The 57,671-nt window shown below is 51.8% G+C and carries 46 protein-coding genes and 3 tRNA genes (2 of these 49 running past the window's edge); 22 read left to right on the top strand and 27 right to left on the bottom strand.

Going from position 1 to position 57,671, the window contains the following annotated elements; all coding sequences use genetic code 11:
• Positions 1 to 957 carry the 3' portion of a hypothetical protein gene (locus B7988_RS00650; RefSeq protein WP_141225508.1) on the top strand. The gene continues 81 nt to the left of window position 1, outside the view, so only the last 957 of its 1,038 coding nucleotides appear in the window; its start codon lies beyond the left edge, outside the window; it ends in the stop codon at positions 955 to 957.
• Positions 951 to 1,316 (top strand): dihydroneopterin aldolase, encoded by a 366-nt coding sequence (locus tag B7988_RS00655; RefSeq protein ID WP_073318508.1) that lies wholly within the window; start codon positions 951 to 953, stop codon positions 1,314 to 1,316. Before B7988_RS00650 ends, B7988_RS00655 begins: the two co-directional genes overlap by 7 nt.
• Here the strand turns inward: B7988_RS00655 and B7988_RS00660 are convergent.
• Positions 1,313 to 2,848, bottom strand: a complete 1,536-nt coding sequence (locus tag B7988_RS00660) for a YifB family Mg chelatase-like AAA ATPase (protein ID WP_088656470.1) — start codon at positions 2,846 to 2,848, stop codon at positions 1,313 to 1,315. The genes B7988_RS00655 and B7988_RS00660 overlap by 4 nt on opposite strands.
• 8 nt (positions 2,849 to 2,856) lie before the next feature.
• On the bottom strand, positions 2,857 to 3,186 hold the full coding sequence (locus tag B7988_RS00665; RefSeq protein WP_249268779.1) for a SpoVG family protein: 330 nt from the start codon (positions 3,184 to 3,186) through the stop codon (positions 2,857 to 2,859).
• A 201-nt stretch (positions 3,187 to 3,387) separates the two neighbouring features.
• Here B7988_RS00665 and B7988_RS00670 point away from each other — a divergent pair, with 201 nt between their 5' ends.
• Positions 3,388 to 3,918 carry a carbohydrate-binding family 9-like protein gene (locus B7988_RS00670; protein WP_249268780.1) on the top strand — a complete coding sequence of 177 codons (531 nt, stop codon included), beginning with the start codon at positions 3,388 to 3,390 and terminating at the stop codon, positions 3,916 to 3,918.
• A gap of 8 nt (positions 3,919 to 3,926) precedes the next feature.
• Here the strand turns inward: B7988_RS00670 and B7988_RS00675 are convergent, their stop codons facing one another.
• From B7988_RS00675 to B7988_RS00705, 7 genes are all read right to left on the bottom strand, one after another.
• The gene (locus tag B7988_RS00675; RefSeq protein ID WP_073318500.1) at positions 3,927 to 4,682 is read right to left on the bottom strand and encodes an acyl-ACP thioesterase domain-containing protein; all 756 of its coding nucleotides are present in this window, start codon (positions 4,680 to 4,682) and stop codon (positions 3,927 to 3,929) included.
• 129 nt (positions 4,683 to 4,811) lie between these two features.
• Positions 4,812 to 6,542 carry a maltotransferase domain-containing protein gene (locus B7988_RS00680; RefSeq protein WP_088656472.1) on the bottom strand — a complete coding sequence of 577 codons (1,731 nt, stop codon included), beginning with the start codon at positions 6,540 to 6,542 and terminating at the stop codon, positions 4,812 to 4,814.
• Positions 6,543 to 6,656: 114 nt separating this feature from the next.
• Positions 6,657 to 8,039: a carbohydrate binding domain-containing protein gene (locus B7988_RS00685; RefSeq protein WP_088656473.1), complete on the bottom strand. Its 1,383-nt coding sequence runs from the start codon at positions 8,037 to 8,039 to the stop codon at positions 6,657 to 6,659.
• Positions 8,039 to 8,887: a TIGR02147 family protein gene (locus B7988_RS00690; protein ID WP_073318492.1), complete on the bottom strand. Its 849-nt coding sequence runs from the start codon at positions 8,885 to 8,887 to the stop codon at positions 8,039 to 8,041. The genes B7988_RS00685 and B7988_RS00690 overlap by 1 nt, the downstream gene beginning before the upstream one ends.
• An 81-nt stretch (positions 8,888 to 8,968) precedes the next feature.
• On the bottom strand, positions 8,969 to 9,583 hold the full coding sequence (locus B7988_RS00695; RefSeq protein ID WP_073318489.1) for a GNAT family protein: 615 nt from the start codon (positions 9,581 to 9,583) through the stop codon (positions 8,969 to 8,971).
• A gap of 136 nt (positions 9,584 to 9,719) precedes the next feature.
• A tRNA-Leu gene (locus B7988_RS00700) sits at positions 9,720 to 9,803 on the bottom strand.
• A gap of 45 nt (positions 9,804 to 9,848) precedes the next feature.
• Positions 9,849 to 10,379, bottom strand: a complete 531-nt coding sequence (locus tag B7988_RS00705; RefSeq protein WP_139260995.1) for a hypothetical protein — start codon at positions 10,377 to 10,379, stop codon at positions 9,849 to 9,851.
• A gap of 46 nt (positions 10,380 to 10,425) precedes the next feature.
• Between B7988_RS00705 and B7988_RS00710 the strand changes: the two genes are divergently transcribed.
• The gene (locus tag B7988_RS00710) at positions 10,426 to 10,638 is read left to right on the top strand and encodes a hypothetical protein (protein WP_088656475.1); all 213 of its coding nucleotides are present in this window, start codon (positions 10,426 to 10,428) and stop codon (positions 10,636 to 10,638) included.
• A gap of 17 nt (positions 10,639 to 10,655) precedes the next feature.
• Here the strand turns inward: B7988_RS00710 and B7988_RS00715 are convergent, their stop codons facing one another.
• Together B7988_RS00715 and B7988_RS00720 are read right to left on the bottom strand one after the other, a co-directional pair.
• Positions 10,656 to 11,087: a hypothetical protein gene (locus B7988_RS00715; RefSeq protein ID WP_170930500.1), complete on the bottom strand. Its 432-nt coding sequence runs from the start codon at positions 11,085 to 11,087 to the stop codon at positions 10,656 to 10,658.
• A gap of 94 nt (positions 11,088 to 11,181) precedes the next feature.
• On the bottom strand, positions 11,182 to 11,985 hold the full coding sequence (locus B7988_RS00720; RefSeq protein WP_141225510.1) for a hypothetical protein: 804 nt from the start codon (positions 11,983 to 11,985) through the stop codon (positions 11,182 to 11,184).
• 85 nt (positions 11,986 to 12,070) lie between these two features.
• Here B7988_RS00720 and B7988_RS00725 point away from each other — a divergent pair, with 85 nt between their 5' ends.
• The gene (locus B7988_RS00725) at positions 12,071 to 13,372 is read left to right on the top strand and encodes a hypothetical protein (RefSeq protein ID WP_088656580.1); all 1,302 of its coding nucleotides are present in this window, start codon (positions 12,071 to 12,073) and stop codon (positions 13,370 to 13,372) included.
• Positions 13,373 to 13,519: 147 nt separating this feature from the next.
• Here B7988_RS00725 and B7988_RS00730 read toward each other — a convergent pair.
• Positions 13,520 to 13,591 (bottom strand) — tRNA-Gly (locus B7988_RS00730).
• 125 nt (positions 13,592 to 13,716) lie between these two features.
• On the opposite strand from B7988_RS00730, the gene infC reads away from it, so the two are divergent.
• Genes infC through rplT form a run of 3 tightly spaced genes read left to right on the top strand, consistent with a single transcriptional unit; the run spans position 13,717 to position 14,921 of the window.
• Entirely contained in the window at positions 13,717 to 14,343 is a 627-nt protein-coding gene (infC, locus tag B7988_RS00735) for a translation initiation factor IF-3 (RefSeq protein ID WP_249268781.1), read from the top strand.
• A gap of 18 nt (positions 14,344 to 14,361) precedes the next feature.
• Positions 14,362 to 14,559, top strand: a complete 198-nt coding sequence (rpmI, locus tag B7988_RS00740) for a 50S ribosomal protein L35 (RefSeq protein ID WP_072800243.1) — start codon at positions 14,362 to 14,364, stop codon at positions 14,557 to 14,559.
• An 11-nt stretch (positions 14,560 to 14,570) separates the two neighbouring features.
• Complete coding sequence (gene rplT / locus B7988_RS00745; RefSeq protein WP_073318484.1) at positions 14,571 to 14,921, top strand: 50S ribosomal protein L20; 351 nt, start codon at positions 14,571 to 14,573, stop codon at positions 14,919 to 14,921.
• A gap of 733 nt (positions 14,922 to 15,654) precedes the next feature.
• Here the strand turns inward: rplT and B7988_RS00750 are convergent.
• Together B7988_RS00750 and B7988_RS00755 are read right to left on the bottom strand one after the other, a co-directional pair.
• Positions 15,655 to 15,727 (bottom strand) — tRNA-Gly (locus B7988_RS00750).
• Between the two features lie 31 nt (positions 15,728 to 15,758).
• Complete coding sequence (locus B7988_RS00755; protein WP_088656478.1) at positions 15,759 to 16,835, bottom strand: adenylate/guanylate cyclase domain-containing protein; 1,077 nt, start codon at positions 16,833 to 16,835, stop codon at positions 15,759 to 15,761.
• 253 nt (positions 16,836 to 17,088) lie between these two features.
• Here B7988_RS00755 and hemW point away from each other — a divergent pair, with 253 nt between their 5' ends.
• The 3 genes from hemW (at position 17,089) to B7988_RS00775 (ending at position 25,360) form a co-directional block, all read left to right on the top strand.
• On the top strand, positions 17,089 to 18,258 hold the full coding sequence (gene hemW, locus B7988_RS00765; protein WP_088656479.1) for a radical SAM family heme chaperone HemW: 1,170 nt from the start codon (positions 17,089 to 17,091) through the stop codon (positions 18,256 to 18,258).
• Between the two features lie 137 nt (positions 18,259 to 18,395).
• Entirely contained in the window at positions 18,396 to 21,101 is a 2,706-nt protein-coding gene (locus tag B7988_RS00770; protein WP_141225512.1) for a hypothetical protein, read from the top strand.
• A 23-nt stretch (positions 21,102 to 21,124) separates the two neighbouring features.
• Complete coding sequence (locus B7988_RS00775; protein ID WP_170930501.1) at positions 21,125 to 25,360, top strand: hypothetical protein; 4,236 nt, start codon at positions 21,125 to 21,127, stop codon at positions 25,358 to 25,360.
• A gap of 283 nt (positions 25,361 to 25,643) precedes the next feature.
• Here B7988_RS00775 and B7988_RS00780 read toward each other — a convergent pair whose 3' ends face one another.
• Complete coding sequence (locus B7988_RS00780; RefSeq protein WP_072800257.1) at positions 25,644 to 26,456, bottom strand: RNA polymerase sigma factor RpoD/SigA; 813 nt, start codon at positions 26,454 to 26,456, stop codon at positions 25,644 to 25,646.
• Positions 26,457 to 26,873: 417 nt separating this feature from the next.
• Between B7988_RS00780 and B7988_RS00785 the strand changes: the two genes are divergently transcribed.
• The 6 genes from B7988_RS00785 to B7988_RS00810 all read left to right on the top strand — a co-directional run bounded on the left by B7988_RS00785 (position 26,874) and on the right by B7988_RS00810 (position 33,720).
• Complete coding sequence (locus B7988_RS00785) at positions 26,874 to 27,653, top strand: class I SAM-dependent methyltransferase (protein ID WP_073318463.1); 780 nt, start codon at positions 26,874 to 26,876, stop codon at positions 27,651 to 27,653.
• A gap of 3 nt (positions 27,654 to 27,656) precedes the next feature.
• Positions 27,657 to 28,799, top strand: coding sequence for a glycosyltransferase family 4 protein (locus B7988_RS00790; RefSeq protein ID WP_088656482.1), 1,143 nt, complete (start codon positions 27,657 to 27,659; stop codon positions 28,797 to 28,799).
• Positions 28,792 to 29,814, top strand: coding sequence for a lysylphosphatidylglycerol synthase transmembrane domain-containing protein (locus tag B7988_RS00795; RefSeq protein WP_088656483.1), 1,023 nt, complete (start codon positions 28,792 to 28,794; stop codon positions 29,812 to 29,814). The genes B7988_RS00790 and B7988_RS00795 overlap by 8 nt, the downstream gene beginning before the upstream one ends.
• 98 nt (positions 29,815 to 29,912) lie before the next feature.
• Positions 29,913 to 32,135, top strand: coding sequence for a UvrD-helicase domain-containing protein (locus B7988_RS00800; RefSeq protein WP_088656484.1), 2,223 nt, complete (start codon positions 29,913 to 29,915; stop codon positions 32,133 to 32,135).
• Entirely contained in the window at positions 32,132 to 32,941 is an 810-nt protein-coding gene (gene murI, locus B7988_RS00805; protein ID WP_073318451.1) for a glutamate racemase, read from the top strand. The genes B7988_RS00800 and murI overlap by 4 nt, the downstream gene beginning before the upstream one ends.
• Positions 32,942 to 33,081: 140 nt before the next feature.
• Positions 33,082 to 33,720 (top strand): hypothetical protein, encoded by a 639-nt coding sequence (locus tag B7988_RS00810; protein ID WP_073318447.1) that lies wholly within the window; start codon positions 33,082 to 33,084, stop codon positions 33,718 to 33,720.
• Positions 33,721 to 33,837: 117 nt separating this feature from the next.
• On the opposite strand, the gene B7988_RS00815 is transcribed toward B7988_RS00810, so the two are convergent.
• From B7988_RS00815 to B7988_RS00860, 10 genes are all read right to left on the bottom strand, one after another.
• Positions 33,838 to 35,949, bottom strand: coding sequence for a glycosyl hydrolase (locus tag B7988_RS00815; protein WP_088656485.1), 2,112 nt, complete (start codon positions 35,947 to 35,949; stop codon positions 33,838 to 33,840).
• A 153-nt stretch (positions 35,950 to 36,102) separates the two neighbouring features.
• Positions 36,103 to 36,729 (bottom strand): endonuclease III, encoded by a 627-nt coding sequence (gene nth / locus B7988_RS00820; RefSeq protein ID WP_088656486.1) that lies wholly within the window; start codon positions 36,727 to 36,729, stop codon positions 36,103 to 36,105.
• Positions 36,730 to 36,769: 40 nt separating this feature from the next.
• Positions 36,770 to 37,558, bottom strand: coding sequence for a serine O-acetyltransferase (gene cysE, locus B7988_RS00825; protein ID WP_073318438.1), 789 nt, complete (start codon positions 37,556 to 37,558; stop codon positions 36,770 to 36,772).
• Positions 37,555 to 38,061, bottom strand: coding sequence for a hypothetical protein (locus B7988_RS00830; protein ID WP_073318435.1), 507 nt, complete (start codon positions 38,059 to 38,061; stop codon positions 37,555 to 37,557). The genes cysE and B7988_RS00830 overlap by 4 nt, the downstream gene beginning before the upstream one ends.
• Positions 38,062 to 38,607 (bottom strand): hypoxanthine phosphoribosyltransferase, encoded by a 546-nt coding sequence (gene hpt / locus B7988_RS00835; protein ID WP_088656487.1) that lies wholly within the window; start codon positions 38,605 to 38,607, stop codon positions 38,062 to 38,064.
• Position 38,608: 1 nt separating this feature from the next.
• Entirely contained in the window at positions 38,609 to 41,023 is a 2,415-nt protein-coding gene (locus tag B7988_RS00840) for a DUF3536 domain-containing protein (RefSeq protein ID WP_088656488.1), read from the bottom strand.
• Positions 41,024 to 41,124: 101 nt separating this feature from the next.
• Positions 41,125 to 42,996 (bottom strand): glycosyl hydrolase, encoded by a 1,872-nt coding sequence (locus tag B7988_RS00845; protein WP_088656489.1) that lies wholly within the window; start codon positions 42,994 to 42,996, stop codon positions 41,125 to 41,127.
• Between the two features lie 130 nt (positions 42,997 to 43,126).
• A complete protein-coding gene (locus B7988_RS00850) occupies positions 43,127 to 44,878 on the bottom strand; it encodes a glycosyl hydrolase (protein ID WP_088656490.1) in 1,752 nt (583 codons plus the stop codon).
• Positions 44,879 to 45,004: 126 nt separating this feature from the next.
• The gene (locus tag B7988_RS00855; RefSeq protein WP_088656491.1) at positions 45,005 to 47,311 is read right to left on the bottom strand and encodes a glycosyl hydrolase; all 2,307 of its coding nucleotides are present in this window, start codon (positions 47,309 to 47,311) and stop codon (positions 45,005 to 45,007) included.
• Positions 47,312 to 47,470: 159 nt separating this feature from the next.
• Positions 47,471 to 48,496, bottom strand: a complete 1,026-nt coding sequence (locus B7988_RS00860) for an aldose 1-epimerase (protein WP_088656492.1) — start codon at positions 48,494 to 48,496, stop codon at positions 47,471 to 47,473.
• A 96-nt stretch (positions 48,497 to 48,592) separates the two neighbouring features.
• Here B7988_RS00860 and mnmE point away from each other — a divergent pair, with 96 nt between their 5' ends.
• Positions 48,593 to 49,945 (top strand): tRNA uridine-5-carboxymethylaminomethyl(34) synthesis GTPase MnmE, encoded by a 1,353-nt coding sequence (gene mnmE / locus B7988_RS00865; RefSeq protein ID WP_249268783.1) that lies wholly within the window; start codon positions 48,593 to 48,595, stop codon positions 49,943 to 49,945.
• Positions 49,935 to 50,807: a GRP family sugar transporter gene (locus B7988_RS00870; RefSeq protein WP_073318412.1), complete on the top strand. Its 873-nt coding sequence runs from the start codon at positions 49,935 to 49,937 to the stop codon at positions 50,805 to 50,807. Before mnmE ends, B7988_RS00870 begins: the two co-directional genes overlap by 11 nt.
• A 19-nt stretch (positions 50,808 to 50,826) precedes the next feature.
• On the opposite strand, the gene B7988_RS00875 is transcribed toward B7988_RS00870, so the two are convergent.
• The gene (locus B7988_RS00875; RefSeq protein WP_088656493.1) at positions 50,827 to 52,950 is read right to left on the bottom strand and encodes a glycoside hydrolase family 9 protein; all 2,124 of its coding nucleotides are present in this window, start codon (positions 52,948 to 52,950) and stop codon (positions 50,827 to 50,829) included.
• Between the two features lie 662 nt (positions 52,951 to 53,612).
• Between B7988_RS00875 and B7988_RS00880 the strand changes: the two genes are divergently transcribed.
• The gene (locus B7988_RS00880) at positions 53,613 to 53,849 is read left to right on the top strand and encodes a hypothetical protein (RefSeq protein ID WP_088656494.1); all 237 of its coding nucleotides are present in this window, start codon (positions 53,613 to 53,615) and stop codon (positions 53,847 to 53,849) included.
• A gap of 373 nt (positions 53,850 to 54,222) precedes the next feature.
• Here the strand turns inward: B7988_RS00880 and B7988_RS00885 are convergent, their stop codons facing one another.
• A complete protein-coding gene (locus tag B7988_RS00885) occupies positions 54,223 to 55,854 on the bottom strand; it encodes an FISUMP domain-containing protein (RefSeq protein ID WP_088656495.1) in 1,632 nt (543 codons plus the stop codon).
• A gap of 391 nt (positions 55,855 to 56,245) precedes the next feature.
• Here B7988_RS00885 and B7988_RS00890 point away from each other — a divergent pair, with 391 nt between their 5' ends.
• Together B7988_RS00890 and B7988_RS00895 are read left to right on the top strand one after the other, a co-directional pair.
• A complete protein-coding gene (locus B7988_RS00890) occupies positions 56,246 to 57,187 on the top strand; it encodes an aldolase catalytic domain-containing protein (protein ID WP_073058176.1) in 942 nt (313 codons plus the stop codon).
• Positions 57,188 to 57,456: 269 nt separating this feature from the next.
• Positions 57,457 to 57,671, top strand: the beginning of a protein-coding gene (locus tag B7988_RS00895) for a hypothetical protein (protein WP_141225513.1). The gene runs 619 nt beyond the window's last position; 215 of the gene's 834 nt are visible here — the first part of the coding sequence; the start codon lies at positions 57,457 to 57,459; the stop codon falls past the right edge of the window.

Genomic DNA, 57,671 nt, shown 5'->3' on the forward strand with positions numbered 1-57,671 from the left:
GCCAAGGATGCTGGTGTACCCGATGACTACATCGTAGCCGAATTCGGTGGCGAACTCAAGGTCGCTCCGGCTGACGAGGTCTCCTCTTTGCAGAGTGGCCGCTTGGTTGTGCGTCAGAAATTTGAAGACCCGTTTGGTGAATCTGAAACCTCTTACCAGCTCTACCAGGGTGGTAAAGGCGACCTTTCTTCCATGACTCCGATGACCGCCGAAGGCGTTGACTACTCCAAGCTCGTTAACGCTAAGCTCTATACTCGCCGCGGTGCCGCTGCCGATAAGGATGTCGAAAAGGTTTACTTCGACGGTAAGGCTGTCTATGCTCCCGGCCTTTCGACCGCAGTGGTGTATATCGATGGCAAGGCTGTTGAATTGAAGGGCGAAGCTCCTGCTGCCGCTGAAGAAGAAGAGGAAGAAGAATCTGTTGCAGCCGCTCCTGCCGTTCCGAGCAACCAGGCTGAAGAATGTGACGAATACGATCCGGATTGCGAAGACGACGATGATGAAGACTACAGCAAATACAAGACTTCCGCTCCGGTTGAAGACGATCGTGACTACGCTGCAAGCGCTGCTGCAAGTGACGTGGGTGACCGTTTCGGTATTGCTGACGAAGTCCGTTTCTGGACGGCCGTCGGCCTCTCTGCCTTGGCAGTCACTGCCGCCGTGGTTGGAATCATGCAGCACAGCAAGGCTAACGAAGCCAAGGATGCCTACGACAACTTGAGCGGCTTGAACAGCCAGATCCTGAGCGCTTGCCATGATCCGGGTGAAGCCAACCCGGCCAAGTGCGAAGAAATCATGGCGTCGCAGGTAAGGCAAGAAGCCTGGACCCTGCGCGATCTCCAGAGAAGAATGGAAGAAGACAAGAAGACGCAGGATTCTTATACGTCTGCCCGTAACATCTGGTTCGGCGTTTCTGCAGCCGCAATCGCAGGTGCTGTCGTACTCTTCGTATGGTAGTCGAAACCGGAAAAATCACGATTCGTGATTTGGAATTCAACTGCATTATTGGAACGCTCCCTTACGAGCGCGAAAATATGCAGCCGGTTGTCCTGAATATTTCGGTGTGGCTTGATTTTACTCTTGCCGCCCGAAATGAAGATCTTGCCCATTCTATCGATTATGTGCAACTAGCTGACGACGTGCAGGATTTTGTCTGCAGGTCGTCTTTCCAGCTAGAAGAAACCTTGGTGCTTGAAACGGCCAAGTATATCTTGAACCACTACCCGAAGACGCTTGCCGCAGAAGTCTCTGTCCGTAAGCCGTTGGCAATCCCGCAAAGCGCAGGAGCCGAATCGAGTATCAAGGTGATTCGTTAGCTTCTGAAGGCGCGGTAGCGCAGGGCTTCAGAAAGGTCTACAATTTCAACGGAATCGGATTTTCGAAGGTCGGCAATCGTTCTGCCGACCTTTAATAGTCTGTAAAAGCCGCGGGCGCTGAGCCCCATTCTGTCGGCGGCGTTGATGGCGAACTGTTCGGTTTCTGCCGAAAGCTTGCAGCTCTTCTTGGCAAAGTCCGAAGTCATTTCGGCGTTCGTCTTGAACGGCGTTCCCTCGAATCGCTTGCGCTGGATTTCCCGGGCGCTACAGATTCGCTTGCGAATCTCGGCCGAAGACTCGGCGGTGCTCTTGCGGCCAAATTGCGAGGCTTCGACGGGCGGGACGCTCACTTGGATGTCTATGCGGTCGAGGAGCGGGCCGGATATTTTTTCTTGATAGCGCTTGCGAGCCTCGGGGAGGCACGTGCAGGCGCGTTTCGGGTCCATGGCGTACCCGCAGGGGCAAGGGTTCATGGCCGCTCCCATCATGAACCTCGCGGGCCAAGTGACGGTCCCGCTAGCGCGACTAATCGAAATTTCACCCTCTTCCATGGGCTCGCGTAAAGCTTCCAGAACGCTGCGGTTGAATTCCGGCAGTTCGTCGAGAAACAGGACTCCGTTATGGGCTAGGCTCGCCTCACCCGGCTTTAGCCGGGTGCCACCCCCCACCAGCGACACCATGGAAGCGCTGTGGTGGGGGGTACGGAACGGGCGAATCATCACGGGCTTGAATTCTTCGGAGTCGCCCGCAGATCTTGCACACGAATGGATTCGGGTCGTTTCGAGAATTTCAAGTTCCGTCATTTCGGGCAGAACGCCCGGCAGGCATTTTGCACACAAAGTCTTGCCCGCTCCGGGCGAGCCAACCATAAGGAAGTTGTGGGCGCCAGCGGCAGCGACTTCAAGCGCCCGCTTTACGCCTTCCATGCCGACCACGTTCTTGAAGTCGGGAATGTCCCGGTCGGCATGCGTTAAATTCATTTGCTCTTTCAATCCGGATGCATGCTGTGCGTAATTCTCGGCTCCGGCTTCAATTTTTTCGATGCATTCCATGAGCGTGTCTGCGCAAACATAGCGGATTCCCTCGACAAGCGAGGCTTCTTGCTCGTTGCCTTTCGGGATTACCAGAATGTCTTTAGACTTTTCGGACAAACTCATTGCAATGGAAAGAACGCCCCGGACAGGCTTCAACAGGCCATCGAGTGAAAGTTCTCCGACAAAAACGAGGTGTTCCAAGTCGGGTGCTTCAATCTCTTCGGCTGCAGTCAAAAGCCCAAAAGCAAGGGGCAAGTCCAGGGCGCTCCCTTCTTTTCGCAAATCCGCGGGCGACAGGTTTACCGTCGTGCGAAAACCGGTCACCACTTTGCCTGCGGAACGAATTGCAGAAACAACTCGTTCCCTAGACTCTCTTACGGCATTGTCTGGCAAACCTACCAAGGTGAATCCAGGCAGCCCCTGCGAAGAGTCGACTTCGACATTGACAGGGACTGCTTTAATTCCAAGCAAGCAATAAGAGCGGATTCTGCGGAACATGCTGGCTCCTATACGATGGCGGCCTGGTACTTTTCAAGGATGCAGTTTTCGATGTGCTCGCGAAGCTGGCGAGTCACCGGATTGCAAATGGAACGGAACGATTCGCCCTTGAAGAACGGATCAACGGGGTAGCCCACGAAGAGTCCGTTTTCGCCATCCATCACGCGCAGCCCGCGGATCATGAACTGGTCGTTCAGCACGATTGACGCAATGCCCTTAGTGTGTCCCATGGAAGGGCCTTCCTGGAAGGGGTAGACTTGTACATTGGTGACGGCGAGGCAGTCGAATGCGGAACTTGCCTCGGATTCTTTTTCGGGCATTTTATTTTTTGTTGCCATAAAGGTCTCCTGTTTTATTAGAGTTGTTGCTTTTGTAAGCAAACCGCTAAATGCAAATTGCGTGCCAATTATTTGAGGTGGCGAATTCGGCGGAAAATCCCCAATTCCTTAAAAGTACCTATGGCAATTCAAGTGATTAATCACTGCTTAATCATTGATTAATCACTTTACTACTTTTTAACCATGCTCTTGAAACCGAATATGAATTGGGTGGCAAACCAAGGGAAAACGCTCCCGACGGTGCTTGCCGAAGTCGAAATTTCGCCGGATTATTTCACGGTGAATTTTACCGTTGAGGAACCTTCGGACTGTTTCCGTGCCGAAGTAAAAGAAGACAACGGCTCCAGCTGGGAAGATTCCTGCGTCGAAGTCTTCTTGCAGAACCCGGCGAACCCTGCCGAATATTTCAACTTCGAAACGACTTGCCGCGGCTACTTGCTTGCGGCCCGCGGGCCCGATCGTAATTCGCGAGTCAAGCTTTCCCAAGAACAAATTAATTCTGTCGTGCGTACCAAGCAATTGGCAAGTGTCGCTGGCAATCTTGTATGTTGGGGAATGACTGTCCAGATTCCGCCTTCACTCTTTGGTTTGCGGACCTTTGAAGGCGTTACTCTTCGCGGGAATCTTTACAAGTGCGCCGATAAGTCAAAGACGCCCCATTATCTGAGCGCATTCCCAATAGAAACAGAAAAGCCGGATTTTCACCGGCCTGAATTCTTCCAAGAATTTTAATTCGGCGGTTACTTCATCTTGACTTTCATCTCAAAGACCTGGCGTCCTGAATCGTCTTCGATTTTCATATAGGTCGCACCCATCTTGTCGGCGCGGAAAATCGTGACTTCCTGGCCTTCGCGGGTTTCTCCCAAAAAATGCAGCTCGAGCATCGCGGGGATGCATAGTTCCAGGTCGGCGGCGCTGAACACATTCAGACCAAGCTTTACGTATTCGATGTTGTTCATGTGGTGCGACATGTCGATATGCTGCGGCAGCACCTTCTGGCGGTACACTTCCTGATATTCCTCGGGCTCTACGGGAAACTTCGAAAACTTGTTGTCCATAAAGGGTTCAGGGGAACCTTCTGCAGGAAAGTCCACCGCAGAAAGCTTCATGGGGCGATGTGTTTCCAAGTTGAGGCAGCAGGCTTCTTGTACAGCGAGAATGATGGGTTCCCCTTCGACTGTCGTGACGGCAGTATTTTCGTAAGTGCGGATGGGAGCGCTGTCGGCGGGGAACGATGTGGTCACCACCTTGTCGCGCCAATAGGGGCGTTGGAAAAATTTAAACTTCGCTTTGGTGATGGCCCAATAGCCGCCTTTTTCGTTGACGCAGAAATTGTCCATCTTGAGTGTGCCGAAATTCTCGGTGAAGTTGTCCTGCACCATGAGTACCGTCTGCGCAAGGCCCATCTTGCCCGAAACATCGATGTAGGCCGAGGTAATGGTGCGTTGTTTCTGGAAAACCAGCGGATTTTTAGCAAGCGAATAAATGTCGATCATGCCTTCAATATATAAAGAAAAAAGGAAGTTGTGGGTACAACTTCCAATATTTTATACGTACAGAGCTCTATGTTTATTAGGTATGAGGATATCACTCCACATCACACATTACACATCACACATTGCTTTTTAGATCTTCTTCAGCACCAGCAGGTGGCCAGGAGCCTTGGCAGGATCGAGGCGCACAAAGTTCTTGTTGCCGCGCCATACAAAGCTTTCGTCGGTAATCAGGTCCTTCAAGAAGAAGAAGGAATCGTCATTTAGGCCGAGCTTCCTCATGTCAAGTTCCACGATGCCTTCCTGCGCATTGTCCATGTCCATGTTGCACACGCAGAGAATCACGTCTTCGCCAGATTTCTTGGAATAAACCATTAGCTGGTCGTTGGCGCAATAGTGGAAGTCGAGGTTGTCGTATTCCTGCAGGGCGACGTGTTCCTGACGGGCGGTGTTCACGCGGCGAACGAAGTCCTGGATGCCCGGACCATACCAGTTGTGCACCTTGTACTGGTACTTTTCGCTGTCCTGTAGTTCTTCCTTGATGGGGCTCGGGATGTTTTCGCAGAGCTCGTAGCCGTTGTACATACCGGTAAGGCTAGAAAGCGTACCGGCCAAGAAGTAGCGCTGCTTGAAGGCGTTCGGGCCCTTGTAGGCGAGGTACTTCGGGAAAATGTCCGGAGTCGTCGGGAAGAAGATGCCGCGCATGTATTCCTTGGCATCGCTCTGGGTAAGTTCCTTGAGGTATTGCTCGAATTCCCACTTGGCAGAGCGCCATGCGAAATACGTATAGCTCATGTCGAAACCGGACTTTGCGAGGCGATGCATCATCTTCGGGCGCGTGAACGCTTCGGCGAGGAACACGAGTTCCGGACGTTTTTCCTTGACGTCTGCAATCAGCCATTCCCAGAACGGGAAGGGCTTTGTGTGCGGGTTGTCGATACGGAAAATTTCAATGCCCTTGTCGGCCCAGAACAAGATAATGTTTTCGATTTCTTTCCACAGGGCCTTGTAGTTCTTGTTGTAGTAGTCGAACGGGTAAATGTCTTCGTACTTCTTGGGCGGGTTTTCGGCGAACTTGATGCTGCCATCCGGTTCGTGATAGAACCATTCCGGGTGCGATTTCACATACGGGTGGTCGGGGCTGCAGTTGAGTGCGATGTCGAGTGCAAGGCGGAGTCCCTTCTTGCGGGCGGCCTTGGCGAAGTGTTCGAAATCCTTCATGCTTCCAAGTTCGGGATCAACGTCGTAGTGGCCGCCGTTCTTGTTACCTACGGCGTACGGGCAACCCGGTTCGAGTGGCTTCCCCTTCTTGTCGACCTTGGCGTGCAAGGCGTTGTTCGCGCCCTTGCGGTTGGTAACGCCGATCGGGTGAATCGGCACCAGGTAAACGGTATCGAAGCCGAGGCCGGCAATGTAGTCGAGCTGTTTTTCGCAATCCTTCCAGGTGGCGCTCTTGGTGGGGTCAGTGCCCTGGCTCTTCGGCCACATTTCGTACCAAGTACCAATGCGGGCGTAAGAGGGGTCCACGCGGAGTTTCATTACCGGGCTTTCGGTCGGGGTGTCCTTGGGTTCCACGGTCCAGGCGCAAATCTTGTATTCATAGTAGCCGATGTTGTTGACCGTGAAGGAACCTTCCCACTGGTCGTTATCCACGAAGTGCATGGGAGCCTTTTCCCATTTTTTCTTGGAATCGTGGCGGTAGAAAATCGCCGCGTCATACTTTTCGTGGCTGTGGCGGAAAATGTCCGCGGTAAGCGTGACGGTGTCGCCCGGTTCGCGCTTGAGCATAAAACGCCCGCCTTCGATCTGGGGACGAATGTTTTCGATAACGAGATTGTCTTTGCGAGTAGGAATTGTAGCCATAGTGGCCTAAATGTAGAAAAGTAACTAGAAGGTTACAAGAGGCCGAACTTAGAACTTAGTTGGTAGAGCTTAGAGAGAATGATTATCTAAGTTCTAAGCTCTAAGTTCTTAAACCTATTCTGAAAGCCTTAAGACTTTGACTTCCTTAATCCAGAAGGTGCGTTCGGAGCCGCCGAGGTTCAGTTCAAAGCGGGCGAACGGGTCGCTGACTTCGGGCGTGAACGTGATTCCGACGGATTGGCCAGTGGTCTGCACTTGCACATGTTCCTGGAACCCGATTGTTTCGTAGGTGTTGTACGAACCGATACGGGCCGTAATTTGACCTTCCACATCGGACCAAATGGTGAATACGCACTGGTACTGCACGCCCGCAATCAGGGCCACATTTTCTTGAATTAGTTGCACGCTATAGGAATGCTTGCCGCCATCCGTAACGTTCACCTGCATAATGCGTTCCTTGGACCCCTTTTCGAGCAGCACCGTCGTGTCGGAATGTCCGCCAAACTGGTTCATCAAAATCCAGTCGGTGGTAAAGGGCGAAGAGAAGTTTCCGTTGATAATCGTGTTTTCGCCCTTCTTGGCTGCAATACCCTTCCATATGTCAGCGACATATTCGAAATGTGCATCGCCAGCAACCGTGGTGTAGTCATAACGCAACGGCTGGAAACTTGTCACAAAGCGCTTGTTCATTGCGTTCCACAATTCCGAATTGTACTTGGAATCAATATGAATTATGCTGTCTTCGCCGACTTCGGCGCCCGAGAAATCAATCCCGTCTGTAAACTGCTTGACTCGGAAAACTACAGACAAATTGGCCTTGCCGTTTGCGGTATCAATCTGCGAGTAGTGGTAGCGCAACATGAGCGTCTGGAAGTTCGAAAGACTGTAGACGAAGGGATGGTACTTCTTGTCGATGAGAATGCGACCGAATATGGCCATGGTTTCGTCGGGCTTGAATCCGACGCCCATTTCCTTGAGGTAGCCTTCTTCGTTCAAGTCGATATCCTTGAAGGGGTCTTCGATGAGGGAACCCTTGGTAAACGAAATCGCAAGGGATTCGTTGGGGGCGTCTTCGTAAGGCCAGAGCTGGAGTCCGACAACGGGGTCGACAATCAAGGTTGTGTAATAATAGCTAGAGAAGGAACGTACTTCAGTAAGAATCAGGGAGAATGAATCCAGCAGAATCGGTTCGTCCTTGTCCGCTTCCTTGGCGAGAGCCTTGGGATTCACTTCGGAATAGTCGATAGAGAAATCGGCGACCAGCGGAAGGGCAGGCTGTTTCTTGTCGGCGGTGTCCTTGGATGTAGTATCCTTGATAGTCGTGTCCTTGACTGAGGAGTCCTTTGCTGCGGTATCTCTTGCGGTTGTATCGCTGTCCGCAATGCTCGGGTTGCCAATTTCGATTCCAGTCAAAGACTTGTCGTTGGAACAGGCTGCCAGCGACAAATAGAAGGCTGCGCAAAAGGCGATCGATGCTATGGACAAAAAGAATTTCATCACACTCCTCGGGTCAAGGGGAAGAGCTGAATGTTGACTTGCACAACATCTTCTGCTTCTCCGGCTTTTGCAGAGAAATCTAGTAGTTCTTTTCGCATTAGTTGTAAATGTTTTTTCAAATTGGGGAAATCTGAGCGCTTTATTCCAAAAGTAAGCGCAGAAACATCCCTTTCGTGGCCCGGAAGGTCTGCAAGCATGGTTGCAGACAGCTTGAGCATCTGGAAATGGTACATCTTGACCATCATATCCTGGACTTCGTCATCGGTCGTAATCAGGGGGTCGCGTTGGCGATAGCCGTTGGCGGTCTTGACCAGGAGGCCCAGTTCCAAGAGCAACTGGAGCGATTCGGTCACTTGTGCGGGAGTCACGAGCCCGCGCAGTTTTTTGGAAATCAAGTCGGGAATGGGGCGGAAATCCTTGAGCCCTACCATCTCAAGAATCACAGAATGGTGCCATTCCTGGAAAATACGTAACTGCGCCTTGTCCATCTTGTGCAGCTTTGAACGGGGGCTTGCCTTGATGAGCTGGGCGTAGTAGATTTGCTTGTCGGCGTCGGTTTGTGCCTGGTTAAAGAATACGAGGCTTTCGAAGTATGCGGCGCGCTGGTTTTCAAGGCCCAAGCCATGAATGAGCTTGGTGACCGTGTTTTTGGTGATGTTGCGTTTGCCGTCGATTGCGAGCTTTAAATGGGCATGGCTAGAAAGCCCTGCCTTCTCGGCAAAGAACCGCAAGCTGAACGCGGTCGAGGTTTTCTTTTTATACTCGTAATAATCACGGAGAAATACCCTGTAGTTCGTGTACTGCAGGATATCCGGTTCTACGAGTTTCTGCTTTTCTCCATTTTCCATACTCAAAAAAATAGAAGAATTAACCCCTGAAAGCCATATCTAATTTAAGTTTCCCGTTTACCCGAGTAACCATTGTAACTATTAATATACGTCCCGGGCCAGAAGCGAAAATCGCCTGTGGTCAACGAATTTGCCGTTTATGAGCTCGTAATCGCGGTTTATGCCCTCTTCCATGAACCCGCATCGTGCGGCAACGGCGGCGCTTTTCCCGTTGTATACAGAGACTAAAAGTTCCAGACGGTTGAGCTTGAGGGTTGCAAATGCGAACGCCGAGAGCAACTTTACGGCCTCCGTCATAAGCCCCTGACCCGTAAATTCCTTGCAAAGCCAGTAGCTCAGGGTCGCAGAACGATTCGATAGTTTGACGTCCATCATGATGGCGCCTGCTAACGGGGCTGAATCTCCGGCCGTGATTTCTTCGTCCGCGTTCTTGAAAATCAGCCAGCAACCGCCTTGTCCGAAGCGTTCGTTCAGGATCCAGGAACGGATGCGTTTTTTGATGTCGAAAATATCGGTATCGCGAACCCAGGGGAGGTACTCCGAAAGATGTTCGCGGGATTTTTCGATTGCCTGCATGATCGATTCTGCGGAAATCGGACCCTCGGAATTTTCTCGCAGGCCCTTGAGCGTCACTACGCTATTGGCAAGTGTCGCCGTTTCGAATGTCGCCGTAAAAAAATCTTCGAAGTTATCCATGAGGGGGAATGTAGTAAATAGTTGGAAGTGGGCAGTAGGAAGTAGGCGGTAGACAGTAGGAAGTAGGCAGTAGACAGTAGGAAGTGGGCTGTGGGAGAAAATAAAAAACCGCCGAATCGCTTCGACGGTTTTTCAGTGCGGATGAAAGGACTTGAACCTTCATGCCCTTGCAGGCACTAGAACCTGAATCTAGCGTGTCTACCAGTTCCACCACATCCGCGTGGGGTAAGCCAAATTTTGAAAATTTTGCCCTATTTGTCAAGGGTTATTTAGAAAAAATCTCTAAAATCCAGTCTTTGTGCTTGTTTTCCCAATAGCTCCAGTCATGCTCGCCTTGCGGGTCGAATTTGAGGTCGCATCCGGTGCCTACGTTTTTGCAGAATTCCTGAATCCAGGGGACGGTCTTGTCGGCGGGGTAGAGCCGGTCGGAGCCGCCCTGAATGAATCTCCAATGCCCGTTTTTGAACGGAGCCTGAGCGGCGACTTGTGCTGCCGGTCCGAGCGATTCTCCGTACGAACTCATGAGAATGCGGTTTTTGATTTTGCGCTTGCCCCACATGGAGTAGGCGATGACTCCGAGCGATCCGTCCGAAACTCCGATGAGCGAGACTTCGGCAATATCTTTCTTTTGGCGCTTGGCAAGGCTGTCCAGGGCATCGTCTAAAGAATTGATAGTGGAGGGCTCGACCCAATGGTTTTGTTTGCAGGCCGATGCGCTGACTACGGTGTAGTTTGGCATCATTTTAGAAAGTGCTCCGCCGGCAACAAGTCCTTTTTGGCAGTTGTTGCTTGTCATGCCGCCGTGAAACCAAACTATAGTTCCGGCTGTTGGCTTGTTGCCTTTGGCTCGCCAAACTCCCACGGGCATGTTGGGTGATTTGTTCCCGGCCGAAAACATGAACGACGCGTTTTCGAGAGGGTTCCTGTATTTGACAAACAAGGTGTCTAATTGCGGGGTTGCCTGTACAAAGCAGAATGCAACTAACAATAAAATGAGGATGGATTGCTTCGTCACGTTCGTTCCTCGCAATGACGGTTTGCTTGCTGCCAACTAAGCTCTGCCAACTGCTTGCTATTTTCTCTTTTTTACGATCCAAAGGATAAACAGTATAACTGAGACAAGAGCCAAGGCAAGTACAATTGCGCAGCCGATGAAGGCATTGTAGACTTGATAATCTATGACCAAGGTGTCAAAGTCCATCTCGCCATCGGTGGATGCAAGACTATGGACAATGAAGGTCTTGTTATCGATGCGGCTTGCCGAAATTTCAAGCGGAATATCGCCTGCGTTGCGGCTGGCGAAACTGTACCATTCGGCCATGTTGTTCAGCATGTCTTCCGAGGCATACAGAATAAAATTCGCCTGGTCGTCGCCGTTAATCTGGAAAATAGTTTTGTCGAAAAAGGGAATGTTGCTCCCGCCAAAAATGCTCGGGATAGCGGCATGCGAAACCGTTCCGTAGAACAAGTGCTCTTCTTGCATCAAGCCTTTGAGGGCAGGCATGATGTACGAAAAAAGCCATCCTGCCAAAAAAAACAGCAGCAAGGAAAAATTCAAAAGGGCCGGTTTTCTAGAAGTGTAAAATCGCATGAGTTCCTTATTGCTTGGATCTGAAAATAAAGAAGAAGGTAGAAAGCATCAGCACGAGAGTCAAGAAGTAGAATGCCATGGGAATCTTGGATTTGAGCGACATTTCTTCCATGCTCTGGCTCTGGAAAAACTGAATCAGGTCTTCGCTGTACATGACGGCGAGTTCGCTGTTGAAGCGGCTCCATGCAAGAGTCTGTTCTTCGTTGTCCTGGAGCAGGGCGAATATGGCATCCTTGGTTGAATCGGGAATGGCGTTCACCACTGAGTCGCCGAGGCCTGCAATTCCGACCAGGTAGCCGGCACGCGCGGAATCAAGCGTCCCGCGCAAGGGTATCTGGACGCTTGCAGGGAGGTTTGCCACTTGCTGGTTGACCGCCTGCAATCTTTCGAGCCACCCATGGCGGCTTGCCGCGTAGCGGCGCATGCTCGAAACCTTGGCCAGGACTTCGCGCTCGAACCGTTCGACGGTCGAATGCGGGGGAGCCTTGACTCCGACCCGGCTGATTTCGTCCATTTCGCGGGTGAACGAAACTGCAATTTCGCGCAGGGTCATGGTCTGTGCCTGGACAAAAACGGTGTCAATGCCAAAACCGATTCGCACGCGTTCCATACCGCGCATGGCGTAGGACTCCTGCAGCTGGTAGTCGGAAAGTGTCTTGATATAGCGCGAATACATGATGATTTGCGGCTTTTGCGAAAAATAGAACAGAACTGTGAGCCCTATAGCAACAGCCAAAACCACCCACGCCCAAGGGGAGCGGATTCTTGCGTTAAAGGTATCGGCAATCGATTTATTCTTTAACTCTGGCACAACTAGAAATTACCTTTTTTCTACTTTAACTGGTATGTGTGCGATTCGTTTTATACCCTTTTTCGGCCTCGTTGCGCCAATTTTGATGCTCGTTTCGGGCTGTACGGTGGAACGTGCCGAAGAAAAAGTGCTTGCCGAACACGCAAATGGGGCGAAAAAGACCTCTATCTGGGTTTACCCCGACGGCGAAATCCTGAAAAGGAACGAATGGTACACCGACGGAATCAAGGAACTTGAGATTCCGTACAAAGACGGCGTTCCGCATGGCGACTTCAAGCGTTGGACTGGCTTTGGCGATGTGGCCCTGCTCGGGCATTACAAGAAAGGCCTCAAAGACGGCAAGTGGACTGCGCTGTTTAGCGACAAGAAAGTCGAAGCTTACCTCTATTACGAAAACGATCACCCGGTGGGCGACTGGGAAGGCTGGCATTACAACCGCGAACGTTCTTTTGAGGAGCATTACAATGACGATGGCTTGGCGGTTGGAATCTGGAAAAAATGGTTTGACAACGGCGCCTTGCAACAAGAAGGCAATTGTCACGCCATGTGGGATCCCAAACGCGAAATTGTTTCGGCTTCGGGCGATTCGGCTTACCTGAAACGTTTTTCGAAGGATTGTCACCTGCTTGAAGAATTCACTTGCAGAAACGGGATTCTTGACGGACCGTTTTCGCTGTATTACGAAAGCTTTGGTGAATCGGTTGACACTGCCAATTGTGGTGTGGGCCGCGTGCGTGTACAGGGGGTGCTCGGTAAAGGGGCGACCGGCAAAGACAGCGCCCTAATCGGGACAGTCACTTATTTTAGGGCCGACGGCACGCGCATGAAACAGGAACATTGGAATAGGGAAGGCAAACGTGATTCCGTATGGCGCTGGTTCGATGAACGCGGTGAACTGGTGCGCGAGGTGGATTTGAGCATGGACGGCGTGATTTATGGTGCCTGCGAAGGCCATATGGCCAAGTTCTGCGCCGAGACCTCGTACGTGGGCGGAGTCAATGGCATTCTTGACAGTAGTAATCTTGCCCAAAGCGTTGATTTTGTACAAAGTATCGGAAAATTCCCTGCCACGGTGCGTTATGTTAAGCCGGGACGTTTGTTGCTTTACGAAGAACTTTGGAAAGATGGCCAAATTGCGGAAAGCCGTAGCTTTTTCCCGGACAGCATGGGCGGCAGACTTGCAAGTGAAACCTTCTGGAAGGACGGCAAGAGAAACGGAATCATGCGGAACTGGTACCGGAGCGGTGTACTCCGCGACAGCCTTACTTTTGTAAATGGCGAGCGCGTGGGCGAACAGTTCAGCTACGACAGCACCGGAAAACTCACGATTCATAAGACAGAGGCCGGCAAGAACCGCCCTGTGATCATGCACTTGCTCGGGGAATAGGGAATAAAAAAAGACCCCATGGAGACCGCTCGGCTCATAATCATCTTGGAACTTATGATATCGCCTCGCTCTCGCCAACACGACTCGTTAATACGAGTCGTTTATGGCTCACAAATAAAAAGAAGACCCCTCAGTGAGGGGTCTAAGAGCGGCGGACCGGGATCGAACCGGCAACCATTAGCTTGGAAGGCTAAGGCTCTACCATTGAGCTACCGCCGCGAGCAAGTCCAATTATACAAAAATCCGCCTATTTTCAAAGGGGTTCGTTAAAAAGTTCTTGCATTTTTTATTAAAAAAACTATATTTAGCGCCACAATAACAATTTTACCTAGAGGTAGCTTAACTTGGCGTTACAAAATCCCCGCGACCGTCGCATGCCGAACAGACAGAGTGACGGAACCCGCATTAACGAAGACATTCGCATTTCCCCGATCCGTCTTGTGAAAGACGATGGCGAGGCCGTCATCATGGATACCAAACAGGCTCTCCAGATGGCCAAGGACGCCGGACTGGACCTGGTGGAAGTGTCTCCCAATGCTAAGCCGCCTGTATGCCGTATCATCAACTACGGCAAGTACAAGTTTGAACAGATCAAGAAGGCCAAGGCCGCAAAGGCCAAGCAGCACGTGGTGAAGCTTAAAGAAATCAAGATGCACCCGAAGACTGCCGAGAACGACTACCAGTACAGGATCAAGCAGGCAGCCGAGTTCTTGCAGGATGGCATGAAGGTCAAGCTTATTATGCAGTTCCGTGGGCGCGAAATGGCGCACATGGACTACGGCAAACGCCTAATGGAGCGCGCTAAGGAAGACTTGCTCCAGTACGGCGACTTGGAAATGGATTCGCGAGTCGAAGGCAACACAATGCTCTCGATTTACGGTCCTAAACGCGGTGCAGGCACTGCCAAAAAGCAGCCCCAGGCACCAAAGCCCGTAACCGAGCCCATGGCAGCAGGTGAGGCTTCAACTTAATAACCTAAAGAGGTAAAAATGCCTAAGATGAAAACACACAGCGGTGCTAAGAAGCGCTTCCGCCTGACTGGTTCCGGCCACGTCAAGTTCAAGCGTGCTGGCATGCGCCACATTCTTGCCAAGATGTCCACGAAGCGTAAGCGTAACCTGCGTAAGGGCGCTCTCGTTAAGAAAGTCGATGTTTACCATGTCAAGCGTCTGCTTGTCGTTGCATAAGGAGTGTAAGAATGCCACGCGCTAAAACCAGAGTTCCTTCCCGCGAACGCCGCAAAAAAATCCTTAAGGCCGCCAAGGGCTTCTATGGCCGTCGCAAGTCGAACCTTCGCCTTGCTATCGACGCCGTGTCCCACGCCGGTCAGTATGCCTACGCTCACCGCCGCGACAAAAAGGGTGACTTCCGCTCTCTGTGGATTGTCCGCCTCAATGCCGCTGTCCGTGAACTCGGCATCAGCTACAGCCAGTTCATTTACAAGCTTTCCAAGTCGGGCATCAAGCTGAACCGCAAGGTTCTCGCTGACATGGCCGTCGCCGATCCGGCATCCTTTGCCAAGGTCGTGGAAACTGTGAAGGCTGCCTAATAGCTTCATCTTTACGCGAGAAATTGCACCCTGCTCCTAATCGGGCGGGGTGCTTTTTTGCAGTTGGGCGTCGGCCATGGTGAGCCGGAGTCGCCAGGCGTAAGCTGGCGATGTAGGCGACCTTTGGACACTTGGCCTTTAGGCCTTAGTGTACATGGCCACCTTTAGGTGGGAGCATGCGAAGAACCGCTGACCATGATTTCTTGCAGAACTTCGCATGCGGTCTTGTAACCGCCGTCGCCGATCCGGCATCCTTTGCCAAGGTCGTGGAAACTGTGAAGGCTGCCTAAATGAACCGTAGTCGCCAAGCGCAAGCTGGCGACGAAGGTGAGAGTGAGGCACTTTTCGTTTTTAGGAATTTGTTCGTAATTTGAGGTTTGTTTTAAAGCTTTTCTTTTTTTAGAGCAGGAAAAGCGTGCTAAACGAGTGTCGCGACAAAATGCTCGCATTTTGTCATGACCGAGTGACGCTGCGGACGCCGCAGGCGTCAAAAGGGATTGTCGCTTGAGAAAGGGACTGCGGCTGCGCCAGTCCCCGAGCTTTGCGCGGCTGGCTTGCCGCCCTACGGGCTCGATGCAAGCTGCGCTTGCCTCAAGCTCATAATTTGCCTCTTCGCACTTCGTGCATGAGCCAAATTATGCCGCACCCTCTCCCCCAAGGGGTCTCGGGTCCGGTCCCTTCCCGTGTTATAAAAAAAAGAAAGCCACCTGATAGGTGGCTTTTCTTTTTTTAGAGCGGGAAAAGGGACTCGGACCCTCGACCCCGACCTTGGCAAGGTCGTGCTCTACCAACTGAGCTATTCCCGCGGGGTAGCCCAATTATAGAATAATAAATTCACTATGTCAAGGGCTTATGCAGAGAAAAAATCAAAATTCCGTTCTTTTTTCCGCGTAATTCGAAAAATCCGGCCTTTACGCTCAAAAAACCGTGGGGGAGCGGCAGGGGAAGTCTCATATATAAGTCTTCCGAAATCAAAAAGTCCTGCCCGAGCTTGGAGCAAAGTGTCTGGATTCTTGAAGTGGTGTTCAGCACGTCGCCGTGGTAGGCCATTTCGCTTCCGAAGTTCCCGACTTCGGTAGAGATTACTTTTCCGCAGTGGGCGGCTGCCTTGAATGCGGGAACAATCCCGTAGCGTTTTTTGAATTTGTATGCGGTGCGTTCCAGGCATTCGGCAAAATCGTAAAAGCAATCCAGCGGGCGCGCGGCGCGTTTGCAGTCGCTGGTTTTCCAAGTCAAGAAAACGCCGTCGCCTGCAATTTGGTAAATCTCGCCATGGTTTTCTTCGCAGCAGTTCGAAAGCAGGCGGTAGTAGTCACGAATAAAGTTGCTGTACTTTACGTGTCCGAGTTCTTCGGCAATCTCGGTGGAATGCTTCATGTCAATGAACATGAATATCAAGTCTTCTTCTTTGGGGTCCTGATTCTTGCCGAGCAAGGTGTTCATAAAGACGCGGGTCCCGAACTTCTTGTGCACGGAACGGATAAAGGTAATCAGGTGCCCGAGCATGAACAGTTCGAAAATCAGAATGTGGTTTTTCGGCTGCTTGAAAAAGTTCAGCATGTGTTGCAGGGCGGCTTCGTTAATAAGGCCTTCGCTGCGGTCGATATCCCAAATCAGAATGCATAGCGTCAGGTTCGCGCAAATGCTTGCCAAGAAAAAACAGGAACGAATAATCAGGGCTGCCGCAACAGGGCGTTTGTCCATTTCGTCTTGCAAAATAATTACGTCGTAAATAGCGTGCGAAAGTCCTGTCAAAAGAGACAGCTGCAGCATGAAGAGCATGCGTGTCGGGTCGAAACCGTTTCCGGCGCCGTACGTCAAAAGGGCCGAGGCACTTAAGGTGAAAATCACCCAACTCAAGATATAGAAAGCGATCGCTTTGCACTTACGCTGCGTTAATCGGGTAATGGCCATAGCACCTTCAGTGGATAAATAGAGGCAACGCCCAAATCATGGCAATAATGATGATATCTTTGTACGATTCGTCTAAAAGGAGGGTCGATGCCAAAAAGAAGATAGCGGTGGACAACGTCAAGAAAATCAGGAGCGGGAGCCGCTTCTTCAATTTTTTCTTGATTTTATTTAGTTGCTTGTTGTCCATATACATTTATATAATCTAAATTTTATAAAAAAGGTTTTTTGTAATAATTTTATTCGTTTGTAAAAGATGTTTTGTGTTTATATTCACGTGCCTTTCTGCAAAAAAGTTTGCGATTATTGCGATTTTCGCGTAATGCCGTCGCAATCGAAAATTTTTGCCGAGTACACGGACTTGTTATGTAAGCAAATTGTAAGTTTTGAAGGGGGGAACCCGGGGCTGCTTGCCTCGGCTCGAACGCTCTACCTGGGTGGGGGAACCCCGTCGGAACTACCGGCAGAATTTTTGCACCGGATTTTTGAGTGCCTTGCTTCGGTAGGGCTCGATATATCCAAATTGAACGAAGTTTCCATGGAGTTCAATCCGGAGTCGACTAGTCGCCAGTCCGTACAAAATGCCGTGGAACTGGGCGTAAACCGCATCAGTCTTGGAATTCAGACGTTCGACGCTAATTTGTTGAAATTGGTCGGGCGTTCCCATTCGGTAGAGGCTGGGCTCGAGGCCTTGAATTTGCTGACATGCACGTCGAACTTGCAAGTGAATGCGGACTTGATGTTTGATTTGCCGGGGCAGACGGTCGAGGGCTTCTTGGCCGATGTGGACCGCCTTTCGGATTTCCCGCTGAACCATGTGAGCTTTTACGGGTTGAATGTCTCGCCCCGCTCGAGGCTCGGGCATCGCGTGGATCGCGGGGAACTTGCCGTAAACGAAGACCTTTACGAGCCCATGTACATGAGCGGTGTCGAAATCCTGAAACGCAAGGGCTTTGAACGCTACGAGGTATCGAACTTTGCACGGCCCGGTTTTGAAAGTGCCCATAACCAGAATTACTGGAATCGGGGCGAATATGCGGGCTTTGGCCCTGGTGCCCACAGTTATTTGCATGCGGTGCGCTATTATGCTCCCGAAATTTACCCCCGGTGGCGCGACTATGTCAAGTCGGGCTGCCCGGAATCGATGCTTTCGTTTGACCGGCTGAGGCGTGAAGACGAAATTATGGAGCTTTTGTGGCTCTCTCTTCGGCAATCTAGGGGAATTTCGACTGAAGATCTTGAAAAAATGGGAATTGCCTTGGATAAATCAGTGTGCGAACGCTGGATTTCGAAGGGCTTCTTAAAGCACGGAAATCTGTCAAATTTGTTACAAAGTAAATCTTGCTTGCGCCTTGAAGGACGCGGCTGGATTTTTATGGACGATATCGTTACAGACCTTGCAAATACTTATTCCAACTTGGAATAAACAAATTTGAAAATATCTTGCGATTCGTATCACAACGTAAATTTTTGTTGTCCGTTTTCTAAAAAAAAATCATATCTTTGGAGTATATGTTATGCAAAGTTTTCTTTGCGTAAGTGGAGCCAATTGTAGAGGTCATAATGCAGTCTGTAAAAAATCATATTCTTTCGCTGATGTTGTTCGCGTTGCTTTGTCTTGCAGCGGGGGCTTTTGCGCTTGAATCTATTGATTGCATTGACTACAGTGGCAAGCCCGACGTGCGTTGCAAGTATTACCGTATCTCGGAAACCCGAGGCGCCATTCTTTACGTGGTTCCGCCCAAAGCCGACCTTGTCAAGAAAAACGCCATCAAGGGTGCTTCGTTCTTTATCTACGCTCCGCAAGAAAAGGACTATGGTCGCGACACCTTGACTCTTGAACTTTCGGAAGATTCCTCTGTCGTTCACAACATGGAGCCCGTAAAAGCCGATGAGGACTCCGGTCTCGTGAAACTGCGCGTCGGAAGTCGCTATAAGCTTTACAACCTCATGCTCGGTACTGCCGAAGACGAATCGGCAACGGATCCGATCGTAAGCCTGGTCTACAACTTCTACGTGCCGTACCTCAAGTACATTGTGAAGGGCAAGGAAGTGACCGATGCATCCAAGCTCCAGTACGAAGTGGGCGATACCATGCATGTCGATGTCGAAGCGATTGTCCCGATTGGCCCGGCAAAGGGACGAGTCGATTCGACTCTGACGAAAACTTTCTATTTCAAGGCTTTCGGCGAAAGCGAAAACCTGGAGTTTTTGAGCGATGGTGGAGTAAACCTGAAGCTAAGTGACAACACCATTCGCTTAAATATTGAAAACGGCAAGGGCCGGTTCCTGGTGGTTGCGAGCAAGGCCATTACCGACGGTTCGACGTTCAGCATGAATGCGTTCCCGGATAGCCTGCGTAACAATGAATTCATTCTGAGCGATCCGTTCCCGGGTGAATACCAGTTCGTGAATCCTGACATGCCGACTCTCGATAACGCCGCCATTTACGATACCGACGGCGATGGTATTGGCGACAGCATTGCGACCTGGTTCGGCGGCAAGACCGATTCCATGGATGTGAATGATTTCTTCTACAGCTGGCCGAGCGACAAGTCCTTTGAAAAGTACAGTGGCGATGTCAAGCAAGATGGCGATGTCTATGGATTGCCCGATGTCAAGGTTGAAATTCAGGGTGACGATGCGAAGGGTGTCGTAAAGGCTTTTGTGTGCTCGGTGGGTAACCGCTGTGACACGCTCACGACGGCTCTTGCCGATAGCATTGGCGCAGCCATTCAGACGGCCACCTTGGTCAAGGGCAATGACGGGACGGATACCTTGATCGTTCGCTTCAACAAGGATATGGATCCGTCTTGGACAAGCGGTCGCGGATTGAAACTCAATGGCGAATCAATCGACGTGGATGCAATCTCCAAGAAGGGAACCCAGTGGGTATTCACCGTGGAATCAGGCGTTGTGTCTGTGGGTGACATGCTCAAGATTGAAACCATCTGCAGCAGCAAGGAATGCCCCGATGGAATCCTGACTGCCGCTGACGGTGTACCGACAAGCAAGAACAACCAGGAAGTCCCTGTGCAGAATGCTGGCCGCATTTATGTGGACAACGACAAGAACGGATTCTATGACCGCGATGGCGATGGCCGCATGGACTCTACCTCGCTTGGCTTTGAAACCCCGATCACCGAGGAAGACCTCAAGAAGATGGACATTACCTTCTACTGGCTCGACAACGACGGCGAATTGGTGGCCATCAAGCCGAACATTGCCGACCTCGAGATTTCGGAAGGCGGTACGCTGCTTGGCTTTGCTCTTGATCCCGAAGAATACGACATCAAGAAATTGCTGACGGGAATTGACAAGTCCTATTCAAAGGACGGCAAGACAGAATACGGCTATGCCTCGATTACAAACAAGGTTTCTGTCGAAGGCAAGGAATCCGAAGAAGAAATGATGTATGGAATGAACGACTACATGGCTCCGGTCATTTCGTCGACGTTCCTGTATCCGGAATCCTTCCAGATGATGGAACCGGATAAATTCAAGATCAGCTTCTCCGAAGCGATGGACAAGAAAGGCGTGGATCTTTCCGATGACTGCCTCGCTTTCTATGTCGATGGCGCCTGGGTGCATTACAGCCTGAGGTCTTCGGAATGGAGCGAAGACGGTCGCGAATTGATGCTGTACATGGAAGCCGGCGAAGACCTCGCAAGCCGCATGAATCCTGCAGACTCAGTGCGTTTCGATAACTTCACGAGCGGTCTTGTCGACAAGAGCGGCAACAAGGTTTCTGAACTTGCTCCGACTGTCATGGTGGAAGGCGATCCGCGCGTGATTATGAAGACGAATTCGTTTGCGGACTTGAACAAGGCTGAAGAACTCAGTGACCGCGTGAAGCCGTTTACGATTGAACATGTGAAGGATGCCAAGGAAGCCTCTGACCAGTCTTCGCTGGGCGTGCTCATGGATATCGGCTATTCGACCATTATGGGTAAAGATGACAAGGGCCTGGCTGTGCCGAATATGGAAGATATCGGACTCCATTGGGAACTCTACGTGTATACGAATATTGGCAACTACGTTGGAGGCGCTTCGGGCAGTATTGCTTGCGATGACCCGTTCTTCGATGGCAACTGCCTTGAAAATCCGGACAAACTCTATGTTCGCTGGAACATGCGTGCCGACAATGGCCGTAAGGTGGGCGCCGGTATTTATCTTGCAAAGTTCAGAGTAAAGGTTTACGGAGCAAAGGATGACTTTAAAGTTGAAAGAATCTTTAGATGGGGTATCTCTTCTAAGAGGGCTAAATAAGGATTTTTTTCGAGGGTAAGAACATGAGAAATACGGCAAAATACATTTCAATGCTTTTGTTGTCTGCGGCGGTAAGCTATGCTGCAGATGTAGATTATCCTACCCCGGAAAATCCGGCGACGGGTATTTGGATTCAGCAGATCGGCGATATCGTGCCGCATGCTGCTACCAAGGCTACGCTGTACTATACCAAGTACGAACAGAACGACCGCGTCAAGAGCATCAGCTACCAGTATAATGGTGCGGGTTACTTGCTGATGAAACCTTCTGACAAGAAGACGCTTTGTACAGAAGGCGATAACGTGAAGGGTGCCGATGGTATCGTGCACCATCCTGATGGCGACCTGTTGGTGGCTGGTCAGGGCGAAAAGATTTATAAAGTGAACAAGACCGCCAAGGCCACAGGCTCTGGAAAATGCCTTGTGAAAACCTCGACTCCTGCAACGCAGAAGGGCGGTTTCTGGCATTTGATGATGGATCCCAATCAAAAATGGTTGTGGGCCGCCGGTATTCCGGGCTACTTGTACCGATTCTCGACGGCAATGGATTCGGCTACCAAGAACTTTGCTGACATTGGTCACCAGGTAGAACTTGTGCCTAAGGAACCGGATCGCCATAACGACAAGAAATTAGCTACTGTGATTTGGGATGGCGAAGGTACGGCCTTCTTTACGTATTCTGATTATTTGGGTGGTGGTTGCGAATCGAGCGGTGGTACCAGGGCGTGTTCTGCAGAAAGACGAGGCCAAGAAAATAAAAAGGCCTATTTCGGTGTATTTACCGATACGACTTGGACGACGGTGACTAGAGAAAACCAGTCCCAGATTGGTGGTAAAATTGGCGAAAAGGTCATTACTAAAGTCGGAACGAAATCTTTGATTGACTCCTTGGAAGGTGCACATGGCGGCGCCTACGATACGTATTCCAAGACCATTTTCGTGTTCGGTGGTTCCAAGATTGTGCAGATCAAGCCGTCTTATGAAAACGGTAAAGTCACGGCGAAGAAGATTGCTGAAATTGATTTGCGTACATATTTCTTCGAAGAAAGAAATGAAAACTTGACGGGCCCGAGAACTCCGGGTGTGGGCTGGCGTTTGGACCAGGGAACCACCGATGGCTATGGTCACCTTTTTGTGGCGTCTAATACGGGTCATATGATCTTTGTGGACTATGCGGCAAACCCGAAGAAGATGATTAACGACAACGTGTTGATTCATGTGCAGTGGATCGACAACTACCTTGATGATTTGGCTCCGCTTTCGGGTGTGGGCGTGATTCGTGAAGGCGGTCATACGGGTAGCGATGAAGAAGTTTCTAGCGACTCCCAGAGTAGTTCTTCGCTGGTGGAATACCATGAATCGTCTAGCAGTGCAAAGTCTAGCAGCTCCAATAACGGCTCTAGCTCCGGCAACAATGGCAATTCTAGTAGCGGCACCAACTTGAGCTCTGCAGGCAATGGCAATAGCTCCGGTGGCGACGCTTCTAGCTCTGGCAGCAACGACGGAAGTTCCAATAGTAACGGCGGTAGCTCCAATAGTAATGGAGGCAGTTCCAATAGCAATGGCGGTAGTTCCAATAGCAATGGTGGTAGTTCCAATAGCAATGGAAGCAGCTCCGGTAATGACAACGGTAGCAGTGGCAACGACGGTACCAGCAGCGCCGGCGATTCGAACTTGAGCTCTGGTGGAAACGGCGGACATTCCAGCAGCAACAGCAATGGTAACGGTTCTAGCAGTAGCGAACAGGGTAACGGTGAAGATGTTGGCGATAAGTCCTCTTCGAGCCGTACAATCGGAAGTGGAGAAGACGAAGGCGACGGTTCCAGTTCTTCGAGAGTGTATTTCGGTGCTGAAGACTATGATGAAGATCCGGGTACGGGCTTTGACGAATACCCGTCTGCCGATGACTTTGAAAAGGGTGATTCTCTTGTCTCGAAGACGGTGGTCCTTGTTCCCACGGATCCCGATCCGAGCAACCCGAAGGTGGTGGCGATCAATGGCAACCATTACCTGCTGACGAATGACCCCAAGGGAATTCCGATGGATTTGCACTATAATTCCGGCCTGGATTCTGCCAAGGTGGGCGATGTCGTTGCCATTACTTTGGATAAGGACAAGGTCAAGGAATATTTTGACTCTCCGGATTCGCTCCGCTTCGTTTCGAAGACGGGCGTGAAGCTGGTTGACCCGACGGACGGCTCCAAGAACGAATCCCTGGTGGTTAACGCTGACGGCTCCGTGACGATTTTCGTGACGGCAGACGAAGTGGTTCAGGGCGGTTCGATCAAGGTGTATGGTGGCAATGAAATGATCATCATTGACAATATCAACTTCTACGACCCGATTCCAGATACCCGTGTCGGCTACATCAAGGATACTGATGGCGATATGGCTTTGGACTATGTGGAAATCTTGTTGGATGACACCTTGTCGAGCAACTACTACCTGGATGGAGTGAAGCTTGTGCTTGGTAAGGATACGCTTGATTGCGTGGATCCGAAGCTGAATGCGGCTGGCGATCGTATTTTGGTTTCTCGTGTGGATAAGTATCTTACCTTGCCGGGCGTGGGTGAATTCCCGAAGGATGCCAAGGCCTTGGTGACCTATGGCGACAAGGCTAGCGATGGCGCAACCTATGTGCGCGAGGCCTCGATTGTGGAAGTGGGTAGCAATGTCATTAAGGACGCCTACGCTATTCGCAACGTAAACGGTCTTGACTCGCTGTTCTTGCAGTATAACATTGACCTGTTCCCGGTGGACATCGGTATGCCCGAAATGCTGGTCATGATCAAGCAGAGCGCTGAACGCTACGGCTTCGATGTGGACCAGATCAAGAAGGTCTACATGCCTGCCAAGGATATCGTGATTCTGGTTGGCAAGAACTTCAAGCTGAAGGGTAGTGACAAGGATAGCGTGTCGCTCTATCCGGGGGCAACCTTCACGAATTTGCCGTACATCACCTCTGACGAATACGAACGCGAAGTTCCTGTCCAGGTGGTTGACAGATTCCCGATGATCCAGAATGTGGAATACTGGGATACCGATGGCGATGGCGTTCTCGACCAGGTTGTGGCCGTGTTCGACAAGAAGTTGACAAAGGATGACGTGGACGAATCCTTGTACATGTCGTTCCCGTGGTATAGCTATCGCGGAATGATGATCCAGCTGCAGGCTCAGCCTGAAAACATGAAAATCGATCCGAAGGATCCGACCCGTGTTATTTGGGACGTGTTCTCGACGACGAAACTTGCTTCCGGCGTCACGAGCATCTCTGAGAACTTGCCGCAGGCAACTATCTATACCTACTACAGGATCTTTGGCGAAACCTTCGTGAACGAAGACGTCGCTCCGCTGGTTGACAAGATGGCGCCGGTCGTGGCAAGCGCAACGCTCAGTTATGGCAAGAAGGCCGATACGCTTGAAATCAGATTCTCGGAACCGATTCGCACGAAGAACCTGAAGGGTAAGGATTTCTTCTCTTACATTCATGGCGAAGAAACAATCGAACTGAACCCGACGAGAATAGACTGGTCTCCAGATGGCCTTACTGCAAAGCTTGTCTTTAACGGAAGCGACGGAACGATCATGCCGGGTGACTCCATTGTGGTTCACAAGGGTCTTAAGGATGCGATCAAGGATAACTACGGCAATATCGCTGGCGAAAACCCGCAGGCGGTCATTATCGGAGGTCTCCTGAACCACTTGGTCGAAGCCACTCAGATGGGTACCTTCGATGTCAATGACGACACTCCGAGGGAAGATTCTGACGGCAAGAGCTACACGTTGCAGACCGTAAGCTCGGTGAACCTGCGCTACGTGCCGGGCTCGACCACCAAGGAAGACATGGAAAAAGAAGGGGCGCTTGGACAGTTGGTGCAGTTGGGCGAACGCTTTGTGCCGCAGCTTCTTGACCGCGCCCAGGTTTCTTCTGACGGTACGTACGACCCGTCCGTGCTTGATTCCTTGAAGCCTGAAGATGTGTACATCTCGTTCATCGTGAACTACTTCGATCACTTGGGCCAGTACGTGAACGACACCATTATTACGGTGCCTTGCGAAAGCCCGAAGTTCGGTGGTAACTGCCTTGAAACCGACAAGAAGGTCTTTGTGAACTGGAACTTCAAGGATCACAAGGGACGCTTCGTTGGGACGGGCGTGTACACCGTGCAGTTCAAGATGGTTGTCCGCTACGAAGACAAGAAGATTGTCGAAGAAATCAAGGACAAGTGGGGCGTTCGCCGCAAGAAACACAAGAAGTAGGGGCGGCTGCGCCGCAGTTAATAGTACTCAGTTACGAGTTCTGAGCAAAAAAATGAAAAGTGATCGCCTTCGGCGGTCACTTTTTGTATAAGCATAAAAGAAAACGTCTGAATTATCTTCAGACGTTAAATGGTTTTAGATTGTTGCCCGAATATGGAAAAGGGGTCCAGGGGGCGGAGCCCCGTGCGTCATCGAGCTGCCATTACTTATTGATGCTTTGCATCCATAAGTGCTTCGCCTCGGTCATGCGCAAGTCTTTGGTTTGCGCGCGACGCTCGGCTCGCTACTTATTAATGGCTGCTAGGAAGGCGTCCTTCTTGTCTTGCAAGAATTCCTTGCTGTTGTACTTGCGGATGCGGCGGAGTGCCTGGTCGCGCAGCTGACGGACACGTTCGTGGGAGATGTTCATGGATTCGCCCACTTCGCGAAGTGTCTGCGGAGCTTCCTGGTTGATACCGAAGATGCCGGTAATCACCTTGGCTTCGCGTTCCGGAAGCTGTTCCATGAGGTCGCGGGCCAAAGCTTCGACGCTCTGGATTTCGGATTCGTTTTCCGGGTTCGTGGCGGTGCCGTCAGGCAACACTTCGGCGTAGGTCGCCTTGGAGTCTGCCTTGAGCGGGCTGTCGAACGAAACGCCGCGCTGACCGATCTGGATAAGTTCGCGGATTTCTTCGTTGATTTCCTTACCGCGGCTTTGTTCGTGCAAAGCCTTACGCACGCGCAAGTGCTGGTTGGCCGGCAAGCGAATCAGGTTGCCTTGTTCGTTAATGGCGCGGGTAATGTAAGCCTTAATCCACCACACGCCGTAACTAATGAACTTAAGACCACGAGTGTGTTCAAAGGATTCGATAGCACGCACGAGACCCATGGCGCCTTCGCTCACCAAGTCCGGCAGCGGAATGGGGCAACCACGGTATTGAATAGCGACTTTCAAAACGAAACGCATGTTGGCAGAAATAAGCTTCTTACGGGCGATCTTGTCGCCTTCTTTGGCTTTCTGGAACAGAATCTGCTCTTCTTCGCGAGAGAGGGGAGCGGTGCGTCTAATATCTTCGAGGTAACGTTTTAGAGTGGTATCAGTAGAATCAATATGCATTTTATAACCTTACATCCTTAATATCGTATTTTTTTAAGCAAGATGCGTGCCAAAAGTGTAAAAAATTAGCAAAGTGTATCAAATTTCCCGTATATTGTCACATTTTGATGAATTTTGTCTTTAAATTTAGAAAAATTGTTTCAAAAAATCAACTATTGTCGTAAATTTGTGACTAATGTGGGGTTTTAGGGGCGGAGCCCTTAGGCGAGGGGGTAGCGTAAGACACGGTATTGACGGGGCGTGGCTGAAGCGAGGGGGAAACTTTCCCCTTTACAGACCGTTCGGCTCTATTTCTAACAAAAAAATGTGATATAGCCTCACTCTCGCCGTCACGACTCGTTTATACGAGTCGCTTTCGGCTCACGGCAAAAATCGAATTCCAAATTTTGAATTCCGAATTAGTATATTTTACACGCTATGTCTATTAAAGAACCTGATCAGTCTGTCTGGAACAGATTTTGGCAACAGAAGAACGATATGGACAAGGTTTACCCTTCGTCTCCGTCTGTGTTGAATACGATTAAGAAGAATTTTAAGCTCGAAGGCCTCAAGGTTTTGGAAGTGGGCGCCGGTACCGGTCGCGACAGTGCCGAACTGGCCCGCTTGGGTGCCGATGTCTATGTGCTCGATTACGCTGAAAACAGTTTGAAGATTGTGGACGCCATTCGCGCGAAGGATAACCTTTACGATAACCTGAAGCTTGTGCGTGGCGATGCCTTCAAGGCTCCGTTCCCGGATTGCACTTTTGACCTGGTGTTCCATCAGGGCCTGGCCGAGCATTTTAAGGATTCGCTCCCGCTGATCAAGGAAAATTACCGCATTCTAAAGCATGGCGGTCACTGCCTGTGCGACGTGCCGCAGACCGTTCACCCTTACACCGTAATCAAGCATATTCTGATTGCGATGGACAAGTGGTTTGCCGGTTGGGAAAAGCAGTTCACCATGCCGCAGTTGAAAAAGCTCATGACCGATGCGGGTTTTGAATGCGTTTACGATTATGGCGACTGGATGCGCCCGAATCTCTTTTACCGCATTGTGCGTGAAGTGGGCTTCAAGGTGGGCGTGGAACTGCCGAAGTATCCGCTGCAGGGAACGGCTTACCAGAAGGTCAAGGACAAAATTCTTGATGCGCTCGAAAACAATTCGCTTATGCACTACACGCAGTTGTGCATTGGAGTCCTGGGCAGAAAGCCCTAGCCGATGAACATCCTTGTAGTCAATTACCGCGACCGGATGCACCCCGCCGCAGGGGGCGCCGAAAAGCACCTTCACCGTATTTTTTCTCAGATTGTAGAATCGGGGCACAAGGTTGTGCTCCTGACGACGGCGTTTGCCGGCTGCAAGGCCCGCGAAACGGTCGACGGAATCGAGGTGGTTCGCAAGGGTGGCGATTTGCTGTTCCAGCTCACGGTGGCGATGAATATCCGCAAGTTGGATTGTGAATTCAATTTCGATGTGGTGGTCGAGGACTTGAACAAGCTTCCGCTGTTTACGCCGTTCTTGACCAAGAAGCCTGTGGTGGTGCAGATGCACCACTTGTGGCGTAGCTCCATTTTCCATGAGGCGTCGTTCCCGATTGCCTTTATGGTGTGGGCGTTCGAACGCGTTATTCCGTGGTTCTACCGCAAGCAGCCGTTTGTGGTGGTAAGCCCGAGTACCAAGTACGAACTGGAAGAAATCGGAATTGCCGAAGACCGTATTTCGGTAATCTATAACGGCTCCGACGATGTGGATCCGTCGCAGGTCGAGAAGTCTGAAGAAGTGCCGAGTACGCCGTACTTTTTGTGGCTTTCGCGCGTGCACCGCTACAAGGGAATTTGGACGGCGCTTGAGGCTTTTGAAGAATTTGCCGAGAACGAGAACCACCCCGATGTAAAACTCGTGGTGGCGGGCGATGGTCCGCTCCTGAAAAAGATTCCGGCGTGGCTCAAGGAACGCGGGCTTACGGAGCGTGTTGAACTTTTGGGATTTGTAACGCCGTCGAAGAAACGCGCTTTGCTGCAGAATGCAGTGGCGCTGTTGCAGACGAGCTACAAGGAAGGTTGGGGCCTTACGGTAGTGGAGGCTGCAAGGCTTGGGACGACGACGATTGCAAGCGATGTGCCTGGGCTCCGCGACAGCGTAAGAAACGGCGAGACGGGACTCTTGTTCCCGGTGGGGGATTTTCATACTTGTGCGTCCGAAATGGACAGACTTTATAGCGACGACGATTTGCGCACGAGACTTTCGGCGGCGGCGAAGAGTTATGCGGGTGAGTTCCGCTGGGACATTGCAGCCGAGAGGACTCTCGATCTTTTGCAGGATGCCGTTATAGAGCGACAAGTGGGGGGAGGAAATGAGTAAAATGAATGGCCGACTCAAATCGGCGTTGATTTTTTGTTTGAAGTTGGTGGTGACGATTGTCCCCGCTTACTTTGTGTACAGAAACATCGTGAAGGCGCCGGACTGGAGCGTTGACGATCTGTATAGACTTTTTAGCGCGCACAGCGTGTGGCCGCTTTTTGTTGCCTTGTTGTGCCTTGGACTTTCGAACTTTACGGCGTGTCTGCAGTGGAAGCTTTTGCTCGAAAAGCAGAACGTGAAAATGGGCTATGGTCATTTGCTCAAGCTTTATTACGTGGGCTTGTTCTTTAACAACTTTATGCCGGGCAATGTGGGTGGCGATGCCAAAAAGGTTTACGACATCCGTATGCAGGGCGGGCAAGATTCCGTTGGCGCTGGGCTGACGGCGACATTCTTTGACCGCCTTTATGGGCTGTTCTTTATTACGCTGTTTGCGCTTGCCATGGGGCTTCTGTTCTTTATGCATGACGAAGCGCAGCGTTCGTTCATGTGGCCCTCGGTCTGGATTTTCCTGGGATTCTGTGCCCTATTTGCAGCTCTCTGCAGCCGTAGGCTCGGGCGCCTCTTGTGCAAGGTGCTTACGAAGATTTTCCCGAAGAAGATTAACGAACGCCTGATCCACATGTTCGAACGATTCCAGCAATTCCGTTCGGTAAAGCTTTTGGCGTCTATTAACTTGCTTTCGGCACTGACGCAGGGCCTTCGAATTCTGGTGCATTATTTTTGCGGAATCGCGGTCGGCGTAGACCTCTCGATTTCGTGGTACTTTTATTACATCCCGCTCGTTGCAATCGTGAGTGCGCTTCCGATTTCGATTGGCGGTTTTGGCCCGCGTGAACTATTGGCGCAGTCGCTGTTTGCGCGTGCCGGAGTGCCGGGGCTTGAATCGGTAGTGATTCAGTTGCTTGCTTACTTTGTGAGTCTGGTACTGAGTTTGTTCGGTGCATTCGTGTTCTTGCTTGGCGGAACGCCTGCGGCAAAAGTGCCGGCTAAGACTGAAGGCGAGCCGAAATAATTCAACGGCGCAGGCCTTGGAATACCCTGGGGCGTGCGACGGTTTTTAGATAGCGGTGGCGATTTACATGTACTTCGCCCCATTCCCTACGAGGCGTTATGGACGCCGAAGAAATCCTCAAGGGTTTAAATTCTGACCAGCGTGCAGCGGTGTTGCACGATCATGAGAAAAATGCGCAACTTCTGATTTTGGCGGGGGCCGGCTCGGGCAAGACGTCCGTCTTGACCAAGCGAATCCAGTACAGGATTCTTTGCGGTGTAGAACCTGAAAAAATCCTGGCGTTGACCTTCACCGCAAAGGCCGCCGCCGAAATGCGGGAACGCGTGCAGAAACTATTCCCGAATGCGGGCGTGCGGCTGTGTACGTTCCATTCGCTTGCGCTGTACATGCTCAAGTGCAAGATTCCGTGCGGTAAGGCGGGAGCGGGCGGCGGGTGCCCGGCTTACGAACTCTTGGGCTTCAAGAAAATGCCCGTGCCGACGGAGTCTTCGGAACGTGAATTTTCACAGGCGCTTTCGAAACTCAAGCTGAAAGTCAAGGTGTCTCGGGAAAATTTGTTTTCAGACTGCTATGGCGCGACAGTTTCGGCAAAATTGCAGCCGCTCCGCGAGGCGGTTCTTGAATCGGGGCAGGTCGTGTTCGAGGACCTGATTTATTCGGCGATTCAGTTGCTCGAAACCAACGAGATGGCGCGGAATTACTTTCGCGAACAGTGGCAAGAAATTCTGGTCGACGAGTACCAAGACATCAATCCTTCGCAGTACCGCTTGGTGAAAGGACTGCTCGGCGACCGCAAGCAACTATTCGTGGTAGGCGACGACGACCAGGCCATTTACGGGTTCCGCGGTGCCGATATCGGGAACATCGAACGCTTTTGCGAAGACTTCAAGGAATCCACACAGATTCGCCTGGAATGGAATTATCGCTCGGTTCCGAATGTGCTGTATTTGGCGAATGACATTTTCAAGAATAAGCCGATTCACCTGCGCAAGATGCTGCGTGCTGGCAATTTGAACGGCTCTGGCGGAAATCCGCTGTACAAGGAAAACCGTAAGCCCGAAATTTGGGTGTCCGACAACCCTGTCGAAGAAATCCAGAAGATTGTCATGTCGATCAAGGAAATTCGCGAAGATTACGACCTAGCCTGGAAAAATTTTGCGATTCTGGTCCGCTACAACCGCCAGCGCCTTTATTACGAACAGGCGCTCCGCGACTATAACATTCCGATTGCAGGCGATGTGGTGACTGAGGCGGGCGAAATGAAAAATGGAGCCGCTGCGCCCGAGGTGACTGTTGAAGACGGCGTGCATATCGAGACGGTTCATGCGTCCAAGGGCCTCCAGTATGCGGTGGTGTATTATGCCGGATTATGTGAGAAACTTACGCCCGGGGAATGTACCGGCGACCGACAAGCGCGAAAACGTCAACTGGATGAGGAACGGAGGCTTTATTATGTGGGGGTGACCCGTGCCGAGGCGTGTCTGTTTTTGTTATATTGCAAGCGTAGATTCTGGAAAGGCAAATTGCGAAGGTTTAGACGTTCAAGGTTCTTGCCTTCTGTAACTCACCAGAATCGAAGTATGGATTTGAGTATGCCTGTATTCTTGTTTAAAGTCTATGTCGCTGTCGCTGTGTTGGGGTATATGCTGATGTATATTCTTGCGCTGCCGTATTTAAAACTGCGCTACAAAAAAAATTTTGAAGCTTGGCTTGAACACAAAATCCAGGATTTTTCAAGATTCTGCATGAAGGTGCTTCGTGTGGATCTGACTATTGAAAACCAGGCTGAGCTTGGCAAAGTCGATTGGAGCCGCCCGGTGTTCGTCGTAGGCAACCACAATTCGTTTGCCGACATTCCGATTGTATTTTTGGCACTCCAGAAGACGGTAGGTTTTGTCGCGAAAAAGTCGCTTGACCGAATTCCGTTCTTGAATTTCTGGATGCACAAGATTGGCTGCGTCTTGGTGAACCGCGAAAAGGGCGGTGCCGCCAAGGCCGTGCGCAAGGCTGTTGCCGAAAGAGGCAACTCTGTTCGCATCTTTATTTTCCCCGAAGGCACGCGCAGCAAGACGGGTGCTCTTGGAACGTTCAAGAGTGGCGTATTCCGCTTCGCTTGCGAAAACGATGCCATTATGCTTCCGCTAGTGATCAAAGGCTCGGGCCCGGTGTGGGAACGCCGCAAAGACACGAAGCGCTGCAAGGTGAGCGTGAAGGTGCTTGCTCCGATTGATGTGCTGGAGTGCCGCAAGGAAAGCGAAAAGTTCGACCCCAAGGTTCACATGCTCCCCATGGTCCACAAGATGATGGAGGAAGCCCTGTGATAGGCGTGTTCGATTCGGGCTTTGGCGGTCTTACGATTTTGAGAAACCTGCAGAAGGCTTTGCCGCAGTACGACTACCTTTACTTGGGCGATAATGCCCGCGCCCCGTATGGCTCGCGCACGTTCGAAACGATTTTCCGCTATACGTTGCAGGCGGTGCGTGAATTGTTCAGCCGCGGTTGCCCCTTGGTGATTCTTGCTTGCAATACGGCGTCGGCCAAGGCGCTCAGGAGTATTCAGCAAGATGTGCTGCCGTATGAATTCCCCGACAAGCGCGTGCTAGGCATTGTGCGACCCACTGCCGAGGAAATCGGCAAGTTCAGTCAGTCGGGCCATATCGGAATTTTCGGGACGGCAGGGACAGTGTCTTCGGGCAGTTACCTGATTGAGATCAAGCATTTTTACCCCGAGCTGCACGTGACGCAACATGCCTGCCCCATGTGGGTACCTCTGGTCGAATACGGCGAAAGGGAATCCGAAGGGGCCCGGTTCTTCGTGAAGAAGGATGTAGACGCCCTGCTCGCCCAAGACCCGGATATCGACACCGTCTTGCTCGCCTGCACCCATTACCCGCTCCTGGAGGGGGCGATCCGTGCAGCGCTCCCCGAGAAGGTGAAACTGGTATTCCAGGGGGATATCGTGTCCGAGAAGACGGTGGACTACCTGAAGCGCCATCCGGAGATGGATGCTCGCCTTACAAAAAATGGAAAAACAAGGTTTTTGACCACCGACACCGCGAAATTCTTCGAAAAAGGGGCGTCGCTCTTTGGAATGGCCGGATTTTCGGCGGAGTCAGTTACCTTTTAGCTTATAAATTTGTATCTTGCATATTGAAAATAAGCAGCGGACTGCCATAAGTAGTCCGATTGTAAGATTTATATAAAAAGGGGACTCCGGACCAAAAATTCGGGGTTCCCAAAGTTTAACCTAACTAGAGTGGATGACAAATGCCTAAAACACAGATCAATCTCGAAGGTTGGCAGGATTACCGCGGCAACGCTGCCGGGAGCTTGCTCTACGTCGAAACCAGCCACCAGTCCGAAATGCCGGTCCGTGACCAGCTGAACGAAAACGGTAAGGGTTTCCTTTATGAACCCAACTACGAAACCAGCACCTATGGTCTGATGAGCTGCTATAACGTGAAGGCGATTAATGCAATCCTCAAGGCTAAGAGCCGTTACATTCTGTTCGGCACCCGTTACGAAGGCCTGAGCGATTCCGAACTCCGCAACAAGTACCTGATTATGGGTTATATGCGCATCGACAAGATCAAGGACGTGCGTACCCGCCACATCCAGCGCTACATGGCCAACCCGGAACTTGAAGAACCGGAATGCATGCAGATGGAACACAACTGGGCTGTCTATGGCCCGATGCGCTTTGTCTCGATGAACGATGCCTTCGTGGTGACCGACGAAATCTTGAAGGAATGGGGCTACCGCGGACATGCCAGCCGTCAGCTCAAGGCCGTGTTCAAGAAGGAACACCTGGAACAGATCCTTTCTTACCTGGATTCCAAGGACGACATGATCGACGAATACATCGCGACGGTCGACGAATACAAGGAAGCTCTCGAAGAAGGGTAATGGACGTTGCTTGCGTAACGAAAAAAAGCGGGCTTAAAGCCCGCTTTTTTTGTTGAGTAGGAAGTAGACGGCCGACAGTAGAAAGAAAAATACTGTCTACTTCCTACTTCTAACTTCCTACTTTTTTATCGCTTTCACCGTAGCGTTTTTCGTCTTCACGAGGTACATGCCCTGGCGCAGCTCGAGACGGAGCGTGCCGTCGGCGTTCAGAGCCTGGCCCTTGAGGCCGCTCCACACGAGATTGCCGTTCAGGTCGAAGACTTGTGCAGGCATGTTGCGGTCGTTGAACACGAACTTGGGGGCCTTGATGATGCCGCTAGAAGAACATCCCGTGGCCACGATCTTTGCGATGTAGATTCCGGTTGCGTCACTGTTGAAGGTGAGGGCGGTAGAGCCGTTATCGCCTTCCTTTTCGAGATCCACAGTGGTTTCGCTCCACTTGCCTGCGGCGGCGGTGCGGCCGTACTGGTAGTCGACCCAGCTGCCACCGTTTGCGGCACCCACGTTCACGTAGGCGTTGGATTTGTCCTGGCTACGCATGGTAATCACCAGTTCGGAGCAGTTTGCCAGTGCGGCGGCACCTTCTTCGCTGATGTTCACGAGCTGGCTCTTGTAACCGCATTCGGCCTGTTCGCAACCGGCGAGCGGAACGTTTACGTAACCGGTAATGCCGTCGAGTTCGCCGGCTTCGTAGGTGATGGCGCCGAGGTCGTCGCTCATGGCCTGCCAGGTGGAAACGTCGGTGGTCTTGGAGTAGTCGAGAATCACAACGTCTGCAGACGGGGTGATGACCGGTTCAGAGTAGTTCGGGTCGGTCGTTTCGTCTTGGCAGGCGGCGACGGTCGGGGCGGCAGCGGTCTTGGTGAGAACAAGCGTTGTCACTGAGCGGGCCGGGAGCATATAGCAGCTGGCGATGGTGATGTTCTTGCTCTTGAAGCCGTTTTCCTTGGACTGTACTGCGGTTGCGACGTTCATGTTGCTGATTGCCGGAGCGTCAAGCTGAATGGCAGTCTTGCCAGTGTTGATGACAATTACGGAGATGGAGTCGCCGGAGGCGCTTGCGAAGGCGACCGTCTTGAGGTCGTTTTCGGTGGTGGTGGCAGAAATTGCCTTCCAGCCCGGATTCACGAACTTGGAGTAATGACGCATGGCGTGGTATTCAGGGCCAATCACGATTTCGTCTTTTTTGCAGCTGCCCCAGCCTTCGGTGCAAACGCCGATAAGCTGGCCGCGGCCTTCGCCCCAGAAGAGCTGCCAGGCGATGTAGCCACCGAGCTGACCGTCGGTAAAACCGACCTGCATAATGTGGGCGAGACCCACCATGTCTTCTTCGCGAGTCTTGTCGAGCATGTTGCAGAACTCGGTCATGATAATCGGCTTGCCTTTGCCGCCGTAAGTGGAACCGATAGCCTTCATGGCCTTGCGGTAGTTTTCGGGAGCGAGGTAGTTGTTGCCGGAGTTGTCGTTGCCGTCACCGGCGTGATACAGGTGGTAGGCGTAGCCGTCCAGCTTGTTGTCGTCGAGTTCCTTGGCGTACTTTTCGAAGTTGCTGTAGCCAATACCGAGCGGCTCGGGGCCCAAAATTTTGGTAGTGCCCTTCACGGCGTCATAGACTGCATTCAAAGCTTCTTTGTAGCCGGCCGCTGTGTCTGTTTCGGTGGGGTTGAACAGGGTTTCTTCGTAGTCGGCATTCATGTCCGGTTCGTTCTGAAGGCTGATGTAGTCCGGTGTGATACCCGCGGCCTTGTAGGTTTCGAGGCTCTTTTTCCACCAGGCGGCAAAGTCACTGTAGGCGTAAGCACCGTAGGCATCGCCACTTACCTTTTTCAGGGAGTTGTCGGCCGAACTTGAACCGTCCTTACCGTTCACGCTGCCGCTCGGCTTGAGGTTGCCCGGTGCAGACCAGCTGGACATTTCGATCTTCACGTGGTTGCCGAGGCGCTGCTTGGCTGCCTGCACGATGGCGATGTCATCTTGGCTTACCTTGGCGGTATCGGCCTGGAGCCAGTTGCCCACGCGCAAAAGAGAAAGGTTCAAGCCCGTGAAGGCGGTGTCAAAAAGGGCTTCCTTGTTTTTGTCGGCAAGTGCCGTAATCCAGCTCTGGTAATAAACGGAAGCGCCGCCGAAACCGACAATTTCTTGCTTGGTTGCGGTCGGGTCGACGGTGATGTTTGCTGCAGAAGCGATTGTGGCTGCAGCGAGGGCTGCAGTAGTCATTTTTTTCATCATAGACACAACTCCAAATTTTGTGTCAAGATAGCTTTATTTTGTAGTTCTGTTTACCCTAGAATTGTAAAAAAGAAAAAGGAATATAGGGTGCGGTTGTGAACATCCTGATTTAAGGGGGTATTGTTCCGTAATCTAGGTTTTGGGGTATGTTGGTTACTGCTTGCAGCCGATAACGCTGCAAATGGGACATTGCTCGGGCTTGTGGCCTAACGCTTTGCAGTAAGTGCGACCGAACAAGATGATTTGTAGGTGGCGTTTTTCCCATTCGCTTTCGGGGAATATTTTCTTAAGGTCTTTTTCAGTCTGTTCTACAGAAGAGCCGTCGGAAAGTCCCCAACGTTTTGCGAGGCGGTGAATGTGCGTGTCCACCGGGAAGGCGGGAATCTTGAAAGCGTGAATCATCATGACGCTTGCTGTCTTGTGGCCGACACCGGGGAGCGCCTCGAGTTCTTCGAACGTTTGCGGAACAACGCTGTTGTACTTTTCGACAAGAATCTTGGACAAGTTGAAAATGTTTTTGCCCTTGGTGGTCGAAAGCCCGCAAGGCTTGATAATCTCGGTGATTTTTTCGACGCCGAGCTTGACCATGTCCTTAGGCGTTTTCGCCTTCTTGTAAAGTTCCTTGGTCACCTGGTTTACGCGGAGATCGGTGCATTGCGCACTCAACACGACCGCGACCAGGAGCGTGTATGGGTCAGAGTAATCCAGTGGAATCGGCGGGTCCGGAAGCAACTCGTCGAGCGTTTCGCTGATGAACTGAACTTTGTCCTTTTTATTCATCCCACATCACACATTACACATTGCACATTGCACACTGCACCTACTCGCAGTCGCGGGTGAAGTCTTGCTGCATGTTGAAGCTGGGCATTTCGTCGTGCGGCTTACCGACTTGTACGGCGGGTACGCCTGCGTAAGTCGTATGCGCCGGAACATCGCTTACCACCACAGCGCCTGCGCCAATCTTTGCGCCATCGCCGATGTGGATGTTGCCGAGCAGCTGCGCATGGGCGCCGAGCATCACTCCGTTTCCGATTTTCGGGTGTCGGTCGCCGACTTCGTTGCCGGTACCGCCGAGGGTCACGCCGTGCAGGAAGCTGACATTGTTGCCGACGACAGCGGTTTCGCCGATGACAATGTTTGTGGCGTGGTCAATCAAAAGGCCGTAACCGATTTTGGCGGCCGGGTGAATGTCCATGCCGAACTTGCGGCTAATGATGCTCTGGAGCATTTTGGCGGGGAACGATCTGCCTTCTTGCCACAGGGCATGGGCGGCGCGGTATGCCTGCAGGCCTTGAAATCCCTTGAAGAACAGAAGCGGTTCCAGAAAACTTGTACAAGCCGGATCGCGAAGAACCGTTGCGTACAAGTCCTTGCCTGCGCAAGTGATCAGTTCCGGATACTTGAGGTAAAGAATTCCGAAAACTTTTTCAAGTTCAGCGCGGTCAATCACCTCGCCTGCAAGCTGACAAGAAAGAGTGACCGAAAGCATTGCGGCAAAGTTCTTGCTGTTAAGAATTTGCTCTGTGATCATCAGTACCGAAAGCGGTTCGTCGTGAACCAGTTTCTCGGCTTCGCAGCGGATTTTCTGTTCAATTTCTTCGACGGTCATTTCTTTGCTTTGTCCTTAGCTTCGCCTTCATCTTCGTCCAGAGTCGGAATAACCTTGTTTTCGCGGCATAGATTTTCTTCGCGGATTTTGAAGGTAAAGTCTACGAGGTTGTTTTCAAACATTTTCTGGTAGGGCTTTTTCTTTTGCACGCTTTCGAGGGCGCAAGTGCAGTAGTTGATTCGCTGGATGAGCGACTTTTCGCTGCCAGGAGTTCCCTTGCCGAAAACGCATTCGTGCATGATGGCGTATTCCATGGCGCGGTCATAGCGGTACTTGCACTTGTTCGGCATGTCGGGCTGGGCTGCCACGCGTTCGATAATGCCTTCGTTCGGAATGCTCGTAAATACGCTACAGGTAATGATACCTGCAATAAAGAACAGCAGGCACACGCCAAGGTTGATCAGTAGTCGTTTGCCGCGGCCAATCTTGTTGTAGCTGCGTTCTACAGCTTCGAAGGCTTGGGTGGCATGGAGTCGGACGTCATCTAAATCGTTGTTTGCCATTTAGTTGGTCTCCTGTAGTGTCCAAATGTCCGGTAGGAATCGGTAATCGTTTGCGTAGTCGAGCCCGTAACCTACCACGAATTCGTTTGCTATTTCAAAACCTACAAAATCTGCCGTGATGTTTACTTCGCGACGCTCCTGTTTGTTCAGTAAAACGCAGGTGCGGACCTCTTGGGCGCCCCCTTCCTTGAGCATTTTGCAAATTCCGAGCAATGTGGTTCCCGTGTCGGCGATGTCGTCGACCATCAGAATCCTTTTTCCGCGCAGGTCGATTTTTTCAAGCCCGTGCACATGGAGCTTGCCGCTGGATTCCGTGGAGTCGCCGTAGCTTGATGCCTTGATGAAGGCTATCTTTTTCTGGGGGGCTTTGGCGCCTTCGGCCTTGGCGAGTTCTCGGCTTAGGTCGGCGGTGAACATGTAGGCGCCGGTGAGCGCCGAAATCAGGATGTCGTAATCGTAGACGGCGACAATTTCGCGGGCGAGTGTTGCTACCCGTTCGCGAATTTCGTTTGCACTAATCAGCGGTTTTTCGAACATCCTGTACATGCTATACCTCGAAGTTCAGCCAGCTGAACATGGGCTTGAGGCCCGCAATCTTGCTGGTCGGGTACTTTACGTATTCCTGGTATGCGGGGAATACCTTGTTTTCGAGGCTGGTCTTGTCGATGCCGAGGCCAAGCCAGTCGGCCACCGTAATGAGGCCGGTAATGTGCTTGACTGCGGCCGGGTCAAATTTTTCGAAAACGGAGTCGATCAGCTTTACGAGCTTGGCATGGAACATACGGCCCGTACCGCCGAACGAGAAGTGGGTGTGCAAAGCCTTTGCCTCTTCGATCAAGTCCTTGATTTCGTCGAAGACCTTCTGGTCGTCGGTTTCCATGTAGGCGAGCGCCAGATGGTGAATCTTGGAGTTGATTTCGAGCGAAAGAATCTTGCGCATGGTGTCCGGCAGGGTATGGTCGAGGTCGGCCAGACTGTCGATTGAAAGGCCATGCGAAAGGGCGAAGTTCGAGAACGATTCCGTAATTTCGTTCAGGTACTTCTTAGTCGAAATCTGGTTGATGCGCTTGATGGAGTCGCTCATCAGGTTACGCATGCGAACCACATAGGCGGTGGGGTAGAGCGCCTGCAATTCCTGCGTACTCATGTTCGGGTCCCTGACAATCTTGAGCCCGTTCTGTTCGTTTTCGCCATCGGCAACGACCAGGTTGATTCGGCCGAGCGTGTCGGTAATGGCAAGTATCGTCGAAATGCGGCGTTCGTTAATGTACTTGTCGTAATATTCCGTACGCACAAGCGTCTGGCGTTTACGCGATGCAATCTTGGTGGCGACTATTTTTTTGTTCTGTTCGTTGTCGTCTTCCAGGTTCAGGTGGAAAATGGCGGCTTGTTCGGCCATTTCCTTCACGATAGAAGGAACGGTTTCTTCTGCGTATTTCGTGAAGACTTCTGCGCCGTTCCACTTATGCTCGTTACTCGTGGCACGGGCAAGAATACTGATGACTTCGTTCTTGATATGGTGACCATACGGCAGGAACGGTTCCAGGAGTTCCATGGCACGGAGGGCGTAGCGCATGTTCTGTACCGGTTCCAGACCTTCGATATCGTTGAAGAACCAGCCGCAGCTCGTGAAGCTGAACAGACAGAACTTCTGGATTTCCAAGAGTCGGATTGCCTTGGCGCACATTTCGGCGTCATTCGGGTCTTTGACCGTTTTGTCGAGGAAAGCCTTGATGCGGGATTCGTCTTCGGGAGCGACCAGGACTTCCACAAAGTTGTTGCGGGCATCCCACGGGTTCACATCCGAAATTTTTTCGAATTCGCGATAGAAAATATCGTCGGCGAGTTTTTTCAGATGGTTGAACGCGTCGCGCAGAGGACCGCGCCATTTCTGGTTCCAGCCCGGGCCGCCGCCTGTCGAGCATCCGCAATCGCGGTACCAGCGGCCAACGCCGTGGGCGCAGCTCCAGGCACAACCTTCGCTGTAGAAATTCTTGAGCAATACTTCGTGCTGCGGCGGGAATTCTTCGAGGAACCAGCCGTAGTTTACTGGCACCATGTTGTGGTCGGGAGCGTAGTGGTTGTAGAGCCAGGCGGCGCACATGTCGCCGAACGGTTCGTGGTGACCGTAACTTTCGCCATCGGTACCGATGCTTACCAGCTGCGGGTCTGTGCGGTTTTCGTCCCAGGCGTCCTTAATGCGGTTACCGAATGTTTCTGCGCTGCGCAGTAGGTGTTCAAAGCCCACAGCCGAAGAAAGCCACGGGTTGTAGAAGAATACATCCAGGTAGCCGTCGCAAACGAGTACGCCGTCTTTGTTGCGCGGGTAAATGCGGTACGGGCGAGTCGTATCAATGCTCGTGTTGCTGCAGTCAGTCCAGTTGGAATCTCCAAGCTTGCGGAACTTGTCGGCCTGCGTGGGCGAAAGAATCGTGAACTTGATGCCTGCCTTGATGAGTTCCACCACCGTCTCGAAGTTGATGGCGGTTTCGGCGAGCCACATGGCTTCGGGCATGCGACCAAAGTGGAACTTGAAATCTTCGATGCCCCAGCGGATTTGCGTCTTTTTGTCTTCGGCGCCTGCGAGCGGCATAATGATATGGTTGTAAACCTGTGCAATCGCGTTACCGTGACCGTTCAGTCGTTCGGCACTACGCTTGTCGGCTTCTTGAATGCGCTTGTAGGTGTCGGGTGCATTCGTGCGGATCCAGCCCATCAGAGTTGGGCCGATATTAAAACTCATGTAATCGTAGTTGTTGACGATGTCAACGATACGTCCTTTAGGGCTCAAAATACGGCTTGCAGAGTTCGGACTATAACATTCACTAGCAATACGGTCGTTCCAGTCATGAAAGGGACGTGCGCTGGGCTGGTTTTCAATGACGCCAGTCCAGGGATTTTCACGAGGCGGCTGGTAAAAGTGACCGTGGATCGTAAAATAAAGGGGGTGCTTCTTTTCCATGTTAACAAATATAAAAAATAGTGGGCGGTAGGCAGTAGACAATAGACAGAAGGACTCGCCTGAGCGAGTCCCTGTTTGCTAAAGTCATTTTTTTGTAGGCTTTATTTCACCTGAATTCTCTGTGCGTAGTTCATGGTGCCGTTCTTGGCGCGAACGATGTAGTTGCCGCGGGCGATTCCGTCGAGGCTGAACTGCAGGGTGCCTGCGGGTAGGTTGCCCTTGGCGAGGCTTGCAACCTTGTGGCCGAGCATGTCAAACAGGGCAATGTTTGTGTGGCCTGCTTGCGGAACGGTAATGCTCAAGTTATTGCCTTGTAGCGCAATGCTTAATTTGTTTGAAATCTGGCTGAATGCTCTGGAGGTTCCTTCGGAACCGATGGCGCTCACCTTGTCCCAGCCGGGCATGTCGTCGAGGGCGATAATGCGTTCGTCGTCCAGGTTACGCTTCCACATGTCGGCAGGAGTCTTTTCCAAGAAGTTTCCGCTCCAGGTCTGGCTCCAGGTCATCCAGTAGCTCCAATATGCCTTGTCTTCGGCAATGCTGTCGATGTCCGGAATAGCACCGTTTTCGCTCAAGGCAATCATCTTGCTTGTGCCCACGTCGCTCACAATCTTGTTGTAGTAATTGGCTGCAGAGTTGTGGTCGTTCAGCGGATCGTAAATGTCAACAGCGACAATGTCTACGTATGCATCGCCCGGGTACCAGGCCGCATTCAGAGCGCTGTAGTCGTAACCGAATTTCGGGTCGGTATTGATGTTCCAGACCCAAATCAGGTTGGTGAGCTTGTTTGTCTTGACCATGCGATCGAATACCAGGCGGTACAGCTGCACATAGCATTCGGGGCTTGCGGTACCCCACCAGAACCAGCCACCGCTCGCTTCGTGGAGCGGACGCCATACGACGGCGATTCCCTTTTCTTCGAGCTGTTTGAAGTAGCCCGAAACAATGTCTACGTCGGCGACGATGTCCTTGTATTCCTGTGAGGTCTCGTCAAGTTCCTGGCATTGTTCGCCCTTGAAAGCCTTGGTGTAGTTAAAGCAGGTATTTGTGTTCGAAGTGCCCATGACGCCTTCGGTGCAGCCGGGGTTGTTAAAGCCTGCGGGAGTGCCCTGCGTGTAGAATACGGTGTCTTCGCCGACCTTCCAGTGCCAAGTATAAGTTGGAATGCCGCCCATGTTCCACAAGTCTTCGGTCATGAGCAAGTTGTTTTCGGTGTAGCCCTTGAACCAGCCTTCTTCATGGTGGCCGCCTGCGGCAAACAGCATGTCGAAGCCGCCGATAGCGGGGTAGTGGCCGCTACGCTTGTAGAATTCGGCAATGTCGGTCTGGCCCTTCCACGAGACTTCTTCGTCGCTGAACTTGCAAGAGTCCGCGGGCGTGCAGCCGCCAGGCGGAATGAGTCGCATGTTGCCGTAATCGTAGTTGAAATTTTGGTCGCTAATCATCATGCCGCTAACGGTCTTTTTGCCGAAGTTTTCGCGGAGGAAGGAATAGAGTTTCTTCGCGCTTTCGCTGGCGTTCGGCGTGACTGGTGCAGTTCCGATGTTGAATGTCGGGTCGGGGTGGCGTTCGACGGTAATGTAGTCCACGCCAAGAGCCTGGTTCCCTACGGTAATCTTGTTTTCGCCGGCCTTCATTTTGGCCGATGCCGAAACCACGTAACTCGAATCGCAGTTGCGCGGGGTGGTAAGCATGGAACCTACATCCACACCGTTGACCGCGATTTTAGAGGTGGTCCAGTCGTATTGCTTGATTAAAACCTTGGTGGTAATATCGTAGACGGCGGTTTCTTCGACCTTGACGGTGAACGTGATGCCGCTCGGGTCTGCGGTTTTTGCGTACTTTCCGCCCGAAAATTCGGCGCCTTCGGCAACGCTTGCGCCAGGCAAATCTTCGGCTTCGTACATGGTGGGGGCTGCAAAAGCAGACACCACGGAGAATGCGGACAGCGCCGCAAGTAATTTACATCCCATACAACACTCCTTAATTTATGCCTTAAATATACCTTCGAATGGCCGCGATTTTCGTTTTGAAAGCAAAAAAGCGGAAAAGATGTTGTCTTTCCCGCAATAATCGTTTTACGCGCTTTTTAGCGAAATTTGGCTATTTTAGCGTGATTTTGAGGCTTTGAGTCAAACCGTTTACCAGGATTTTTACTAGGTACGGTCCGCGGGCGAGGCGTGAAAGCACAATCGTGCCGTTCTGGCTCATTTTTCTTACGAGCACGCGGTTTCCTTGCAAATCGTAAATCGAAATCTGGGCCACGCCGGTGTTCAGGTTCACCTGTAAATCGCGACCGACAAGCCGGACTGCGGGGGAGGCTTTCTTGGAGGTGGCGATTGCGGTCGGCTGCATTTCGTACTTGTCCCAGCCGGGCATGTCTTCGAGCGTGATGATGTAGTCGTTGTTCATCACCGTCTTCCAGCTTTCGGCGTTGTTGTCGTTGGCCCAGCCTTCCATGGCGTAGTCGCCGTACCACGGCATGAACCAGCTCCAGTTCGCGCCATCGGCCTTCATTTCGTCGGGGTAGGGCACGGAACCGTTTTCAGACAAGGTGACAATCTTTTTGGCGCCGTACATTTCCTTGATTTTTTCGAAGGAACTCACGAGAGAGGCGTGGTTTGCTTCGCGGGGGTAGTAGTAATAGTCGCGGCCTACCACGTCTACGTATTCGTCGCCCGGGTACCAGTCCAGCGCATCGGGGGCTTCGTCGGTGGTCCAGACCCAAATCAGGTTGTGCAGCCCCTTCTTGTTCACGAAGGTGTCGAACATGAGTTTGTACAGGGCGACGCAAGGCTTTGCGCCATCGGTGCCCCACCAGAACCATTTGCCGCTCGCTTCATGCAGCGGGCGCCACAGCACGGCAACGCCTTCTTTCTGGAGCGTGAGCAGGGAATCGGCAATCATTTCCATGTCGCGCATAAGGGCCTTGTATTCGTCGCTGTCGGTTTTCCACTTGCCGGTGGTGGTGTCGTAAGCAAGTCCGATGCTGAATTCGGTAAAAGGCGTGTTTCCGCTAGATTCGGTGTAAAACGCTTCCACGTCGTGCATCGGGTCTTTCCAGTGCCAGTTGAATTGTGGAATGCCGCCCTTTTTCCATACGGTCTTTGCCATTTCCAAGGAGGCATGCGTATAGCCTTGATACCACTGCTGGTCAGAACTCTTGCCGGAAGAATGCAAGAAGTCGAAACCAACGAGCACCACGTTCTTGCCGCTCGCTTTGTTGATGTAGCTGAGTTCGGTCTGGGTGTCGAAATCTTGCGGGGTGTACTGCCCGTTGTTTTCGAACGGGCGTTCGGTCATCACGCCGCTGATGGTGCGCTTGCCGAAATTGCTGAGCAAGAAGTTGTAGAGTTTCTGGGCGCTTTCGGTGGGTTCAGGCGTTACAGGAGTCGGGCTGATGTTCCAGGGGGTCGCCTCGTATTCTGAAACTTCAATGTAGTCAACGGCCACCCATCCCCAAGAATGGACTATCCCGATTGCGTTTTCACCTTTTTTTAGCTTGATTTTACCCGCCGCCTTGAGGACCTTAAAATCATCGGAAACTCCGAAGGTCACCTGACCGGCGGAGCTTCCGTTCAAAGTCAGATTCTGGGTTTTGCTGCCGCGATCGGTGGGGAGCTTGTAGCTCACGTACAGCGTGTAGTAGCCGTCGCTCGGCATGTTGATGGTGAATGCGAGGTCGCCTTCGCCCATTTCGACATATTTGCCGCCCGAGGCTTTTGCGTCGGTCAATGTCTCGATTTTGTGGTCGTCGGCAGGTACGGCGTCTTCGGCTTCGACGCGGATGGCCGCTGCCATGGAGTAGGTCGAAAAAGCGAGCGCTGTCGCGGTCAAAAACTTGTAGGTATTCATACAACCTCCGGTTCCATTTTAAAATACATTATTTTCCCCGAAATTGAAAATTCATTGTTCAAATAGAAGAATCCCCGCGGCAAACTTGCGTCGACCACGGGGATTCTAGGAGTCATGAAGAGAAACTTACTTGATTAATACCGGCTGGGTAGCGGCAATGCCTGCGCCCTTGACGCGCACGATGTAGCGGCCCTTGGGCATGTCGGCGAGGCTGAATGCGCTGGTGCCTGCGGCGAGGTTGCCCTTGTAGAGCGTTGCCACGCGCTTGCCGTTCATACCGAACACTTCGACGGCAACCATGCCAGCCTTGGCGGTAGTGAGCGAGACGGTCTTGCCCGAGACGCCGAGCTTGGCGGAGGCGCTTGCCTTGGCGACCACCGGCTTGATGGCGGCAGGTGCGCCCGTTTCGTCGACGAGTTCGATTTTTGCGATATGACCCTTGCTCTGGTCGGCGGCGGTGAAGAGTTCGGTCTTCTTGTCGAATGCGGAAATCACCTTGCCGTTGTCGGCGACGAGTTCGTCGAAAATCACGGTTCCTTCGAAGCCTACTGCTGCAACCATGAGCGTTACAGAGAAGAGGTTGTCGAGATCGATCGGATGTTCTACCTTGTCGTCATCTTCGTACTTGGTGATGTCGAATTCGCAAGTAGCAGAGGCTCCGTCGTTGATCCAGCAGCCGGTGGAGGTAGACATTTCCCATGTCCAGGCGTCGTCCTTCATGCCATTGCGGACAAAGGCGAGACCAACCCAGATGCCATTGTCTGCACCGCCGGAACCGTTATTTGTAATCTTCAACGAAACGGTCGTTGCTCCAGTGAGGTTCGGAACCTTTTTGAGTTCGATGTTTGCACCGCTGTCGTTCAAGGCAGTGTAGGTCACGGCCATCATCAGGTTCTTGTAGTCTTCGGGAGTTGCTTCGCCGGCACCGTACTTGGCGTTTTCAGTCGAAGTCGGGCATGCCTTTGTTGCAGAGGCGGCTTCATTATAGTTGTCCCAACCCGGCATTTCATCGAGCGTGATGATTCGTTCGTCGGCGAGGTTCTTCTGCCATACGCTTTCGGCGGTTTGGCTTACGAAGCCTGCAGACCAGGATTCGTACCACGGCATCCACCAGCTCCAGGGGGCGTTTTCTGCGTACATGTTGTCGACATCGGGAATCGGGCCGTTTTCGCTGAGGGCGATAATCTTGTTGGTGCCGCCCTTGTTGGCAAAGTCGATGAATGCAGCGCTGTTGCTCTGGTGATCGTTTGCCTTGTTGTAAATGTCGACGCTAAGCACGTCGTAGTAGGTTTCGCCCGGAGTCCAGGAAAGCTTGGAGGCGTCTTGCGGGTTAAAGTCCCAAATCAAGTTGTTCACGCCGTTCTTGAACACCATGCGTTCGTAGAGTAACTGGTAGAGGGCGATAAACTGCTTGCCCGTATTGATGCTCCACCAGAACCAGTTTCCGCCGGATTCATGCAACGGGCGGAAGATGGCGGCAACGCCTTCTTTCTGGAGGTCCAAGAAAATCTGGGAAACGTGGTCGATATCTCCGACAATTGCCTTGTAGGCGGCAGAAGTCGTATCCCAAGTGGTGGAACCCTTGATGAATGCTTCGGAGAAGTCGAATTCGGTGTAGGTGTCATGAGCACCCTTCACGTAAAATTCAACTTCGTCACCTGGGCGCCAGTGCCACGTGAAGGCCGGAATGCCGCCCTTCTTCCAGGTGGTTTTTGCGATATCGATAGCCTTTTCGGTGTACTGCTGGAACCAGCCTTCGTCCTTGTTGGCGCCGGTTGCGTTCATGAGGTCTGCACCGATGAGTGCCGGGTATTTGCCGCCGGCCTTGTAAACTGCTTGCACGTCTTCGTGCTGGGTGGCATCGCCAATGGTGTAGGCGTCCATGTTACCGGTCATCACGCCAGAAATCGTCTTCTTGCCAAAGTTGTTGACCAAGAAGTTGTAAAGCTTGATTGCAGACGGGGTGGCGTTCTTGGTAACGGGAGCGTTGCAAAGGGTGAATGCCTTGGCTTCGAATTCCTTGACTTCGATGTAGTCTACATCGATCCAGCCCCAGCTATTGGTAATGGCGATTGTGTTTGCGCCTGCTGCAAGTGTAAGGACGGTTTCGACATCGACAAACTTGCCTTTGTCTGTAACCGGGAAGGAAACCTGAGAGGTTGTACTGCCGACACCGACATAGTTGATCTTGTCGCCACCGTAGTTGTTCATGTAGTGGACCACTACGCTGTATTGGCCGGCTTTCTCGACGGTAACAGCGGGGAACGTGATGTCGCCGCCGTTCATCTTGACGTACTTGCCGCCCGATGCTTCGGTATTGGAGGCGACAGCTGCGTCTTTGGTGAGTGTTCCGTCTTCGGCTTCGTACTGCGCCGCACTTGCAGATGCTGCAGCGGCAAGGCCGAATGCGAGAAGGGTTTTAGTAAATTCCATAACAGACTCCTATATTGTCGTCTTGGAAAATAGGTTTTAAAAAACGCAAATCAAAGAATATTTTGAATTGTGTTGAATAAATCGTTGGGTGATTCTCAACAAAAAAATCCGCCATTTTGGCGGATTTCGTAGATTACAGTTTACAAAAAACTTGCGTTTTTATAACTCGATGCCCATTTTTTCGTGGAATCGGAACCCGAATGTAAACGTGCGTTCTTCACCAGGCGGAATTACGATGAGGCCGCGGTGGTGGTTCAATGCATCGGGCTCTGCAGTCATGGGCTCGATAGCGATGCTCATGCGGTCAGGCGGAGTGTAGATCTGGATTGCGTTATATTGCTCGACACCGGCCTTCTGCCAAATATCAAGCGAATAGTTGTCGCTTTCGAGCGATACGTGAGCGTTGTTGATAAAGTCAGAACCGTTGGCCTGCAATTCCGTGACATCTTTTTCAAGGCAGAAACAGTCGTTAATAAATTCGTCGTTAATCTTGCGGCCGCTTTCGAAACGGGAGTCTTCCTTGAATTCGCCGGTCGGAATGTCCGCCTTGTCCAACAGGGCAAGCGAGCAGCTGGGCAATTTCATGGTCAAGTTGTCAATCTTTTCGCCCAAAGTAAAGTACGGGTGCCAGCCTTCGGAATAGGGCATATCGGTGTTGCCGACGTTTTTGACGGTCGAGGTAATCGAAACGCTTTCGCCAGTAAAGGTGATGGCGTTTGTGGCACGGAAGGGGAACGGGAAACCTGCAAATGCACCCGGCCAGTCACAAGTGAATACGGCGGTGCAACTGTCTGCTTCGCTTTCAAAAGATTCGAATTCCCATTCCTTGTTCTGCAAGAATCCGTGCAGGGCATGCGGAGCCCAGCTTACGTTGTTCACAAGTTCGTAAGTCTTGCCCTGCCAGGTGAATTTGGCGTAGGCAGTGCGGCCGGGGAAGGGCGTGAGCCTGCAACCGGCATTTGTGTCAGGAGAAATTTTTCTAAGGGTAGGTTCGTCCTTGTAGCCGTAGAGCAAATCGAGCGAAGTCGAGCTGTGGGAGTTTTGCTGATTTTCTACGGGGACTCGCCAACCGTTGAGTCCGCAGCCAAAACCGTTCAGAATTTCAAATTCGGCTCCGTCGTCGCGTTGAAGCACAAAACAGGGGATGGTGCCCAAGGGGCGGAAAATTAGTTTGAATTGGCTCATAGGTTAATAAATGTACAATAAATAAGGGGAAAATGCCTTGTTGCAATAATCAAATAAGAAAATATTAAAATACAATGTGTCAATTTTCGTACATAAATGAAGGCCTCGGGTGCTTTTGCTATCTTTGCCGCCATGGATTCCCAGACGATTGTTGCCCCGATGACGCCTACGGGCGTGAGTGCCGTAGCGGCCCTCCGAGTGAGTGGCTCGCAGGTTCGTATGGTGGTGGAACGTCTGTTTGGAACAAAGGCTGCCAAGGGGTTAAAGCCCCGCATGGCAAATCTCGGCACGGCCCGCGACCCGGAATCGGGCAAGGTGCTCGATAGCCTCTTGTTCATTTATTTTGAATCGCCCAATTCTTACACCGGCGAAGACGTGCTGGAACTTTACCCGCACGGAAACCCGCTGATCGTGCGCGACTTGCTGCAGGCGATTCGCCGCATCGAAGGCGTGCGCCTGGCCGAACCGGGCGAATACACGCGCCGCGCCTTCTTGAACGGCAAGATGGACTTGACCCAGGCCGAATCGGTGGCCGACGTGATTCACAGCGCAAACCGCGCGGAACTGGAGAACGCCCACCGCTTGCTGGGCGGCGCACTATCGAAAAAGATTGCGACGCTCACGGCACAGGTGAAAGACATCTCGGCCCGCCTTGAACTCGATGTGGACTTTGCCGAAGAAGAAGCCGACCCCGATTTTGCAGGCTGGGAGACGCGCTTTGTCTCTATCCGAGAATCGATCCAGCAGATTTTGAACAGCTTCCGCGGAAAGGCGAACCTGAGCCGCTTGCCGCTGGCAGTTCTCTATGGCGCCCCGAATGCGGGCAAGTCGAGCCTGGTGAATGCACTCCTCGGCGAAGACCGCGTGCTCGTGAGCAATGTGCCGGGCACCACGCGCGACTTTGTCGAAGTCCGACTCTTCTTGGAAGGCGGTGAAATCCGTCTGGTCGATACCGCAGGCATTGCAGAGCATGCCACCGACGAACTCGATGCGCTCAGCATGAAAAAGTCCCGCGAGATTTTGGAAGAAGCCGACCTCAAGATTTTAGTCCTCGACGGTACGGATTCGACCGAGCCGGTTGTCCAGCCAGATTTTATAGTCCACTCCAAGTGCGATGTGCGCGGAACCCTTCCCGAAACGGGACTCCGTATTTCATCCAAGACAGGTGCGGGCCTTGCCGAACTCAAGAGCGTCATGAATTCCGCCTTGTTCAAAAAACGTGAAAACGAAGAAGACCTCTGGATTACAAGCGAACGCGAAAAGGCTTGTCTCGAAGACGCTTACGCCGGCGTGAACCGAGTGCTCGATTTGCTGCATAGAAATCCGGCGGTGGAACTGCTCGCCTTTGAAATGCAACTGGTGCGTCGTGCATTACAAAGTATAACAGGCGAAATTTCGTCCGAAGACATTTTACAATCTATTTTCGCGGGGTTCTGCATTGGAAAGTAGTTATATCGGAGCTTTGCTTGCCATTTTCATGTTTGGCTCCTACATGGTGCCCCTTAAAAAATGGCCGAATTATTCAAGCTGGGCATACCTTTCGATGATGACCTTGGGCGCGCTTTTGAGTGCGCTTGTCGTGGCGTTCTATACGGGCACGTTCAACGTGCACCCGGTGGGCGTGTTTTGCGGTCTCTTGTGGGTCGTGGGCGGAGCCTTCTGCTTTTGGGCAGTGCAGGCCGAAGCCGACCTCGCGGGTGCCGGCGTGCGCTCCATGGGGGTGAGCATTCTGGCTTCGTTCCTTTCGGGCGTGCTCCTGTTCGGTGAACAGTCCAAGTTCTTCCTCTCGATTCCGGCGATTGCATGCTTTTTGATCGGGCTTTCGCGCTTGTCGCCGTCGCATGGTGGTTCCGTATTCAAGAACTGGCGTTCGCTTTTGGGCGGTTTTGCCTTCGGTACATACTTGATTCCCTATAAGCTTGCAGTTCAGTCGGGTCTCTCGATGACCGATGTTGAATTCCTTTGCCCGTTTACCATCGGCATTTTTGTCGGCAGCCAGGCGCTGATTGCCGTGCTTGAAATCCGCCGTAAAAAGATGTTCGAATACAAGCTTGTGCCGAGCGTTGTTACCGTTTTGATGGGTGTGCTCTGGACGATCGGCATGCACGGCTGCTTCTGGGCTATCGATGTGAACGGCGCGCTCGGTTATGCCATCGGTTATCCGCTCACGCAGCTGAACTTGCTGGTGAACCTCGGCTGGGGCGTGTTCGTTTTCGGTGAATACAAAACGGCCCGCGAACGAATCAAGTTGCTTTTGGCGACCTTCATCATTTTAGCGGGCGCTGTTTTGCTGACCCTGTCGAAGGGCTAGCCGGGGCGTTTGCCCTCTTTTATTTTATCACAATCTTCTTTGCTCCAAAGCCGTCAACCTTGACCATGTAGATTCCGCTCTGCACGTTGTCGAGGTTCAGCGTTGCGTGTCCGGCGGTAAGCTTTGCGGTCGCAATTTCTGCGCCATTGATTCCCAAGACGTGCACCTTTGCGGCACCGCGGGCGTTTATCGTAAGCGTGCGACCCTGAGTCAGCACCGAGAACTTTGCGCTTGCGATGGTCTTAGGCTTGATTGCATCAGGGTTGTATAGCTTAATCGGGTTTTCATCGTAACGGGTGGCAAGTGCCATTAGGTACCAGGTGCTATGCGGTAGCCACTGTTCCACCCAACGCCAGTTGTTCCACGGTTCTTTGGGATCAAAGCCTACGTAGGCAACGCCATCGTCATCCCATGCGATTCCCGAACCGTCCGTACTCTTGCCGGTAATGCCGTTTGCGATGCCTCCCTTGAGGGTTGCGTCATAGTCGGAGGTGCCGTCGTACTTGGCGGGGTTCTTTTTACCGATGCCGTACATCATGCAGGTGCCGTAGGGGTTCTTGCCCAAAATCCAGTCGAGCTGGTCGGTTGCGTACTTGTTGATGTTAGTGTCGAGGAGGCTTAAATCACTTGCGACAAGCGATGCCGCTGCTGCAAGGCTTGCGATACGGGCGTCTTCGCCTTGCCACCAGTACTTGCTTTCGTTGTCGTGCGGGATAAAGAAACCATCCTTGATGTTTCCGCCAGTTTTGTAAGTCTGACGGGCGTAACCGAACGGGTTTTCGACCTTGTTTGTAATGGAGATGAGCCAGCTCAAGTGCTTGCGAACGGCAGATAGTGCTGTCTTGTAGATGATTTCACCGTTGGTGGCGGAACAGTCAAATTCAGGGGGGCAAGGTTCGCGTGCGATTTGCATTTCCGCTTCCAGGAATCGCATCAAGGCAATCAGCGGGAGTCCTGCGTCGCTTGCGTGCCAGAACGGACGAGTCTTCGCGTCGTCGCTCCAGAAATATCCGTCTTCGCTAATGCGGGCGGCGAGGTGTCCAGCGCGGCTTTCCATATCGTCCATGTAGGAGGCTTTTCCCGTAGCGAGGAACAATTCCGTTGCCGCAAGGAGTGCGGTGTAGTCATCAATGATGTTTTCCTTGCCGTCGTCGCAGTAGGCGCAATTGCTACCGATGCTTTGCTTTTCAGAGAGGTGTGCATAAGCTTTCTCGGCTGCAGCGAGGTACTGTTCGCTGGTGTAATCGCCTTTGACTCCAAGTTTTGCCACGCGGGCAAGGCCTGCGATCGCCATGCCGCCGCCTTCGCGGAATGCCGTCTGGTAATTATTGCTCTTGACGCCGTCGGAACCGCTAAAGGCACAAAGGTAGCGACTTCCCATGCCCCAGTTGTCGAACACAGTCATGTAGAAGAATCCCTGTTCGTCAAGCATGCGTACCAAGAAGTCTGCGCCGTAGGCGGCTTCGTCTGCGGTTTTTGCCTTGGTGCTTGTAGACGCAAGTAGCTCCGGAATGCGCTCCGCTGTAAAAGCGAGAGCCCACACCGTTAGGGGAATCTGTTGCGGATTCAAATAGTTGGCGTAAGATAGATGACTCAGGTACTTGCTCACGTCGCCGCTAGCATCGTACCAGCCGCCGCGAACATCGCGCGTAACGCCCGAACTCCCGTAAACGGAAACCTTCTGGTCCCATTCGGTAATGGGAGCCTTGTCGGCGCGGTCGTTGTAGAAGTAGTCCAGCACCATGCCGAGGGTGCTCTTGGCAAGCTGGTTTCCGCCTACAGAGAATTCCGCTGATGTGGAGGGGCTGCCTGTGACATCGCCGATATAGTACGTTCCTGCGTACATAAAACTGTAGGGAATTTCGATGCGATAGTATTTCCCGCTTTTAGACCAATTGTCGGGATTTTCGCCTTTGCCAAATACGCCCTCTGCTAAAACTTGCGCGGGTAAACCTTGAGTTTGGGGCATGTTGTCGCGATTAAAGTAAAGGCTCCACTTGGTTCCTTCGAGTTCTTCGGTACTTTGTACTACGGCCGAAAATGGCATGCCCAAGTCGTAGCCCGCCTCGTTAAGGAAAAACGTGTTGTCCGCGAATGCGGAAGCCGCAATCGCAAAGGGGAGAAGTCTGCAAACTGTTTTCATAGGCTTGAATATAATTTATTGCCCCCCGAATATCAACAACCCGGCGTAAAAGTGTGTTTTCAGTCAAAACAACACCCCCTAGGAACACCTTGTGCGAAAAGATATTTTTACGTGACTGTACCAATGGCTTGCGGACAAGCTGTTTTTGTGATGGGGGGGGGGGCTTCCCCCTCGGCAAAGCCTGTAGTCTTTGCCTACCCTCTCGCCTAGGGGCTAACGCCCCTAAGACCCCAATGAGCCACACGGATTGTACTATGTACTAAATGCTTGGCTCGAAAATAGGCTTGCAAGCAATCCTGCTTCACTCGCCTTACGCATTTATCGATTTTGCTAACGCAAAATCTGGATATGTAAAAAGTTGCTTCTAATTGTCTTGCCGGGCTTGACCCGGCATCTCCTTTTTCTAGTTGCGTAGAAGCGTTTTTTGTTAGTGCAATAACGACTGCATCTGATTTTTTGAAGCTTCTAGCTACCGCTTTCCGAAGATGATATTATACCCTAAGCAGGCTCGTGGTGGTGTTTTCAGAATTTATTTCTGCATGGCCCTGAACGAGTTGAATACGCTCATTCTGTTGTGTGCGAAAATGAAACAATATAAAGAACTTGTTAAACAAGGAGTCATGCGATGAAAAAAGATCAAGTCCTGGATTTCATGGGTTCGCTTGAAAGAGAAGACGAATCCTTCTTACAAGCAACTGCTGAAGATGGCGGAAGCTGTCGGTGGCGATTTGTTTGTGACACCGATGAAAAATATGACCGTCCTGGTCCCATATGACTTGCAGGAATCTGTGCGGAAAATGTCGGCCGACGCAGGCAAAACGACGAACGAATATTTGGAAAGTGTTTTGCGCAACGCTATAGATGATGCCCGCGCGAAAAAATCCAAACGAAGGAAATAAATTTTTTGTTTGGCTATCTAAAATTTCATTACGCCCCTTGCCAGCTTTTTGAATATTAGGTGCATTCATGCCCGACGCGTCATTCCATAGAAAGGAATGATGCGCTTTTGTTTTATTTGGCTTTGCCATCTCAGCAGACGTTCGAGAATATCAAACACATTGATGAAAACGGAGCCGAGTTCTGGTATGCGAGGGTGTTGCAGACGGCTTTGGAATATGCTCAATGGCGGCGCTTTCAGGAATCAATTGAAAGGGCTAAAATAGCTTGCGAGGCCAATGGGTTAATTGTCGGGGATCATTTTGCCGACGTCGGCAAAATGATAAATCTTGCCAAAGGTGCCCGGCGTGAAGTCGCCGACATGAAGCTTTCCCGTTATTCCTTAATGCATCTGACGGGGACGTATTCGCCGTTTTCGCGGGGGTCGACTTTTTCGTAATAAGCGAAGAAGTCGCTGTTCATTGCGTATTCGCCTTCTTCGACCCAGAACAGGTTGTAGCCAGATAGAGTCATGTCCATGCCGTAGGGGTCTACGCCGCCGTTTTTTCTGAGCGACAGGCCGAATTCGTCTGTTACGACTCTGGTGTTACCGGCAATGTGGGTTCCTATCGCGTACAGCTTGGGGTAGTATTTATCCGCTTCGGAGTAAGACATTTCTGTGATGTGGTTCCAGTCTTCTTTGGTGGGTAAGCGCCAGCCGGTGGGGCAAACTTTCTTGATCACGTTGACGGTGTAGAATCGGCTGGCTCCGTCGCAATAGGCGTTTTCGCTGGGGTCGTGCTTTTTGTGTTCTGCGACCTTGGCGCATTTGCTCTGGTTCACGAAAAGAGGATCGTCTCTGTCGTAGTAGTCGATGTCTTGCGCAAGCCAGGTTTTGCCTTCGTACACGGTTGTCTTGTACACATGCCCGTCGCGAGGGTCTTCGAAGGTGCCGTATTCAAAGTCCGGGTTCAAGAAATATTCTGCGGGTAACGATGCCGTGTTCGATATGGCGCGCCAGAAACTGTCGAGGCAGATGTAGGTCATGTCGTTGTTGTCGTTTCCCCTGACGACGACTCGGTCTCCGTTGTTGGTGCAAATCACGCCGTTCTTTTCTTTGCCGAGCATTTCGAGCGTGACCCACGAACCTTCCTCGCATACAAAATGGTCTTTGCCCAAGGTGATCATGGTGTCGCCGACGCTTGCGTTGCAGTAGGGCATGCCGTTGCACTTTCGCCAGATGTTGCGCATGATGGCCAATGGGTTGTTGATTTCGGGCGTGCTGATGAAGCAACCCAAGGGCATAAACAACATTGGGTAACCGTCCAAGGCGGCGTATGGGACTTGGTTGATGCAGTAGTTGTCCGCTTCTAGCGTGCCGTCGGCAAAGTCGTCGACCAAATCTTGATTCAGCGTATTCTCACTTTTGTTTCCGTAAAGGAAGAATAGCGTGTATTCCAGTTGATATTCCGCGATGTAGGGGTTCTCCTGGAATAGGGTGTCTAGGCCGAGTTCGCGCTGGAGTTCTTCGATGGCGAGGTCTCTCGCGGAGTCGTTGCTTAAACCTTGCTGTACGAGGGTCTCGACTCGTTTCTGGATAAAGGCGTCGACCACGCCGAAGGTTTCGCTTTCTACGGGGGCGGTGGGCCTACAGCCTCTTTCTTGCGGAAAACTGATTCCGCCTGCTGGGCCGGAACCTGATTGCGCGGCGCTTGAAGATGATGTGGTTGACGCGGTGGCGCTTGAAGAAGACTGTGTGCCTGTAACTGTGCCGCTTGACAGCGGAGCGTCCGAAGCGGTGTCGCTAGATTGTGTCTCGGCTGCGGAGCTCGACGACAAGACGCTTTTGTTGGACGATGACGATTCCTTGTCTGGAGTTGCGTTGCTTTCGCTGGAATATGAGATTTCGGATGATGAAATCTCTGAAACCAGTGGTTCGTTTTCGGGTGAGTTGGCGTTACTGCCGGAATCGTTTCCGCAGGCGCACAGAAAGAATGAAACTAATCCCCAAAAAATTTTCTTTTTCATAGTGTATAAAATAACTTTAAATTGCGGGAATGGCTTGGATTTTCTTTGATTTTATATACGCAAGATATGCGTAAAATGAAAATTGCGCGAGCAGCCTTCGCCTGCTTGGTTATGAAGATTCTTATTCAAATGTCGGGCGTTTTTCGTTTCTGGAGGTCTGTTTTTTCGATTTTTGAAGATTTCTAACCCCTTGATTTTGACGGAATTACAAACTTTTTGTTAAAAATAACGCAAAATATGCGTTAAAAATAAACTTTTTTGAACGATTTGCTTTGCTGCTCTTGACCGGCGCATTTACAGAACCTATCTTTGCCTGCGAAACAATTAACCTTAACCACTAGCCGCTCGTGGCGACGCTCAAACCTCAAAGCGAAGCGACCTCATAACCACTATGTACTACGAAAGCATCAAAGTTTTGGACTGCACCATCCGCGATGGCGGCCTGGTGAACAAGCACGACTTCTCCCTTGAATTTGTGCGTCGCCTTTACACCCTCCTGTCTGCCGCCGGTGTGGACTATATGGAAATGGGTTACAAGAACTCTCCGGAACTTTTTGACCCCAAGGAATACGGTCCGTGGAAGTTCTGCGACGATGACCTGCTCTGGAAGGTGAAAGACGGTATCGATTCCAAGATCAAGATGGCTGTGATGGCTGACGTGGGCCGCGTGAACATGGACGCCGTGAAGCCCGCGAGCGAAAGCCCGTACCAGATGTTCCGCGTGGCAAGCTATGTGAAAAACATCGACAAGGGTATCGAGATGGTGAACGCCTTCCACGACATGGGGTACGAAACCACCCTGAACATCATGGCTGTGAGCCGTGACCGTGGCCCGGAACTCGACGAAGCCCTGCACCAGGTGAACGAAGAATGCAAGGCCGACGTGCTTTACTTGGTGGACAGCTTCGGCGCCTTCTACCAGGAAGACATCGATAAGGAAATTACCCGCTACCGCGGTATTGTGAAGGGCAAGAAGTTCGGCTTCCATGGCCACAACAACCAGCAGCTGGCTTTCTCCAACACGATTCAGGCAATCATTGACCATGTGGACTACCTCGACGGTTCCGTGTCGGGCATGGGCCGCGGCGCCGGCAACTGCACCACCGAACTCCTGCTCGGATTCCTCAAGAACCCGAAGTACGACCTTCGCCCGGTGCTTGACGCCTACCAGGAACTGTTCTTGCCGCTCAAGGAAAAGTACGAATGGGGCTACATCATTCCGCAGATGATTACGGGCATGCTGAACCGCCACCCGCAAGACGCCATCGCCGTCCGCAAGACCGAAGACCGCGACAACTACACCAAGTTCTATAATCATATGATGAATGACTAGGAGGCGAGCGTCGCAGGAACAAGCTAGCTTGTTTCTATGACCGAGCCGACGAGTCATGGGCTCGCGTAGCGAGACCAACGATTAAAGACCGCTCGCACCCTTGATTTGAAAAATCAAGGGCCACGACTAATCATGAGTCAAATGCGGCGATAAACTATCCGGGTTTTAGGGCGGAGCCCTAGGAGAAGGGGTAGTGGAAAACGCAGCAGGGCTGCGATTGCAACGAGGGGGATTCTTCCCCCTTTTTTTTTTTTTACTAGCTTATACCTGTGCGCTACTTATTCTTGCTGATTGTACTTGTATTTGGGTTGTCTGTCTCGTTTGCGGCAGACGGCGTAGACTCGCTTGAATCAGAGAATAAGTTGTCCGAAATCAGCACGGTTCCCTTGCCGGGGCAGACCGCCTACATGGAACAGGGACTTTCGTTCGGGCTTGGCTTTGGCGTGTACGACCCGCTGGACGAATGCGACTGCATGGGCGCCTG

It is taken from the genome of Fibrobacter sp. UWB1, assembly GCF_002210325.1.
In the GTDB taxonomy this organism is placed as follows: domain Bacteria; phylum Fibrobacterota; class Fibrobacteria; order Fibrobacterales; family Fibrobacteraceae; genus Fibrobacter.

Excerpts from the sequence above, each read along its gene's own strand:
- B7988_RS00780 (WP_072800257.1), bottom strand. The coding sequence starts at position 26,456 with ATGCATATTGATTCTACTGATACCACTCTAAAACGTTACCTCGAAGAT.
- B7988_RS00810 (WP_073318447.1), top strand. The coding sequence starts at position 33,082 with ATGCCTAAAACACAGATCAATCTCGAAGGTTGGCAGGATTACCGCGGC.
- rplT (WP_073318484.1), top strand. The coding sequence starts at position 14,571 with ATGCCACGCGCTAAAACCAGAGTTCCTTCCCGCGAACGCCGCAAAAAA.
- B7988_RS00890 (WP_073058176.1), top strand. The coding sequence starts at position 56,246 with ATGTACTACGAAAGCATCAAAGTTTTGGACTGCACCATCCGCGATGGC.
- B7988_RS00670 (WP_249268780.1), top strand. The coding sequence starts at position 3,388 with ATGAATTGGGTGGCAAACCAAGGGAAAACGCTCCCGACGGTGCTTGCC.
- B7988_RS00695 (WP_073318489.1), bottom strand. The coding sequence starts at position 9,583 with ATGGATAACTTCGAAGATTTTTTTACGGCGACATTCGAAACGGCGACA.
- B7988_RS00705 (WP_139260995.1), bottom strand. The coding sequence starts at position 10,379 with ATGACAAGCAACAACTGCCAAAAAGGACTTGTTGCCGGCGGAGCACTT.
- B7988_RS00860 (WP_088656492.1), bottom strand. The coding sequence starts at position 48,496 with ATGAGCCAATTCAAACTAATTTTCCGCCCCTTGGGCACCATCCCCTGT.
- B7988_RS00885 (WP_088656495.1), bottom strand. The coding sequence starts at position 55,854 with ATGAAAAAGAAAATTTTTTGGGGATTAGTTTCATTCTTTCTGTGCGCC.
- B7988_RS00815 (WP_088656485.1), bottom strand. The coding sequence starts at position 35,949 with ATGATGAAAAAAATGACTACTGCAGCCCTCGCTGCAGCCACAATCGCT.
- B7988_RS00655 (WP_073318508.1), top strand. The coding sequence starts at position 951 with ATGGTAGTCGAAACCGGAAAAATCACGATTCGTGATTTGGAATTCAAC.
- B7988_RS00785 (WP_073318463.1), top strand. The coding sequence starts at position 26,874 with ATGTCTATTAAAGAACCTGATCAGTCTGTCTGGAACAGATTTTGGCAA.
- B7988_RS00840 (WP_088656488.1), bottom strand. The coding sequence starts at position 41,023 with ATGGAAAAGAAGCACCCCCTTTATTTTACGATCCACGGTCACTTTTAC.
- mnmE (WP_249268783.1), top strand. The coding sequence starts at position 48,593 with ATGAAGGCCTCGGGTGCTTTTGCTATCTTTGCCGCCATGGATTCCCAG.
- B7988_RS00715 (WP_170930500.1), bottom strand. The coding sequence starts at position 11,087 with ATGCCTGCCCTCAAAGGCTTGATGCAAGAAGAGCACTTGTTCTACGGA.
- B7988_RS00725 (WP_088656580.1), top strand. The coding sequence starts at position 12,071 with ATGCTCGTTTCGGGCTGTACGGTGGAACGTGCCGAAGAAAAAGTGCTT.
- hpt (WP_088656487.1), bottom strand. The coding sequence starts at position 38,607 with ATGTACAGGATGTTCGAAAAACCGCTGATTAGTGCAAACGAAATTCGC.
- B7988_RS00770 (WP_141225512.1), top strand. The coding sequence starts at position 18,396 with ATGCAGTCTGTAAAAAATCATATTCTTTCGCTGATGTTGTTCGCGTTG.
- B7988_RS00690 (WP_073318492.1), bottom strand. The coding sequence starts at position 8,887 with ATGGAAAATGGAGAAAAGCAGAAACTCGTAGAACCGGATATCCTGCAG.
- rpmI (WP_072800243.1), top strand. The coding sequence starts at position 14,362 with ATGCCTAAGATGAAAACACACAGCGGTGCTAAGAAGCGCTTCCGCCTG.
- B7988_RS00680 (WP_088656472.1), bottom strand. The coding sequence starts at position 6,542 with ATGGCTACAATTCCTACTCGCAAAGACAATCTCGTTATCGAAAACATT.
- B7988_RS00830 (WP_073318435.1), bottom strand. The coding sequence starts at position 38,061 with ATGGCAAACAACGATTTAGATGACGTCCGACTCCATGCCACCCAAGCC.
- B7988_RS00795 (WP_088656483.1), top strand. The coding sequence starts at position 28,792 with ATGAGTAAAATGAATGGCCGACTCAAATCGGCGTTGATTTTTTGTTTG.
- B7988_RS00855 (WP_088656491.1), bottom strand. The coding sequence starts at position 47,311 with ATGGAATTTACTAAAACCCTTCTCGCATTCGGCCTTGCCGCTGCAGCA.
- B7988_RS00850 (WP_088656490.1), bottom strand. The coding sequence starts at position 44,878 with ATGAATACCTACAAGTTTTTGACCGCGACAGCGCTCGCTTTTTCGACC.
- B7988_RS00800 (WP_088656484.1), top strand. The coding sequence starts at position 29,913 with ATGGACGCCGAAGAAATCCTCAAGGGTTTAAATTCTGACCAGCGTGCA.
- B7988_RS00845 (WP_088656489.1), bottom strand. The coding sequence starts at position 42,996 with ATGGGATGTAAATTACTTGCGGCGCTGTCCGCATTCTCCGTGGTGTCT.
- B7988_RS00755 (WP_088656478.1), bottom strand. The coding sequence starts at position 16,835 with ATGGCCATTACCCGATTAACGCAGCGTAAGTGCAAAGCGATCGCTTTC.
- B7988_RS00685 (WP_088656473.1), bottom strand. The coding sequence starts at position 8,039 with ATGAAATTCTTTTTGTCCATAGCATCGATCGCCTTTTGCGCAGCCTTC.
- B7988_RS00775 (WP_170930501.1), top strand. The coding sequence starts at position 21,125 with ATGAGAAATACGGCAAAATACATTTCAATGCTTTTGTTGTCTGCGGCG.
- B7988_RS00875 (WP_088656493.1), bottom strand. The coding sequence starts at position 52,950 with ATGAAAACAGTTTGCAGACTTCTCCCCTTTGCGATTGCGGCTTCCGCA.
- B7988_RS00790 (WP_088656482.1), top strand. The coding sequence starts at position 27,657 with ATGAACATCCTTGTAGTCAATTACCGCGACCGGATGCACCCCGCCGCA.
- B7988_RS00665 (WP_249268779.1), bottom strand. The coding sequence starts at position 3,186 with ATGGCAACAAAAAATAAAATGCCCGAAAAAGAATCCGAGGCAAGTTCC.
- nth (WP_088656486.1), bottom strand. The coding sequence starts at position 36,729 with ATGAATAAAAAGGACAAAGTTCAGTTCATCAGCGAAACGCTCGACGAG.
- B7988_RS00660 (WP_088656470.1), bottom strand. The coding sequence starts at position 2,848 with ATGTTCCGCAGAATCCGCTCTTATTGCTTGCTTGGAATTAAAGCAGTC.
- B7988_RS00675 (WP_073318500.1), bottom strand. The coding sequence starts at position 4,682 with ATGATCGACATTTATTCGCTTGCTAAAAATCCGCTGGTTTTCCAGAAA.
- hemW (WP_088656479.1), top strand. The coding sequence starts at position 17,089 with ATGTTTTGTGTTTATATTCACGTGCCTTTCTGCAAAAAAGTTTGCGAT.
- cysE (WP_073318438.1), bottom strand. The coding sequence starts at position 37,558 with ATGACCGTCGAAGAAATTGAACAGAAAATCCGCTGCGAAGCCGAGAAA.